The organism is Oricola nitratireducens, assembly GCF_014904745.1.
In the GTDB taxonomy this organism is placed as follows: domain Bacteria; phylum Pseudomonadota; class Alphaproteobacteria; order Rhizobiales; family Rhizobiaceae; genus Oricola; species Oricola nitratireducens.
Genome location: NZ_JACZCS010000008.1, coordinates 225429 through 281781 on the forward strand (window position 1 = coordinate 225429; position 56353 = coordinate 281781).

53 protein-coding genes (2 of these 53 only partly in view) are annotated in these 56353 nt (G+C 63.3%); 30 read left to right on the forward strand and 23 right to left on the reverse strand.

What is annotated here, in order from left to right; all coding sequences use genetic code 11:
- Positions 1 to 896 carry the 5' portion of a phytoene desaturase family protein gene (locus IG169_RS05295; protein ID WP_343225581.1) on the reverse strand. It extends 682 nt beyond the left edge of the window, so 896 of the gene's 1578 nt are visible here — the first part of the coding sequence; its start codon is at positions 894 to 896; its stop codon lies off the left edge, out of view.
- Between the two features lie 115 nt (positions 897 to 1011).
- Between IG169_RS05295 and IG169_RS05300 the strand changes: the two genes are divergently transcribed.
- The 5 genes from IG169_RS05300 to IG169_RS05320 all read left to right on the forward strand — a co-directional run bounded on the left by IG169_RS05300 (position 1012) and on the right by IG169_RS05320 (position 7657).
- Positions 1012 to 1803: a cyclase family protein gene (locus tag IG169_RS05300; protein ID WP_193175122.1), complete on the forward strand. Its 792-nt coding sequence runs from the start codon at positions 1012 to 1014 to the stop codon at positions 1801 to 1803.
- A 3-nt stretch (positions 1804 to 1806) separates the two neighbouring features.
- Entirely contained in the window at positions 1807 to 3375 is a 1569-nt protein-coding gene (locus tag IG169_RS05305) for a phytoene desaturase family protein (protein WP_193175123.1), read from the forward strand.
- Entirely contained in the window at positions 3372 to 3863 is a 492-nt protein-coding gene (locus tag IG169_RS05310) for a MarR family winged helix-turn-helix transcriptional regulator (protein ID WP_193175124.1), read from the forward strand. Before IG169_RS05305 ends, IG169_RS05310 begins: the two co-directional genes overlap by 4 nt.
- A gap of 93 nt (positions 3864 to 3956) precedes the next feature.
- Positions 3957 to 6107, forward strand: a complete 2151-nt coding sequence (locus IG169_RS05315; protein ID WP_193175125.1) for a thiamine pyrophosphate-dependent enzyme — start codon at positions 3957 to 3959, stop codon at positions 6105 to 6107.
- The gene (locus IG169_RS05320; protein ID WP_193175126.1) at positions 6104 to 7657 is read left to right on the forward strand and encodes an indolepyruvate oxidoreductase subunit beta family protein; all 1554 of its coding nucleotides are present in this window, start codon (positions 6104 to 6106) and stop codon (positions 7655 to 7657) included. Before IG169_RS05315 ends, IG169_RS05320 begins: the two co-directional genes overlap by 4 nt.
- A gap of 63 nt (positions 7658 to 7720) precedes the next feature.
- Here the strand turns inward: IG169_RS05320 and IG169_RS05325 are convergent, their stop codons facing one another.
- The gene (locus IG169_RS05325; protein WP_193175127.1) at positions 7721 to 8230 is read right to left on the reverse strand and encodes a flavin reductase family protein; all 510 of its coding nucleotides are present in this window, start codon (positions 8228 to 8230) and stop codon (positions 7721 to 7723) included.
- A 10-nt stretch (positions 8231 to 8240) separates the two neighbouring features.
- The gene (locus IG169_RS05330; protein WP_193175128.1) at positions 8241 to 9332 is read right to left on the reverse strand and encodes an LLM class flavin-dependent oxidoreductase; all 1092 of its coding nucleotides are present in this window, start codon (positions 9330 to 9332) and stop codon (positions 8241 to 8243) included.
- Positions 9333 to 9443: 111 nt separating this feature from the next.
- Between IG169_RS05330 and IG169_RS05335 the strand changes: the two genes are divergently transcribed.
- Positions 9444 to 9998, forward strand: a complete 555-nt coding sequence (locus IG169_RS05335) for a winged helix DNA-binding protein (RefSeq protein ID WP_193175129.1) — start codon at positions 9444 to 9446, stop codon at positions 9996 to 9998.
- A gap of 16 nt (positions 9999 to 10014) precedes the next feature.
- Here the strand turns inward: IG169_RS05335 and IG169_RS05340 are convergent, their stop codons facing one another.
- Genes IG169_RS05340 through IG169_RS05350 form a run of 3 tightly spaced genes read right to left on the reverse strand, consistent with a single transcriptional unit; the run spans position 10015 to position 12555 of the window.
- Positions 10015 to 10509 (reverse strand): flavin reductase family protein, encoded by a 495-nt coding sequence (locus IG169_RS05340; RefSeq protein WP_193175130.1) that lies wholly within the window; start codon positions 10507 to 10509, stop codon positions 10015 to 10017.
- Position 10510: 1 nt separating this feature from the next.
- Positions 10511 to 11743, reverse strand: coding sequence for a styrene monooxygenase/indole monooxygenase family protein (locus IG169_RS05345; protein WP_193175131.1), 1233 nt, complete (start codon positions 11741 to 11743; stop codon positions 10511 to 10513).
- Between the two features lie 35 nt (positions 11744 to 11778).
- Positions 11779 to 12555 (reverse strand): SDR family oxidoreductase, encoded by a 777-nt coding sequence (locus IG169_RS05350; protein WP_193175132.1) that lies wholly within the window; start codon positions 12553 to 12555, stop codon positions 11779 to 11781.
- A gap of 173 nt (positions 12556 to 12728) precedes the next feature.
- Here IG169_RS05350 and IG169_RS05355 point away from each other — a divergent pair, with 173 nt between their 5' ends.
- Positions 12729 to 13721 (forward strand): AraC family transcriptional regulator, encoded by a 993-nt coding sequence (locus tag IG169_RS05355; RefSeq protein ID WP_193175133.1) that lies wholly within the window; start codon positions 12729 to 12731, stop codon positions 13719 to 13721.
- 37 nt (positions 13722 to 13758) lie between these two features.
- On the opposite strand, the gene IG169_RS05360 is transcribed toward IG169_RS05355, so the two are convergent.
- The 4 genes from IG169_RS05360 to IG169_RS05375 form a co-directional block, all read right to left on the reverse strand.
- Entirely contained in the window at positions 13759 to 14964 is a 1206-nt protein-coding gene (locus IG169_RS05360; protein WP_193175134.1) for an acyl-CoA dehydrogenase, read from the reverse strand.
- Positions 14965 to 15169: 205 nt separating this feature from the next.
- A complete protein-coding gene (locus IG169_RS05365; protein ID WP_193175135.1) occupies positions 15170 to 16483 on the reverse strand; it encodes a TRAP transporter large permease in 1314 nt (437 codons plus the stop codon).
- Positions 16476 to 16985, reverse strand: a complete 510-nt coding sequence (locus IG169_RS05370) for a TRAP transporter small permease (RefSeq protein WP_193175136.1) — start codon at positions 16983 to 16985, stop codon at positions 16476 to 16478. Before IG169_RS05370 ends, IG169_RS05365 begins: the two co-directional genes overlap by 8 nt.
- A 65-nt stretch (positions 16986 to 17050) precedes the next feature.
- On the reverse strand, positions 17051 to 18067 hold the full coding sequence (locus IG169_RS05375) for a TRAP transporter substrate-binding protein (protein WP_193175137.1): 1017 nt from the start codon (positions 18065 to 18067) through the stop codon (positions 17051 to 17053).
- Positions 18068 to 18211: 144 nt separating this feature from the next.
- Here IG169_RS05375 and IG169_RS05380 point away from each other — a divergent pair, with 144 nt between their 5' ends.
- The gene (locus IG169_RS05380) at positions 18212 to 19465 is read left to right on the forward strand and encodes a cytochrome P450 (protein WP_193175138.1); all 1254 of its coding nucleotides are present in this window, start codon (positions 18212 to 18214) and stop codon (positions 19463 to 19465) included.
- 9 nt (positions 19466 to 19474) lie between these two features.
- Here the strand turns inward: IG169_RS05380 and IG169_RS05385 are convergent, their stop codons facing one another.
- Positions 19475 to 19954 carry a MarR family winged helix-turn-helix transcriptional regulator gene (locus tag IG169_RS05385; RefSeq protein WP_193175229.1) on the reverse strand — a complete coding sequence of 160 codons (480 nt, stop codon included), beginning with the start codon at positions 19952 to 19954 and terminating at the stop codon, positions 19475 to 19477.
- 163 nt (positions 19955 to 20117) lie between these two features.
- Between IG169_RS05385 and IG169_RS05390 the strand changes: the two genes are divergently transcribed.
- From IG169_RS05390 to IG169_RS05425, 8 genes are read left to right on the forward strand one after another with little or no spacing between them, the layout of a single operon-like run.
- A complete protein-coding gene (locus IG169_RS05390; RefSeq protein ID WP_246717131.1) occupies positions 20118 to 21074 on the forward strand; it encodes a PDR/VanB family oxidoreductase in 957 nt (318 codons plus the stop codon).
- Between the two features lie 11 nt (positions 21075 to 21085).
- Positions 21086 to 22441: an aromatic ring-hydroxylating dioxygenase subunit alpha gene (locus tag IG169_RS05395; protein ID WP_193175140.1), complete on the forward strand. Its 1356-nt coding sequence runs from the start codon at positions 21086 to 21088 to the stop codon at positions 22439 to 22441.
- Positions 22438 to 22917 carry an aromatic-ring-hydroxylating dioxygenase subunit beta gene (locus IG169_RS05400; RefSeq protein WP_193175141.1) on the forward strand — a complete coding sequence of 160 codons (480 nt, stop codon included), beginning with the start codon at positions 22438 to 22440 and terminating at the stop codon, positions 22915 to 22917. The genes IG169_RS05395 and IG169_RS05400 overlap by 4 nt, the downstream gene beginning before the upstream one ends.
- On the forward strand, positions 22914 to 24539 hold the full coding sequence (locus tag IG169_RS05405; protein WP_193175142.1) for an AMP-binding protein: 1626 nt from the start codon (positions 22914 to 22916) through the stop codon (positions 24537 to 24539). Before IG169_RS05400 ends, IG169_RS05405 begins: the two co-directional genes overlap by 4 nt.
- Positions 24536 to 25705, forward strand: a complete 1170-nt coding sequence (locus IG169_RS05410) for a thiolase family protein (RefSeq protein ID WP_193175143.1) — start codon at positions 24536 to 24538, stop codon at positions 25703 to 25705. The genes IG169_RS05405 and IG169_RS05410 overlap by 4 nt, the downstream gene beginning before the upstream one ends.
- The gene (locus tag IG169_RS05415) at positions 25702 to 26949 is read left to right on the forward strand and encodes an SDR family NAD(P)-dependent oxidoreductase (protein ID WP_193175144.1); all 1248 of its coding nucleotides are present in this window, start codon (positions 25702 to 25704) and stop codon (positions 26947 to 26949) included. The genes IG169_RS05410 and IG169_RS05415 overlap by 4 nt, the downstream gene beginning before the upstream one ends.
- A complete protein-coding gene (locus IG169_RS05420) occupies positions 26946 to 27725 on the forward strand; it encodes a cyclase family protein (protein WP_193175145.1) in 780 nt (259 codons plus the stop codon). Before IG169_RS05415 ends, IG169_RS05420 begins: the two co-directional genes overlap by 4 nt.
- Positions 27722 to 28447: an SDR family NAD(P)-dependent oxidoreductase gene (locus IG169_RS05425; RefSeq protein ID WP_193175146.1), complete on the forward strand. Its 726-nt coding sequence runs from the start codon at positions 27722 to 27724 to the stop codon at positions 28445 to 28447. Before IG169_RS05420 ends, IG169_RS05425 begins: the two co-directional genes overlap by 4 nt.
- 42 nt (positions 28448 to 28489) lie before the next feature.
- Here IG169_RS05425 and IG169_RS05430 read toward each other — a convergent pair whose 3' ends face one another.
- Positions 28490 to 29539, reverse strand: coding sequence for a zinc-binding dehydrogenase (locus IG169_RS05430; RefSeq protein WP_193175147.1), 1050 nt, complete (start codon positions 29537 to 29539; stop codon positions 28490 to 28492).
- Positions 29540 to 29669: 130 nt separating this feature from the next.
- Positions 29670 to 30812, reverse strand: coding sequence for an aminotransferase class V-fold PLP-dependent enzyme (locus IG169_RS05435; protein WP_193175148.1), 1143 nt, complete (start codon positions 30810 to 30812; stop codon positions 29670 to 29672).
- Between the two features lie 93 nt (positions 30813 to 30905).
- On the opposite strand from IG169_RS05435, the gene IG169_RS05440 reads away from it, so the two are divergent.
- From IG169_RS05440 to IG169_RS05470, 7 genes are all read left to right on the forward strand, one after another.
- Positions 30906 to 31766, forward strand: coding sequence for a GntR family transcriptional regulator (locus tag IG169_RS05440; protein ID WP_210325861.1), 861 nt, complete (start codon positions 30906 to 30908; stop codon positions 31764 to 31766).
- A gap of 46 nt (positions 31767 to 31812) precedes the next feature.
- The gene (locus IG169_RS05445) at positions 31813 to 32898 is read left to right on the forward strand and encodes a cupin domain-containing protein (RefSeq protein ID WP_193175149.1); all 1086 of its coding nucleotides are present in this window, start codon (positions 31813 to 31815) and stop codon (positions 32896 to 32898) included.
- Positions 32899 to 32975: 77 nt separating this feature from the next.
- A complete protein-coding gene (locus IG169_RS05450) occupies positions 32976 to 34178 on the forward strand; it encodes an ABC transporter substrate-binding protein (protein ID WP_193175150.1) in 1203 nt (400 codons plus the stop codon).
- Positions 34179 to 34198: 20 nt separating this feature from the next.
- A complete protein-coding gene (locus IG169_RS05455; protein ID WP_193175151.1) occupies positions 34199 to 34972 on the forward strand; it encodes an ABC transporter ATP-binding protein in 774 nt (257 codons plus the stop codon).
- A complete protein-coding gene (locus tag IG169_RS05460; RefSeq protein WP_193175152.1) occupies positions 34969 to 35688 on the forward strand; it encodes an ABC transporter ATP-binding protein in 720 nt (239 codons plus the stop codon). The genes IG169_RS05455 and IG169_RS05460 overlap by 4 nt, the downstream gene beginning before the upstream one ends.
- On the forward strand, positions 35685 to 36578 hold the full coding sequence (locus IG169_RS05465; protein WP_193175153.1) for a branched-chain amino acid ABC transporter permease: 894 nt from the start codon (positions 35685 to 35687) through the stop codon (positions 36576 to 36578). The genes IG169_RS05460 and IG169_RS05465 overlap by 4 nt, the downstream gene beginning before the upstream one ends.
- Positions 36578 to 37525, forward strand: a complete 948-nt coding sequence (locus tag IG169_RS05470) for a branched-chain amino acid ABC transporter permease (protein ID WP_193175154.1) — start codon at positions 36578 to 36580, stop codon at positions 37523 to 37525. The genes IG169_RS05465 and IG169_RS05470 overlap by 1 nt, the downstream gene beginning before the upstream one ends.
- 86 nt (positions 37526 to 37611) lie before the next feature.
- On the opposite strand, the gene IG169_RS05475 is transcribed toward IG169_RS05470, so the two are convergent.
- The 5 genes from IG169_RS05475 to IG169_RS05495 are packed head-to-tail and all read right to left on the reverse strand — an operon-like array spanning position 37612 to position 43701.
- Entirely contained in the window at positions 37612 to 39036 is a 1425-nt protein-coding gene (locus IG169_RS05475; protein WP_193175155.1) for a gamma-aminobutyraldehyde dehydrogenase, read from the reverse strand.
- 23 nt (positions 39037 to 39059) lie between these two features.
- Complete coding sequence (locus tag IG169_RS05480) at positions 39060 to 39299, reverse strand: hypothetical protein (protein WP_193175156.1); 240 nt, start codon at positions 39297 to 39299, stop codon at positions 39060 to 39062.
- 2 nt (positions 39300 to 39301) lie between these two features.
- A complete protein-coding gene (locus tag IG169_RS05485) occupies positions 39302 to 40534 on the reverse strand; it encodes an aminomethyl transferase family protein (RefSeq protein WP_193175157.1) in 1233 nt (410 codons plus the stop codon).
- A 1-nt stretch (position 40535) separates the two neighbouring features.
- Complete coding sequence (locus tag IG169_RS05490; protein ID WP_193175158.1) at positions 40536 to 42095, reverse strand: phytoene desaturase family protein; 1560 nt, start codon at positions 42093 to 42095, stop codon at positions 40536 to 40538.
- Positions 42082 to 43701 carry a phytoene desaturase family protein gene (locus IG169_RS05495; RefSeq protein WP_193175159.1) on the reverse strand — a complete coding sequence of 540 codons (1620 nt, stop codon included), beginning with the start codon at positions 43699 to 43701 and terminating at the stop codon, positions 42082 to 42084. Before IG169_RS05495 ends, IG169_RS05490 begins: the two co-directional genes overlap by 14 nt.
- Positions 43702 to 43887: 186 nt before the next feature.
- Between IG169_RS05495 and IG169_RS05500 the strand changes: the two genes are divergently transcribed.
- From IG169_RS05500 to IG169_RS05515, 4 genes are read left to right on the forward strand one after another with little or no spacing between them, the layout of a single operon-like run.
- Positions 43888 to 44697, forward strand: a complete 810-nt coding sequence (locus IG169_RS05500; protein ID WP_193175160.1) for a methyltransferase domain-containing protein — start codon at positions 43888 to 43890, stop codon at positions 44695 to 44697.
- 9 nt (positions 44698 to 44706) lie between these two features.
- A complete protein-coding gene (gene betI, locus IG169_RS05505) occupies positions 44707 to 45396 on the forward strand; it encodes a transcriptional regulator BetI (RefSeq protein WP_193175231.1) in 690 nt (229 codons plus the stop codon).
- A 19-nt stretch (positions 45397 to 45415) separates the two neighbouring features.
- The gene (locus IG169_RS05510; RefSeq protein ID WP_193175161.1) at positions 45416 to 46498 is read left to right on the forward strand and encodes an extracellular solute-binding protein; all 1083 of its coding nucleotides are present in this window, start codon (positions 45416 to 45418) and stop codon (positions 46496 to 46498) included.
- A gap of 48 nt (positions 46499 to 46546) precedes the next feature.
- Positions 46547 to 47839, forward strand: a complete 1293-nt coding sequence (locus tag IG169_RS05515) for a flavin monoamine oxidase family protein (RefSeq protein ID WP_193175162.1) — start codon at positions 46547 to 46549, stop codon at positions 47837 to 47839.
- A gap of 60 nt (positions 47840 to 47899) precedes the next feature.
- Here the strand turns inward: IG169_RS05515 and IG169_RS05520 are convergent, their stop codons facing one another.
- Positions 47900 to 48784 (reverse strand): LysR substrate-binding domain-containing protein, encoded by an 885-nt coding sequence (locus IG169_RS05520; RefSeq protein WP_193175163.1) that lies wholly within the window; start codon positions 48782 to 48784, stop codon positions 47900 to 47902.
- A 171-nt stretch (positions 48785 to 48955) separates the two neighbouring features.
- On the opposite strand from IG169_RS05520, the gene IG169_RS05525 reads away from it, so the two are divergent.
- The gene (locus tag IG169_RS05525; RefSeq protein ID WP_343225584.1) at positions 48956 to 50038 is read left to right on the forward strand and encodes a TauD/TfdA family dioxygenase; all 1083 of its coding nucleotides are present in this window, start codon (positions 48956 to 48958) and stop codon (positions 50036 to 50038) included.
- Entirely contained in the window at positions 50035 to 50799 is a 765-nt protein-coding gene (locus IG169_RS05530) for a class II aldolase/adducin family protein (RefSeq protein WP_193175165.1), read from the forward strand. The genes IG169_RS05525 and IG169_RS05530 overlap by 4 nt, the downstream gene beginning before the upstream one ends.
- 70 nt (positions 50800 to 50869) lie before the next feature.
- Here IG169_RS05530 and IG169_RS05535 read toward each other — a convergent pair whose 3' ends face one another.
- The 3 genes from IG169_RS05535 to IG169_RS05545 are packed head-to-tail and all read right to left on the reverse strand — an operon-like array spanning position 50870 to position 53677.
- Positions 50870 to 51943, reverse strand: a complete 1074-nt coding sequence (locus IG169_RS05535) for an ABC transporter ATP-binding protein (RefSeq protein WP_193175232.1) — start codon at positions 51941 to 51943, stop codon at positions 50870 to 50872.
- Positions 51944 to 51968: 25 nt separating this feature from the next.
- Entirely contained in the window at positions 51969 to 52784 is an 816-nt protein-coding gene (locus IG169_RS05540) for an ABC transporter permease (protein WP_193175233.1), read from the reverse strand.
- A complete protein-coding gene (locus IG169_RS05545) occupies positions 52784 to 53677 on the reverse strand; it encodes an ABC transporter permease (RefSeq protein WP_193175234.1) in 894 nt (297 codons plus the stop codon). Before IG169_RS05545 ends, IG169_RS05540 begins: the two co-directional genes overlap by 1 nt.
- A 264-nt stretch (positions 53678 to 53941) precedes the next feature.
- On the opposite strand from IG169_RS05545, the gene IG169_RS05550 reads away from it, so the two are divergent.
- A complete protein-coding gene (locus IG169_RS05550) occupies positions 53942 to 55366 on the forward strand; it encodes an aminotransferase (protein WP_193175166.1) in 1425 nt (474 codons plus the stop codon).
- A gap of 52 nt (positions 55367 to 55418) precedes the next feature.
- Here IG169_RS05550 and IG169_RS05555 read toward each other — a convergent pair whose 3' ends face one another.
- Positions 55419 to 56353, reverse strand: partial view of an aromatic ring-hydroxylating oxygenase subunit alpha gene (locus IG169_RS05555; protein ID WP_193175167.1) — the 3' portion only. Its footprint extends 271 nt past the window's final position; the window shows 935 of its 1206 coding nt (coding positions 272–1206); its start codon lies off the right edge, out of view; the stop codon is at positions 55419 to 55421.

Genomic DNA, 56353 nt, shown 5'->3' on the forward strand with positions numbered 1-56353 from the left:
TTGTCGACGAGCGCGCCGGGTGCGACATTGGCGATTACAGCGCGGCGGGCAGTAATCTCGCGGCCGTCGGCGAGGACGATGCCCGAGGCCTGGCCGTCACGATGAATCACGCGTTCGACACGGGCGCCGCATTCGATGACGCCGCCCTTTTTCTCGATCATCGCCGTCAGGGCGCGGATCATGGTGTCGGCGCCGCCCTTGCCGAGGACCATGCCGAAGCTCTGGTTGGCCATCGCTTCGAGATAGGGAAACAGCGCGCCGCCGGCGATGTCGGGTGCGAAGTCGAGATGCATGCCCCAGGCAGCGAGCATGGCGCGCACCTGGTTGCTCTCGAAGGTTTCCGTCAGCCATGTGCGCGGTGACGACATCAGGAAACGGCCCAGATCGGCGCTTCCCGAAAAGCCCTTCTTGCGCAGTAGCTTGATGACAAAAGATGCAAATGCATATTTTTTCATCGGCATATTCAAAAGCCCGAACAGGTGCTCGGCCTCTGCGGGGAAATTGCCGACCAGGTCTTTCCATGTCTCGGCGTCGCGGGCCGAGAATGCCTCAATCCGTTTGGCGGTGACCGCCATGTCGGTGCTGACACCTAGCCACGATCCGTCGGGAAACACGCTGGCGAAACAATTTTCCACCGGCGCGAGTTCCAGCCCGTTTTCCTGCAATTCCGGGCCATACTGCCCGAAAAATGGCGATCCGGCGAAGAGAGAGAGATTCATTGCGCCCCAGTCATGACGGAATCCGGGGGCGCTGAATTCACCGGTCTTGACGGCGCCGCCGGGAATGGCGGCCTGTTCGAAAACGGCCACGCTCCAGCCCTTGGCCGCAAGATGCGCGGCGCAGGCGAGGCTGTTGTGTCCCGCCCCGATTATGACTGCATCATAGCTGTTCTGCACAAAATGCTCCATCTCGCCCGGATTGATAATTGCAAATGCATATAAATTTGTCTAGCGTATTCTGGTCACAGGAATGGGGCGGCCATGCGTGCCGCGCAGTACAGGGAGAGCCGACATGACTTCAGCGACTTTATTGGAAGATCTGGGCGCGATGCTGCTATCGGGCGGCGTGGACGTGGTTGACCTGACGGGACCGCTCGGCCCGGACACGCCGCTTCTCAAGTTGCCGCCGGAACTGGCGGTGGATACGCCGAAGATCGAGATCCACCGGATCTCGGAATATGACAAGGACGGGCCGTTTTGGGCCTGGAACTGGCTCAAGATCGGCGAGCATTCGGGCACGCATTTCGACGCGCCGCACCACTGGATCACCGGCAAGGACTATCCCGACGGCTATACCGACACGATCCCGATGCAGCGCCTGATCGCGCCCGTCAACGTGATCGACTGCTCGGCCGAGGTCGCCAAGGACCCGGACTTCCTGCTGACCGCCGACGGCGTCAAGGCATGGGAAGCCGAGCACGGCGAAATCAAGTCGGGCGAATGGGTCGTGATGCGCTCCGACTGGTACAAGCGAAATGACGACGAGGCGAAATTCCTCAATGCCGACGAGAACGGCCCGCATTCGCCGGGACCCGATGTCGACTGCATCGAGTATGTCCTGTCGAAAGGCGCGATCGGCTGGGGCAACGAGTGCATCGGCACCGATGCCGGCAAGGCCGGTGGCATGACCCCGCCGTTCCCGGCGCATAACCTGTTGCACGCAGCCAACCGCTACGGACTGGCGAGTCTCTGCAATCTCGACAAGCTGCCGCCCAAGGGCGCGATCCTGATCGTTGCGCCGTTGAAGATCGTCAACGGAACCGGCAGCCCGATCCGGGCACTGGCGCTGGCGCCGAAGGGCTAAGCGATGGCGCGGTTCGATCATGTCATCGTCGGATCCGGCATCAATGCGCTGGTTGCCGCGGCGATGCTGTCGGGCAAGGGACAAAAGGTGCTGGTGCTGGAACGCGCCGGCACCCTCGGCGGCTGCATGCGCACCGAAGAGATTACCCTGCTCGGTTTCCGGCATGACGTGATGGCCGCGACTTTCGTGCTGTTCCTGACTTCTCCGGCCCATGCCGAGCTCGGCGCCGACCTGGCGCGGCACGGGCTGGAATTCTGCCACACGCCCGATCCGACGGCCGTGCTGCGGCCCGACGGTTCCAGTCTCGTCCTGAAGACCGACCGGGCGGCGAATGTCGCCGCATTCAACGCCCTGGCGGCGGGCGATGGCGACCGGCATGCTAGCGATGTCGGTTCCATCGAGGCCGACGCTCCGTTCCTGTTCGCGCTTCTGGGCGGTTCGCTGTGGAGTTGGTCGACGCTGAAACTGATGGCCGGCCAGGCCTGGAAGCAGGGGCTCAGGGGGCTTGCCGCCTGGATGGGCCGCGCGCTGGTTCCTGCGCGCGGCTGGCTGGAGACGACCTATGCGTCGCCGATGGTGCAGGCGTTGTGGGCCCCCTGGGTGCTGCATACCGGATTGACGCCGGAATCGACCTATTCCGGCCAGATGGGCAAGGTGATCGCTTTCGCGCTCGAAGCCGCCGGCGCGCCGGTGGTCAAGGGCGGCTCGGGACAGGCGACCGGGGCGTTCAAGGCGCTGATCGAGGAACGCGGCGGCGTTGTCCGTACGGGCGTCGACGTCGACCGCATCATTGTCGAGGGCGGCAAAGCCTGCGGCGTGCAAACGTCGGATGGCGAACGCATCGAGGCGTCGCATGTTTCCGCATCGGTCGCGCCGGGACAGCTTTACGAACGGCTGCTGCGCGACGAGGACCTGCCCGCCGAAAAGGCGGCCACGGACAGTTTTCGCCACGGGCGTGGCGATTTCCAGCTACATTACGCGCTGGACCGGGCGCCGGAATGGCTTAGCCCCGGTCTCGACCAGGTGGCGCTGATCCACCTGGCGGACGGGATCGACTCGGTTTCGAAATCGGCGAACGAGGCCGAGCGCGGCATGCTGCCCGAAACGCCGACGATCTGCGTCGGCCAGCCACACCGGCTGGACGCGACGCGCTGCCCGGACGGCAAGGCCATTCTCTGGCTGCAGATCCCCGATGCGCCGCGCGTCATCAAGGGCGATGCCGCCGGCCAGATCGAGACCGGTCCGGAGTGGACGGAAGCGACCCGCGAGGCCTTTGCCGACAGGATCGAGGCGATCCTCGCGCGCCACATCAAGGATTTCGACAAGCTGGTCCTGAAACGCCGCGCCTATTCGCCGGCGGATCTCGCCGCGATGAATATCAATCTCGTCGGCGGCGATCCCTATGGCGGTGCCTGCTCCATCGATCAGTTCTTCATCTGGCGTCCGTTTTCCCATTCGGTCAACGGCGACACCGCGATCCGCAATCTCCACCATATCGGCGCCTCGACCCATCCCGGGCCCGGCCTCGGCGGCGGATCGGGTTATCTGCTTGCGAAGAGGATGGGCGCATGAACGAACAACCGAAAGCCATCGACGAAAATGTCCCCGCGACGCCCCGCTTGGGCGAAATCGGGCTGCAGAATTTCGCGCCGTACCTGATGAACCGCATCATGGGCCGCTACAATGCGAGCCTTCGCGATGAAATGGCGGCGCTCGGACTGACCACGCCGAAAATGCGCGCGCTCGCCGTGCTGTCGGTGATGGACGGCATCCAGATTCGCAAACTGGCGGTCTACGCAGTGGTGGAGCAATCGACCCTGTCGCGCGCGCTCGACTCGCTGGTCGCCGACGGACTTGCGCGGCGGGAAACCGATCCCGGCGACAGCCGGGCGGTGCATGTCTACATAACCGATGCGGGACGAACCGCCTTCGAGACGCTCTGGCCGCATATGGCGCAGAGCTACAGTCAGATGTTTGCCGGGATCAGCGGTGCAGAACGCCAGGCATTTGTCGGCACCCTGCAAAAGATCCTGTCGAATATCCGTAAACACGATTTTTAGGGAAAACCGCCGGGCCGCGCGCAAGCCGTCACATCGCCGCGACGCCGCAGGCGGGCCGACATAAGCATAGATACAGGGACGAGGACACCAGCGATGGCCGAACGGTCTTTCAAAGCGGAAGTCAAGCACCTCAGGCTCGGCGACGGCGCAACCTTTACCGGCGAAGGCATTCTGGCGATTACCAAGGCGCTGCTCGAATGCGGCGTGGGCTATGTCGGCGGCTACCAGGGCGCGCCGATCAGCCATCTGATGGACGTTCTCGCCGACGCGGAGGATCTGCTCTCCGAACTTGGCGTGCGCTTCGAGGCGAACGCTTCGGAAGCCGCCGCGGCGGCGATGCTGGCGGCGTCCGTGCATTATCCGATCCGTGGCGCCGTGACCTTCAAGGGATCCGTCGGCGTCAATGTCGCCTCGGACGCGCTGGCCAATCTCGCCTCCTCGGGCGTGACCGGCGGCGCGCTGATAATCGTCGGCGAGGATTATGGCGAAGGCTCCTCGATCATGCAGGAGCGCAGCCACGCCTTCGCGATGAAATCGCAGTTCTGGCTGCTCGATCCGCGGCCGAACCTGCCGTCGATCGTCAAGGCGGTGGGGCAGGGTTTCGAACTGTCGGAGGCGTCGAACACGCCGGTGATGCTGATGGTGCGCATCCGGTCCTGCCACGTGACCGGCAGTTTCGCGACCCGCGACAACAAGCGTCCGCCGCTGACGGTGCGCGATGCGCTCTCCGAACCGCGGCGCGATTTCTCGCGCGTGGTGCTGCCGCCGATGTCCTATGCGCATGAGCAGGACAAGATCAAGAATCGCTGGCCCGCCGCGGAAAAGTTCATCGTCGAGGAAGAGCTGAACGAACAATTCGGCCCGAAAGACGCGCCCGTCGGGATCGTGCTGCAGGGCGGCATGTACAATTCGGTCATCCGCGCCCTGCAACGGCTTGGTCTCGCCGACATTCACGGCGATACCGAAGTTCCGCTCTATGTCCTCAACGTCACCTACCCGCTGGTGAGGGACGAGTTCCTCGCGTTCTGCGAAGGCAAGGATGCGGTCATGGTGGTGGAGGAAGGCCAGCCCGAGTTCATCGAACAGGGCCTGTCCACGATGCTCTACCGCGCCGGCAGCCCGGTGAAGCTTCACGGTAAGGACATGCTGCCGATGGCCGGCGAATATACCGGCCAGGTGATGCTGGACGGGCTGACCGCGTTCCTGCGCGACGCCGCGCCGGCGCTGCTGCCGGACAAGGTGCGCGCGCCGAATGCCGAGGCGGAGCCGATTCCGGACCTGTCGAAGACCGTGCCGATCCGTCCGCCGAGTTTCTGCACCGGCTGCCCGGAACGGCCGATCTTCGCGGCGATGAAACTGGTCGAGCAGGAGAGCGGCAAGCACCAGATCACCGGCGATATCGGCTGCCACCTGTTCGCGACGCTACCGCCGTTCGAGATCGGCGGATCGACCATGGGCTACGGCCTTGGCCCGGCCTCGAACGCGGCGTTCGACGGCGGCGGCGAAAAGCGGGCGATCTCGTTCATCGGCGACGGCGGTTTCTGGCATAACGGCCTGTCGTCCTCGATCGGCAACATGGTGTTCAACAAGTCCGACAGCGTCGCGGTGATCGTTGACAACTACTACTCCGCGGCGACCGGCGGGCAGGATATTCCGTCGTCGCGGGCGGACAACCAGACCAAATCCACCAAGCATCCGATCACCGAGGCGCTGAAGGGTGTCGGTGTCGACTGGGTGCGTCAGGTCGACCGGACCTATGATGTCAAGAAAATGCGCGCGGTGCTGCAGGAGGCGCTGACGACCGATCACAAGGGACCGAAGGTGATCGTTGCGTCGTCGGAGTGCATGCTGAACCGGCAGCGCCGGGAGAAGCCGCTGCGTGCCAAGGCGATCAAGGAGAAGCGCCGTGTCGAGGTGCCGCGCTTCGGCGTCGACGAGGATATCTGCACCGGCGATCACGCCTGCATCCGCCTGTCGGGGTGTCCGTCGCTGTCGCTGAAGCGGCTCGACGATCCGCTACGCGACGATCCGGTGGCTAGCATCGACCAGAGCTGCGTCGGTTGCGGAAACTGCGGCGAGGTGGCGGACGCCGCCGTGCTGTGCCCATCCTTCTACCAGGCGGATGTGGTGCATAATCCCGGGCCATGGGAGCGCTGGCGGTCCAACCTGTCGGCTACCGTGATCGGCTGGCTGCAGGGCCGCCGCGCGCGTGGGCGAATCGAATTTGCGGAGATGGCCGAATGACCGTTCAGGAACCGATACTCGAAGGCCGCACGCCCGATCCGAAGGTCGATCAGATCATCAAGCTGGCCGTCATGGCGGTTGGCGGTCAGGGCGGCGGCGTGCTGACGAACTGGATCGAGGCGGTGGGGCGCGCGGGCGGCTATGCGGTGCAGGCGACATCGGTCGCCGGCGTGGCACAGCGCACGGGCGCGACGATCTATTATATCGAGATGGCGCCGAGCGGGGATCGTCCGCCGGTGTTCTCGCTGGCGCCCGCAGCCGGTGACGTCGACATTATCGTCGCCGCCGAGATGATGGAGGCGGGCCGCGCCATCCTTCGCGGCTTTGTCACGCCAGACCGCACGACGCTGATCGCATCGACCCATCGCGCGCTTGCGGTGTCTGAGAAAACCGTGCCTGGCGACGGGATAGCGAGTTCCGAGGAAGTGCGGGCGGCGGCCGAGATCGCGGCACAGCGCATGATCATGTTCGACATGGAAAAGGCGGCGATCGAGGCGGGATCGGTCATCTCGGCGAGCCTGTTCGGCGCCCTTGCCGGGTCCGGCGCGTTGCCTTTCGCGCGCGAGGATTTCGAAGCGGCGATCCGTGTGTCGGGCCGGGGCGTCGAACCGTCTCTGCGCGCCTTCGCTTCCGGTTACGAGACGGCGCGCAAGAGTGTTTCCGGCGAGGCGGAAAGCGCCGAAACCGCCACGACGAAGGGCCCGGCGGTTCGCGGCCCGAGCCGGTTGATGGCGGAGTGGAACGCTTTGGCGGCCGAGGTCGGGGCGCTGCCGGAAGCGGTGCGCGAACTGGCCCTGCCGGGCCTGCGCAAGGTGGTCGATTTTCAGGACATGGCCTATGGACGCGATTATCTCGGCCGGGTGAAGGCGGTGCTGGCGCGCGACGATGCGGCGCGTGACTACCTTTTGACCCGCGAGGCTGCAAAATACATCGCCAATGCCATGGCCTATGACGACGTCATCCGCGTCGCCGATATCAAGACGCGCGGCAGCCGCTTTGCGCGGGTAAAGGCGGAGGTGCGGGTGAAGGACGACACGCTCCTGCATCTAACCGAATACATGCATCCGCGTGCCGAGGAGATTGCCGGCATGCTGCCGGCCGGCCTCGGCAAGCGCATCGAAGCCGATCCGAAATGGATGGCGCGGCTCGACCGCTGGTTCAACAAGGGTCGGCGGCTGCGCACCGACAGCCTGCCGTCCTTCGCCATGCTCTACATGCTTGGAGGCATGCGCGGCTGGCGCCGGCGTACGCTGCGGCACGCGATCGAGATGGAACACCTCGAGAATTGGCTGGCGTCGGCGCTGGCGCATCTGCCGGACAATTACGATCTGGCCGTCGAGGTGCTGCGGTGCCGCCGGCTGGTCAAGGGTTATTCGGATACGCATGCGCGCGGATTGTCGAAATTCGACCGGGTGATGGAGGGCGTTACCCTTGTCGCCGGACGTGACGACGCTGCCGACTGGACACGGCGGCTGCGCGAGGCGGCGCTGCGCGACGAAAAGGGCGAGGGGCTGGATGGAGCCCTGCAGACCGTCCGGTCTTTCGTCTGAATAGAAAACGGGGCCTGTCGGCCCCGCCTTCGTTTCCAGTCGTCCAAGTCCAGTTCTGTATGTCTAGTCCTGCATGGCGCGATAGGCGCCCTTCCAGTAGACAAGTCCGCCTTGGCCGGGGTGGGTGCGGATCGCTTGAACACGGCCGATCAGGATCGAGTGCGTGGCGCGGTCGATCATCTCCTCGACCGTGCAATCCATGCCGATGACAGCATCTTCCAGCAGCATGGCGCCGGTTTGCGCCGTCACCCAGGATGCACCGGCATAGCGGTCGGGGCCCTTGATGCCGCCGAAGCCCGTGAAGCGCTCGGCCACAGCCTGGTGGCCCGCGCCGAGAACCGACCAGCCGAAACAGCCATATCGCTGCAGAAGCGGCCAGCTCGACGACGAACGGTTGACGCAGGCAAGGAGTTGCGGCGGTTCCGCCGACAGCGAGATCGCCGAAGTCACCACCAGCCCGGACCGCTCGTCGCCCTTGCCGACGGTCAGCACGCTGACATTGCCGACGAAATTTCGCATCGCATCGCGGAACTCGCGGGCGGGCGGCAGGTCCGTTCCCACGGGGCCGGTCATGCGCAGCGCCTCAGCGGATACCGGCGGCATCGAGCTTCGGCAGAACGGTGTCGCGGAAATAGGGGAACTCCTTGACGTAGTCGATGAAGGACAGCGTCGTGCCGGCAAATCCAGCGCGGTGCAGCGACAGGATGCCGTCGGCGACCTGGTCGGGCGTGCCGACCAGCGGGAAGCCGCCGTGGCCCATGGCGAAACGGTCCCGGATCAGCGCCAGCAGGTCATGCGGGAAGCTTTGGGCGTGAGCGAATTGCAGCCGCACGAGATTGTCGACGGCCTCCCAGTCGGCGTTGGTCTTGGCGGTGTGCTCCAGATAGGCAAGCGCCTCCTCCTCGGTCGGACGGCAGATGACATGGGAGAATGTCAGCACGTCGACCTTGCGGCCCTTGTTGCTCGCCTGCTGCTTCAGTTCCTTGATCTCCTCGGTGGAACGGTCGAGGTCGATCGCCGGGGTGAACAGGAAATTGGCGTTGTCGGTAGCGAATACGCGGCCCTGCGGAGAGCCGGCGGCATTAATGATGGGCACGTCGCCGCGCATCGGACGCGGATCGCCGTGCACGCCCTTGAGCTTGAAATAGGTGCCATCCCAGTCGAAGTAATCGGTCGAGGCCCAGAGCTTGCGCACGACGTCGAACCATTCCTGGGCATAGGCGTAGCGGGTTTCGTGATCGTCGGGCAGGGTCAGGCCGAGGGCTTCGTATTCCGGCTTGTTCCAGCCGGCGACGATGTTCAGTCCGGCGCGTCCGTTGCCGATATGGTCGATCGTCGCGATCTGCTTGGCGACGACGACCGGGTGGTTTGCGGTGGTATGGATCGTGGCGAAGACGGAAATGTTCTTCGTCGAGGCCAGAAGACCGGCTGCCCAGGTCATTGTCTCGAGTACGCCGCCATGGAAATCGGTTTCTCCGCCATAACCGATCCAGCGCGCGATCGGCAGTATGAAGTCGATACCGGCGTCGTCGAGCAGGTGCCCAAGCGCGAGATTGTTCTCCCACGAGTTGACCCAGCGTTCCTCGACCTTTGTCACGCTCATTCCCGATGAGCAGTTGGATGAAAACGTTCCCAGAAGAAAGCGGTTGTCCGCCAGCATCATATTCCCGGTCATTGCAGTGATCTCCCGATTAAATAAAGTTTACGATAGAAAGTCTATCGTAAATTCACATTGCGTCAACGGGGGCGAGCGGCGACACTCGGGCAAGGCGGAAAGGAGCGATTCATGGCGCATAATCCCGACGAAAACCCGGATCCGAAGGCGCGCGGGGCGCTGGACTACCGCTGGCACCTGGCGCAAAGCGACGTCGAGGTCAGCACGACGGAACTGGAATTCGCGCTCATGCGGACCTATGAGGGGTTCGGGCGCTGGCAGTCGGAATGCCTCGCCGGCGTGGTCGATGTCGCCGCGTCCGGGCCGGAAAACGCGTTGCTGCACATCATCCGGATGAATGAGCGTCCGAAGACGATCAAGGATCTGGCGCGGCTGACCAATCGCGACGACGTGCCCAACATTCAGTACAGCCTGCGCAAGCTGATCGGCGCCGGCCTCGTGCATCGCGAGGGATCGGGCCGTTCGGGCGTAACTTACGAGGTAACGGAAAAGGGACGTCAGGTGACCGAGGATTACGGCGATTTGCGCCGTCGACTGCTGATCGCGGCGGCGGCCAATGTGCCTGGTTTGCCCGAGCGTCTGCGCGACGCCACGCAGACGCTCAATCTGTTATCGGGAATCTACGAAGAGGTTTCGCGGGTGGCGGCGACGCACCGGCGCCGCTGAGCCGTCAGGTTCCGCATCAGAGCGGTTCGAGCCTGTGGAACCGCGATTGTTCGTAGACCAGCGGCGCGCCTTCGCCGAGACGGACGTCCATGATCTCGCCGATGAAGACCGTGTGGCTTCCGGCTTCCATCGTCTCGGTGACGTCGCAGGAAAAGCCGATCAGCGCTTCCGCCAGAAGCGGCAGGCCGCGCGCATCCTCGATCCAATCGCCTTCGGCGAACTTGTCCTCGCCGGTGACACCGTCGGCGCCGGCAAAGCGCAGTGCGAGGGGACTCGCCGGGTCAGTCAGCAAACTGACATTGAAAGCGCGGTGTTCGCGAATCGCCGCGCAGGTGCCCGTCTTCCGGTTGACGCAAACCAGAAGGCTCGGCGGCTCGGCCGAAACCGAGCAGACCGCCGTTGCGGTAATTCCGCGCCGTTCGGCCCCGTGGCGGGCGGTGATGATCGTCACCGCCCCGGGAAAGCGGGCCATCGCCGCGCGGAAGGTTGCGTGATCGATGCCCATACCCATCTTACGCCGCCTTGAGTTCCGACAGATAGGCAGACGCTGCATCGGGATCGGCGAACCACGGGAAGAAGTCGCGCGGATCGTCGAAGCCGTTGGCCATGCGGTGTGCCAGACGCGGTTCGACGCAGGCAGTGCCCATGATTTCGAGGACGAAGGGCGGCGGCGGCATCAGCATCATGTTGGTCCAGTTGACCACCCACTGCGCGTAGTCCCAGTAGGCGTCAAATGTGCCCTGCATCCACACCTCGTCGAACGCCCGGTCGCCATGGGCGAGAATGCGCTTGAGGTAGACGGCGGCGGCCTTCGAAGCGTTGTTCGATCCCTGGCCGGTGATCGGATCGTTCAGGCAGACTGCGTCGCCGAGACCCAGAACCTTGCGCCCGGACGGCAGCGTGGCGACAGGATGGCGCACCGTCGGCGGGAAGCGGCCGGCGAGAATGCCGTTGTCGTCGGTGAGTTCTATGTTGCGGCAGCGCTCGGCCTCCCAGGGCAGGAAGGTGTCGAGAATCTTCTTCGAGGTCTCCAGGTGCTGTTCGGGCGACTTCACGTCGCCCCAGCAATCCATCGGGCCTCCGGGCACGCCCTCGAACACCATGATCTCGCAGGGACCCGAAACGGTCAGCGCCGGGAAGACGAAATATTCGCCGACACCGGGGATCAGGTTGAAACAGACCGCGGAATGTTCCGGGCGCGGCGTCATTCCGGTGACATAGGTGAGGGCCAGCGCGCGCATCGGTTTCTCGTAAGGCGATTTCTCGGCATCGCGCTGAAACAATTGCCCGATTTCACCCTTGCCGGAGGCGACGATCACAAGGTCGTCCTCACGCGAATAAAGCTCAAGATCGCTGATGCTTGCGTCCTTGATCACCATCGTTCCGCCGAGCCGCTCGAACTCGGCCATCCAGGCCGGGATCTTGACGCGCTGGTCGACGGAGTAGGCATTGTCTTCAAGCCGCCCGGCCCAGTCGATCGCCTTGTTGCCCGATCCGTCCGGAGCCGGGACCATGAAGTTGATGCCCTCGACTGGCGGGCAGGTATCCGACCAGAAGTCGATGCCGAGGTCGCGTTCGTTCTGCACGGCGGTGTGGAACATGCACTGGCTGGACATCACCTTGCCGGCGGCGATGTCCTCGGCGGTACGGTTCTGCACGATGCGGACCTGGTGGCCGTTCTTGAGCAGGCCGAGGCCCAGTTGCAGGCCGGACTGGCCGCCGCCGATAATCGTTATCTTTCGCATTTCTCTCTCCCTTTCGAATGTGTGCCGGCCGGCGGCTATTCCATCAGCAGCGGAATGGCGGGCTCGGCCCGTTCCGGCCCCATGGCGGTATAGCCGCCGTCGACGCGGATGTCGGTGCCGGTGATGAAGGATGCCTCGTCGGAGCAGAGGAACATCACGGCGGATGCAACCTCCTCCGGATTTGCGGTGCGGCCCATCAGGTGGAACGGCGCGGCGACGCTGTCCGTCTTGGCCCGGTCGCCACCGGTCAGTTCGTCCATGATGTTCGACCAGGTCCAGCCGGGCGATACCGCGTTGACGCGAATGCCCTCCGGCGCGAGGTCCATCGCCTGGTTGCGGGTCAATTGCAGGATGGCGGCCTTTGCGACCGGGTAGAGCCACCGCCCCGTCTGCGCCACGCGCGCGGAGATCGATCCGAAATTGACGATGGCGCCGCGATTCTTCGCCAGTTCCGCCCGCGCTGCCTGCATCAGCATGACCGAGCCGACGAGGCTGACATCGAGGCTCTCATGCCATTCGGCGCGGGTGGAGTCGGCACCGTTGTCGAGATAGGAACAGGCGACATTGACCAGGAAATCCACCCGGCCGAACCGTTTTACGGTTGCGGCGATCAACGCCTCGATCTGGGCGTCATCGCGCAGGTCGGTCGGCTCGAAGGCGACGCCTTTACCCTCCAGCGCGCGGCCCGCCTCCTCGTTGATATCGGCGACCATCACCTGCGCACCGTGCTCGCGGAAAGCCGCGACAATCGCCGCACCGATCTTGGTGGCTCCTCCCGGCACGATGGCCACTTTCCCGCTCAATCCGCGCATTGCGTTCCTCCGTTTCGCGTTTCGTGCGGTCGAGTTTCCGGGAAGGAGGCCGTAGCGCTATCCGTTGACGGCGCGAACTATCCAAAAAACGAAAAAATCGGACGGAGGACGTCTGTTTGCCTTTGTGGAGCCCGAAACCGTGCTACTCTTCGGGATCGAACCAGAGGAAGGTAATGCGCACACCGCTTGCCGGATATTCGCTGTTTCGCAGCCAGGATCTCGACGAGGCCCGCGAGCGGGTCGCGGCTGTGTTTTGCCCGCACCGGCTCGACACGATCGGGAAGGGACTTTTTTCCGCCTGCCAGCACCATCTTCCCGGCGAACGACTGTCACTGAACTATATCGAATATGGCGCCAAGACGCTTATCGCGCCCGGCGAACTGGACAAATTCTACCTGATGCAGATTCCGCTGGAAGGCGGCGCGGCCATCGTCAACGGAGGCGACCGTTATTTCTCGCATCCGGGCGCGGCGGCGGTGCTGAACCCGCATCTGCCGACGACGATGATCTGGGAAGAAGGCTGCCGCCAGGTTCTGGTGCGGATCGACCGGCGGGCGATGCAGGATCATCTGGCGACCCATATCGGCGCGTCCGGGGACCGTCCGCTGACCTTTTCCGGCCCGCTCGATTTGACGCAGGGGGCCGGGGCAAGTCTGCGGCGGCTGGTGCTGCATCTCGTCGCCGAGGCGGACGAGGGCACGCCCTCCATCGGCCGGGGCGGGCTGCTGGGCCGGCAGATCGAGGGAGCGATCCTGACGGGGCTGCTCGAGGCGCACCGGCACAATTATTCCGGCCTTATCGGCTTCGCGCGATCCGGCCCCGCGCCGCGCCACGTGCGCCAGGCCGAGGATTACATGCTCGCCCATCTCGACCGCTCGCTAACGATCGAGGAAATCGCATCGGCTGTAGGCATCAGTCCGCGCGCGCTGCAACTGGGCTTTCGCAGTTTCCGCAATGCCACGCCGATGGGCTTCCTGCGCGATGCGCGGCTGCGGCGGGCGCATCAGGATTTGATCGCCGCAAGGCCCGACACCACGGTGACGGATGTGGCGATACGCTGGGGTTTCACCCATTTCGGGCGGTTCGCGGAAATCTACCGCAACCGTTTCGGCTGCACCCCGCGCGAGGCGCTGAAGGCGGCGCGGGGCAGCGATTTCGGGGATTGATCCCGCCGGCTGCGTATCCGCAACCGGGCGGAAGCCTCTACTGGAACGCCTGAATGCCGGTCTGCGCCCGGCCGAGGATCAGCGCATGGACGTCATGCGTTCCCTCATAGGTGTTCACCGCCTCGAGGTTCATGACATGGCGGATAACGCCGTATTCGTCGGAGACGCCGTTACCGCCATGCATGTCGCGCGCGACCCGTGCAATATCGAGCGCCTTGCCGCAATTGTTGCGCTTCATCAGGCTGATCAGTTCCGCCGGAGCGCGCTGCTCGTCCATCAACCGGCCGAGCCGGAGGCTGCCCTGCAGGCCGAGGCTGATCTCGGTCTGCATGTCGGCGAGCTTCTTCTGGATCAGCTGGGTCGCGGCGAGCGGCTTGCCGAACTGCTTGCGGTCCATGGTGTAGCTGCGGGCCTGGTGCCAGCAGGCTTCGGCGGCGCCCATCGCGCCCCATGAAATGCCGAAGCGGGCGCGGTTGAGGCAACCGAAGGGGCCGGCGAGACCGGAGACGTTGGGGAGCAACTGATCCTCGGTGACCAAGACCTCGTCCATCTGGATCATTCCGGTGACCGAGGCGCGAAGCGAGAACTTGCCTTCGATCTTCGGCGCGTTCAGGCCCTTCATGCCCTTTTCGAGGATGAAGCCGCGGATCTTGCCGTCATGGGCGTCGGACTTGGCCCAGACCACGAAGACATCGGCGATTGGCGAATTGGTGATCCAGTTCTTGGCGCCGGAGATCGAGTAGCGGCCGTCGACCTTCTTCGCCCTGGTGATCATGCTGCCCGGATCGGACCCGTGATCGGGTTCGGTCAGGCCGAAGCAGCCGACCCATTCGCCCGATGCCAGCTTCGGCAAGTATTTGAGGCGCTGCTCCTCGGAACCGTAGGCGAAGATCGGATGCATCACCAGGCTCGACTGGACCGACATGGCCGAGCGGTAGCCCGAATCCACGCGCTCCACCTCGCGGGCGACCAGTCCGTAGCTGACGTAGTTGGCGCCGACGCCGCCATATTTGTCTGGAATGGTGCTGCCAAGCAGGCCCAGTTCGCCCATCTCGGACATGATCTCCCGGTGGAAAATTTCCTTGCGGTTGGCTTCGATCACGCGGGACAGAAGGCGGTCCTGGCAATAGGCGCGGGCGGTGTCGCGGATCATGCGTTCTTCGTCCGACAGCTGGTCCTCCAGCAGGAAGGGGTCCTCCCAGACTATCGCGGGCGGCTTGGCGCGGGCTTCCTCGGGTGTCATCGGTTCTCTCCTGCTGCATCGGCGGCGGCCGTTCGCGACAGCGCGGACGGACTGGCCTGTTTTTGGCGCATAATGCGGTTCCGCGAAACAATTTCAAGCTTAAAGTTTTAAGTTCGAAACAAAATTACCGAAACGAAGCGCCGCGCTCGCTACGGGCCGGGTGCGTGAAAGGTTTTCGAGACCGGGTGAGTCCGGCGCGAACGGCCTACATCAGGGAGGGCAGGAAGAGCGCAAATCCCGGGATGGTCAGCAGCAGGATCAGCCGCACAATGTCCATCATCCAAAACGGCGTCACGCCGTGGAAGATCGTCCTGGTGGAAACATCGCCTACCACGCCCTTGAGGATGAAGACGTTCAGTCCCACTGGCGGGGTGATCAGGCTGATCTCGGTGACCACGACGACCACGATGCCGAACCAGACCGGATTGAACCCGAGGCTGACGACCAGCGGAAAGAAGATCGGGACCGTCAGAAGGAGCATCGACAGGCTCTCGAAGACGCAGCCGAGCGCCAGATAGATCAGGATGATCAGCCCCATCACCATCCACGGCGCCAGCCCAAGGGAATCGACGCCGTTGCGCAGCGCTTCGGGCAGGCCGGCGACATTGACGAAGTTGGAGAAGATCCAGGCTCCGATCAGCACCGAGAACAGCGAGGCGGTGGTCATCGCGGTTTCCTTGAGGACCTCGCGGGTGTCGGCGAAGCTCAGATTGCCGCGGAAAAGGGCGATCAGAAATGCGCCCATGGCGCCCATTCCGGCCGCTTCCGTGGGCGAAAAGGTCAGGTGGATCGGCCAGAAATCCAGCGCGCCGTAAAGCCCGCCGATCACCAGCCCGAACAGCAACAGCACGGACCAGACGTCACGCAATGCGGACAGCCGGTCAGCCCAGTTCGTGCGCGGGCCGGCAGGGCCGGACTCCGGATTGCGCGCGACGGATATGCGCACGGCGATCATGTAGAAGAGGATGCCCATTACGCCCGGCACGATACCGGCGATGAAAAGCTGGCCGATCGAGGTTTCGGTCAGCAAACCGTAGATCACGAGAATGACGGAGGGCGGAATGAGGATGCCCAGCGTGCCGCCGGCGGCGATCGACGCGGTGGACAGGCTGTCGGCATAACCGAACTTGCGCATTTCCGGCATCGCGACCTTCGACATGGTTGCCGCGGTCGCCAGCGACGACCCGCATATGGCGGCAAATCCGCCGCAGGCCACGATCGTCGCCATGGCAAGGCCACCGCGCAAATGGCCAAGGAACGCGTTCGAGACCTGATAAAGCTCCCGGCTGATGCCGCCCTTGTTGACGAACAGACCCATCAGGATGAACAGCGGCACGACCGACAGGCCGTAGTCCTGGCTGGTGTCGATGATCAGCCGTGCGACGATCGAAATCGCGCCGCGATAGGATGTCTCGTAGGAATAGCCGATCATGCCCACAAGGCCCATGGAAAAGGCAATGGGCATGCGCAGCAGCACAAGAACCAGCACGGCCGCGAAGCCGATGAGCGATTCAGTCATGTCGGAAAAATCCAAGGCTTTTCGGCGCCAGCAGCACGAGCACGCCGCGGACGACGAGAACGATGGCGGTCACGAAGGTCATCAGCGCGACGAACCACGCGATGTAGAAGGTCGGAATGTTCAGATATTCGGTCCGGTCGCCATAGCTGCGGGCGCGTTCCGCGAGATCGACGACGCGTTCGGCGGGAAGCCACAGCATCACGCCGCAGGCGAGCGTCACCAGTCCGTCGCGCAGCCGCGACAGGCCGAGCCGGTCGATTATCGGATCGGCGAGGTCGACCACGATATGCTGATCGCTCCCCGAGAGGACCGGCAGGGAGGAGAAGACGATGATCGCGATGGATATCCGGATCAGTTCGGTCGCGGCCTCGATCGGCATGTTGAACGCGGACCGCATGACGACATCGGAAAACGTCAGGACCATCAGCGCAAAGAGCGCGACGGAAGCCGTCATCATCGGGATGGCCGCGACGAGATGGATGAGTTTTCGCAGAAAATTCATGGGGGTCCGACAGTTATGGGCAATTCCGGGCGCGGCGAGCGCGCCCGGAACCTTATAGCATCATTTTACTTCGAGGCTGCAGCCATCTCCGAGGCGACCATGTCGTAGGCCGCCTGGGCGTCGATGCCTGCATCGTCCAGTTCGCCGAGGATCTTGGCGCGCACCCGCTCCGCCATGACGGCGAAGGCGGCCTGGTCTTCTTCCGAAGCTGTGACGATCTTGTTGTCAGGCGCCGCTTCCGTTTCGGCGCGTGCACGTGCATCGCTTTCGTCCCAGACCTTGCCCATCATCTGGCTTGCCGGCAGGCCGAATACCTTCTCGTCGAGCGCCTTCTGCACGTCGGCGGGCAGGCTGTCGAACTTTTCCTGGCTCATCAGGACGGCAAACGAACCACGATAGAAACCGCCGGGCATTTCATAGACGTTCTTGGCGACCTCGTTCAGCTTGAAGCTGATGCGTTCGCCCATGTTCATGGCCACCGCATCGGCCGCGCCGGAAGCGAGCGTCTCGTAGACCTTGGGTGCCGGAACCTGAATGCCGATCAGTCCGAGTTCGGCGCCGACATCGGCCGACACGCCGCCGCCGAGACGGGTTTTCAGGCCCTTCAGGTCGGACAGCTTGTTGATCGCCTTGTTGGAATGGATCTGGCCCGGGCCGTGGGTGGTCAGCGCGACCAGCTTGACGCCGCGGTGCTCGTCCAACTGGTTGAGATATTTCTCTTGCACATGCCAGTAAGCGACCGAAGCGGCCTCGGCATTGCCCTTGTAGCCCGGCAGCTCGATCAGCTTGGTGCCGACGAAGCGTCCCGGCTGGTAGCCGTGGAAGATGATGGTCATGTCGGCCGCGCCGTCCATGACGAGGTCCATCTGGGCCGGCGGCGGTGCGAGGCCCATCTTGATCTCGCCGGTCACCTGGCCGTCCGTCGCCTCTTCCATCATCTTCACGAGGCCTTCCAGCATCCCGGTGTTGATGGGGTGCGTCGGCGGCAGCCAGCTGGAAATCGTCAGTGTCTCGGCGGCAAAAGCCATCGTTCCCGAACAGATCGCCAACGCTACGCCGGCCAACAATGTCTTGAATTTCATCCCTTGGTCCTCCCTGAACCCGGTGGTGGAGTGCACGCATTTTGCTTGCGCCACACAATCATATGCATTTTCATGTATTCACATAACCGGTGGTTTGTGAACATATTTTTTTCAACAGGTGCAGAGTGACGCAGGGAGTGGCAAATGAGTGATCGCGCCGAGACTGGCTTGATATCATCGGACGAAGCGCGCGCGTTCGACCTCGAAAACCCACCTGCCGGGTTCGTCGACGATCCGTTCCCCTTCTATGCCGCGTTGCTGGCGCATGCGCCGGTTCTGCGGCAGCCTGACGGCTCTGTGCTGCTTAGCCGACATGCCGATCTGGACCGGATCTATCGCGACACGACGCTCTATTCCTCGGACAAGAAGGCGGCCTTCGCGCCGAAGTTCGGCGCGGGATCGCCGCTGTTCGAACACCACACGACCTCGCTGGTTTTCAACGATCCGCCGCTGCACACGCGAGTCCGCAAGATCATGACCTCGGCACTGACACCACGCGCGATCGCGAAGATGGAACCGGGGCTGACCGACACGGTGGACCATCTTCTCGACGCGATGCAGAGGCGGGCCGGAGAGGGCGAAACCGTGGACCTGATCGAGGATTTCGCCTCGTCCATCCCGATCCAGGTCATCGGCAACCTGCTCGACGTGCCGATGAATGAGCGCGGGCCGCTGCGCGACTGGTCGCTGGTGATCCTCGGGGCGCTCGAGCCGACGCTCACTCCAGAACAGCTCGAACGCGGTCAGCAGGCGGTGACCGAGTTCAAGACCTATCTCGAAGACCTCGTCGCACGGCGGCGCGCCAAACCCGGCAATCCGGAAACCGACGTCCTGACCCGGCTGATCAACGGTGACGGGGCGGACGAAAAACTGTCCGAGATCGAATTGCTGCAGAACTGCATCTTCATCCTGAATGCCGGGCACGAGACGACGACAAACCTGATCGGAAACGGTCTGGCCGCGCTGAACGACCACCCCGACCAGAAGGCGCGGCTGCTCGCGGACCCGGGCCTGATCAATTCCGCGGTCGAGGAATTCCTCCGCTTCTCGTCGCCCAATCAGCTGGGGAACAGGGAAACGACGGCGGCAATCGAAATCGACGGACTGTCCATTCCGGCCGGAACGAACCTGCATCTGTGCATCGGCGCGGCCAATCGCGATCCGGCGCAGTTCGACGATCCGGACAGGCTGGACATCACGCGCAAACCAAACCGGCACCTGGCTTTTGCCGGCGGTCCGCATGTCTGTGTCGGGCTGACGCTGGCGCGCATGGAAGGGCGGATCGCGATCGGCCGGTTCCTCGATCGGTTCCCGGATTTCCGCATCGCGGACGGGCGCGTTGCGGGCGGGCGGATGCGGTTTCGCGGTTACGCCAGGCTGCCGGCGAAGCTTTCCTGAGGTGAGCCGCTATTTCTCGTTTTCGCTCGGCGGCGCCAGTCGCTCGATCAGCGAGCTCAGCGCCAGCTTGATCCGGGCGCCGTCGCCGCCCTCGAGCATCTGCAGGAGCTTCTGCTCATGAGTGCGGGCGTCGGCGACGAGCCTCTGGGCAAGTGCGCGGCCCTCGTCGGTCAGGTAGACGCGGACGCGGCGGCGGTCTTCGGGATCACCCTGTCTGCGGATCAGGCCGCGTTCTCCCATCTGGATGATGATCTTGGTCAGGCGCGACTGTTCGATCAGGGCGAATCGGGCCAGCCGCGTGATCATCGCGCCGTCGCGGTCGTTCAGGCAGGCAAGCACGCGCCATTCCGGCACGCGGAGTCCTTCGGTGCGGACATGGGCGTGGAACTGGGCGCTGGCGGCGTCGCTGGCGGCGGCCAGAAGATAAAGAAGATAACCGGGGACGAACTCGCCGGTATCCGCCTCAAGTCCTTGCCGTTCCATCGTCATTTCGCTCACGTCATGCCCTCTTTGTCGTCCGGTCGGCTTCTTCTAGACCCCGCGTTCGAGGCGGTTGTCAATGCGAAGGCGGCGCATGGCCGATGGCGGACAGAAAAAACCACTTGACCATATTTATATGAAAATTCATATTTCCTGTCGAGGAGAGAATGAATTGAGCACACTGACGATGCAAGTCGCGGCGATCCGCAAGCTGACCGACAGGATCGCCGAAATCGAGCTGGTCGCGTCCGGCGGCGGCGCCTTGCCCGGCTGGCAGCCGGGCGCGCATATCCGTGTCTCGCTCCCCGAAGGGGGCGATCGCGCCTATTCGCTGATCGCATTCGACGGTACCAGAGACGGCGGCGACATTTTCCGCATCGCGGTTCAATTGGAACCCGAGGGGCAGGGCGGATCGCGCTTCATGCATTCGCTGACGGCCGGCGACACGCTTACCGTGACAGAGCCGAAATGCGATTTTCCGCTGGTCGCGGATGCGCCGGTGCTGTTGCTGGCAGGTGGAATCGGGATCACGCCGATGATCTCCATGGCCGCGGAGCTGGCCGCAAGGGGGACACCGTTCGAATTTCATTATGCCGGGCGGGCGCGCAATGCGATCGCCTATTCCGGCGAGTTGGCCGATACTTTCGGACCGGCGCTGCATCTGCATTTCGACGACGAGCCGGATAACGCGCTCGATCTCAAGGCACTGATCGACGGACTTGCCCCGGATGCACACCTCTATGTCTGCGGTCCGCGCGGCATGATCGAGGCGGTGCGCAAGCTGGCGGAGAGTGCCGGCGTTGCGTCCGACAGGATACATTTCGAACTGTTCGACAATGCCGCGGCAAAGCTGGAAGGCGATACGCCGTTCGAGGTTGAACTCGCCTCGACCGGCCAGGTGTTCACGATCCTGCCCGGGCGCAGCATCATCGAGGTGCTCGAGGAAGGTGGCGTCGACCTGATTTACGATTGCCAGCGCGGCGATTGCGGCATCTGCCAGACCGAGATCGTCAGCGGGACGCCCGATCACCGCGACGTCGTGCTGTCGGACGCGGAGCGCGAAGCGGGCAAGGTCATGCAAATCTGTGTCAGCCGTGCGAAGTCGCAACGGCTTGTTCTGGATCTTTGAGGGAGGGAAACATGGGATGTTACACCGATAATCCCGATGCGATCGCCGCCTTGGTGCGCGGCCGGGAAGTGCATCGCGACGTCTATATCGACCCGGAAATCTACCGGCTGGAGATGAAGCATCTCTTCGCCAATTCCTGGGTCTTCGTCGGCCATGACAGCCAGACCCCGAACAAGGGCGACTACTTCACCACCCAGATCGGCGACCAGCCGGTGATTCAGGTGCGTCACAGCGATGGCGAGATCCACGTGCTTTACAATCGCTGTCCGCACAAGGGAACCAAGATCGCCATCGACCGCACCGGCAACACGGGCAAGTTCTTCCGCTGCCCCTATCATGCGTGGTCGTTCAAGACGGACGGATGCCTTTTGGCGATCCCGCTGAAGAAGGGTTACGAGAATACCGGCTTCGAACAGGCGGAAGGTTCGAAGGGCATGCGCGCCGTCGGCGCGGTGAAGAACTATCGCGGCTTCATCTTCGCCCGCCTTGCCGAGGAAGGGATCAGTTTCGAGGACTATTTCGGCGGCTCGCTGTCCTCGCTCGACAACATGGTCGACCGCTCGCCCGCCGGACGGCTCGAGGTTGCCGGTCCGCCGCTGCGCTACATGCACAAGTGCAACTGGAAGATGCTGGTCGAAAACCAGACCGACACCTGCCATCCGATGGTGGCGCATGAAAGCAGCGCCGGGACGGCGGTGAAGCTGTGGGAAGAGCTGGATATGCCGGAAGGCACGCCGCTGCCGCCGGCAATGGAAATCATCGCGCCCTTCATGTCGGCCTATGAATTCTTCGAGAAGATGGGCATCCGCACATGGCCGAACGGCCATGGCCATACCGGCGTGCATCATTCGATCCATTCCAACTACTCTGCCATCCCGGGTTATTTCGAGGCGATGTCAGAGGCCTATGGCGAGGAGAGGGCCAAGGCGATCCTCGGCGAAAACCGGCACAACACCGTCTATTTCCCGAACATCATGATCAAGGGTCCGATCCAGCAGCTGCGGGTATTCATCCCGCTGGCCGCCGACAAGACTCTGGTCGAAAGCTACATATACCGCCTTGTCGACGCGCCTGACGAACTGACCGCGCGCACCGCCATGTACAACCGCATGATCAACGCGCCGACCTCGATCGTCGGGCACGACGATCTGGAAATGTATGAGCGGGCGCAGGAAGGGCTCGCCTGTGACGGGCTCGAATGGGTCAATGTGCAGCGCCTCTACGAAGAGGACGAGGACTTCGATACAGAGACCGTCGAGAACGGCACCACCGAACGGCAGATGCGCAATCAGTTCCATGCCTGGGTCAAGTTCATGACCGCCGACATGGGGCCGAAGGAGACGAGATCGAAGGAGGCCGCAGAATGAGCCTGACCCGCGACGACCTGATCGATTTCATCTACGATGAAGCGCGCATGCTGGACGAAGGCCGCTATGACGAATGGCTGGCGCTGTGGCAGAAGGATGGCCACTACTGGATGCCGCTCGACTACAAGCAGACCGATCCGATCCAAGTGACCTCGCTGATGTATGAGGATATCTTCATGCTGAAGCTGAGGGTGGAGCGCCTGAACGGCGCGCGCACCTTCAGCCAGAAACCGAAAAGCCGCTGCCACCACGTCCTGTCGCGCCCCTATGTCGACGAGATGGACAATGAGGCGGGCCGTTACGTCACGACCACCTTCATGCATTATGTTGAAACGAGGCTGGACGATCAGTTCCTGCTGGCGCTGACCGCGCGCCACGAACTGGCTCTGGTGGACGGAAAGATCATGATCGCCAACAAGCGGGTGGACATCCTCAACTGCGACGCCGCCTTCGGCAATATCCAGCTGCTGCCATGATCGTTTCCGACGTCGAGACCGTGCATGCGGCGTTCGCCGCTGCGGCGGCACGCTGGCCGGGCCGCGAGATGCTTAATATCCTGCCGGAAACCGCCGCGATCTATGACATCGAGGCGGGTGCGTTGACCTATAAGGCTGCGGAGCGGGAAGTCGATGCGCTGGCCGATTCGCTCGCCGCCGCCGGGTACGGAACCGGACACCGGGTGATGTTGCTGCTCGAAAACCGGCCGTCGTTCTTCCTGTGGTGGCTCGCGCTCAACCGGCTCGGCGCCTCGGCAGTGCCCGTCAACCCGGATTTGCGGGAAGCAGAACTGACTTACATGATCGGCCATGCCGAGCCGGTGCTGGCCGTTGTCTTGCCGGGGCGGGTCGAGAGCCTGACTGACGCGGCGAAAATTGCGGGCATCGACATGCCGGCGATCGCTCCCGGCGAAGAACTTCCGCGTCCGCGCGCGGACGCAAGGATCGCGCTGCGCGACGGGCCGGCCCGCGATGCGGAGGCAGCGCTTCTCTACACGTCGGGCACGACCGGGCAGCCGAAGGGCTGCATCCTGACCAACACCTATTTTCTGATGGCTGGGCGCTGGTACGCCGGGGCCGGCGGCCTCTGCGCCTTGAATGACGACGGCGAGCGGATGATCACGCCGCTGCCGATCTTTCACATGAACGCGATGGCCTATTCCTTCATGGCGATGATCGCCGTCGGAGGATGCCTGACAGTGCTCGACCGGTTCCATCCGCGCAGCTGGTGGAGAAACGTGCGCGACAGCGGCGCGACCTGCCTGCACTATCTCGGCGTCATGCCGTCGATGCTGATGGGCGCAGAACCATCTGAGGCCGATCGCGACCACAAAGCGTGTTTCGGTTTCGGCGCGGGCGTCGATCCGAAACTGCACGCGGCGTTCGAGGAGCGTTTCGGCTTCCCGCTGGTCGAGGCCTGGGCGATGACCGAGACCGGTGCGGGTGCGGTGATCTGCGCCAACCGGCTGCCACGGCGTGTCGGCGAAAGTTGTCTCGGTCGTCCCGGCCCAGACCTGGAAATCCGCATCGTCGACGAGGCCGGAAACGACACTAACGGCGCGCCTGGAGAACTACTTGTGCGCCATACCGGCGACGATCCGCGGTTGGGTTTCTTCGCGGGTTATTTCAAGAATGCCGAGGCGACAGACGAGGCGTGGGCAGGTGGCTGGTTCCATACCGGCGACGTCGTGCGCCAGGAGGCGGACGGTTCTATGTTTTTCGTCGACCGCAAAAAGAACGTCATCCGCCGTTCGGGCGAGAATATCGCCGCCGTCGAGGTGGAGAGCGCGCTGATGCGCCATCCCGCCGTTACCGCCGCTGCCGTGGCGGCTGTGCCGGACGCGGTGCGCGGCGACGAGGTTTTTGCCTGTCTTGTCGTGGATCGCGACGCGACGCCGGAACTGGCGCAGGAGATTGCCAACTGGTGTCTGACCCAATTGGCCTACTACAAGGCGCCGGGCTTTATCGCCTTCGTTGACGAACTGCCGCTAACCGCGACACAGAAGATCCAGCGCGGTGTGTTGAAGACGCTGGCGGCCGAACTCGTCGACGGTCCGGCCACCGTCGATCTGCGGCACATGAAGAAGCGGAGCGCCGCATGAAGCGTCAGTCCTATGATGGCGTGGTGCTGACGGCGCCGGTGACGGTGCCCTATGTGCGCTACAGCCAGGAGACGGCGCATTGGTGGATCGCCCGGGCGCTGCGCGGCGCGCTCGACAAGGCGGGTATGAGCCCGCGCGAACTGGACGGTTTCTCGGTCTCCTCCTTCACGCTGTTTCCCGACACGCCGGTGGGGCTGACGCAGCATCTCGGGCTGACGCTCCGATATCTGGACACGATCCCGATGGGCGGGGCGAGTAGCGTGGTCGCGGCGCGGCGCGCGGCGCGCGCGGTGCAGGCGGGCGATGTGGACGTGGTCGCCTGCGTGGCCGGCGACGCCAACCGTATCGACAGCTTCCGCCGGTTGCTGTCGTCGTTCTCGCGTTTTTCGATGGATGCCGCCTATCCCTATGGTTATGGCGGGCCTAACGCCAATTTCGCGCTCCTGACCGACGCCTACATGGCCGAATATGGCGCGACGCGCGAGGATTTCGGCCGCATCGCCGTGGCGCAACGCGACAACGCGCTACGCAACCCTGATGCCCTGATGAAAAAGCCGCTGACGATGGAGCAGTATCTTTCGGCGCGCCCGGTCTCCGATCCGATCGCGCTGTTCGACTGCGTCATGCCCTGCGCTGGAGCCGAGGCGTTTCTGGTGATGCGCGAGAACGAGGCCGAGCGCCGAGGACTGCCCTTCGCGCGGCTGGACGGCACAATCGAGCGCCACAACGCGTTTCCCGACGATCCCATCCAGCTGCGCGGCGGCTGGGCGATGGACGCCGACGAACTCTACGAGATGTCCGGCTGCGCGCCTGGCGACATCGACCTGATGCAGACCTATGACGACTATCCTGTCATCTCGATGATGCAATTCGAGGATCTGGGCTTCTGTGCCAAGGGCGAGGGGCCGGCTTTCGTGCGCGGTCACGACCTGACGATCGAGGGCGACTTCCCGCACAACACCTCCGGCGGGCAATTGTCTGTCGGACAGGCGGGCGCGGCGGGCGGTTATCTCGGCATGGTCGAGGCGATCCGCCAGGTGACCGACGAGGCGGGACCGACCCAAGTCAAGGATGCCGCGCGGGCACTGGTGTCCGGTTTCGGGATGATCAACTACGACCGGGGTGTCTGCTCGGCGGCGGCGATCATCAGCGGGGGCAACGCATGACCAGCCCGCTGAAACCGCCGAAAAAGAAAGACCCGCAAAAGCGCAGCATCGTGCCGACATTACCGCCGCTCGGCCGGTCGCGCGCCGCGCTCGGCCTGACGGTGGCGGCAGCCGAAGGGCGGTTCGCCCTGCAACACTGCGCCGAATGCGGCACGGTGCAATATCCGCCGCGCGACGCCTGCACGCATTGCCTGTCGGTGGAGCTCGACTGGCGCGACACGCCGACCGGCGGCACGGTGATTGCCGAAACGCGCATCCATGCTTCTCCCGACCCGTATTTTCGCGAGCGCCTGCCGTGGCGGATGGGAACCGTCAAGCTGGATGCCGGCCCGGTGGCATTGGCGCATCTGCATGGCGACGTCGGGCGCGGCGACCGCGTACGGCTTTCGCTTCATCTCGATAAGGCCGCGCAAGGGGTGATCGTGGCGCTGCCGACCGAAAGGACCGACGTAATGGAAGACGACCCGTTGATGCGCAGCCTGACCGCGCATCCGCGCCACCGGCGCATCCTGATCACCGATGCCCGCGCGCCGGTGACGCTGCCGCTGATCCATGCCCTGCAGAAGGCCGGTGCGTCGCACGTCTTTGTCGGCGAGGCCGAGGCGTGGCGGCGCTGGCCCGGCCGCGCCGCGATCGCCGCGCTGGAGAACGTCTCGATCATGCCGCTGGACGTAACCGACGCCGACAGCCTGCAAAGTCTGGCTGGCGAGATCGGTGGCAAGACCGATATCCTGATCAACACCGCCCGGTTCATTCGCCCCGGCGGCGTGCTCGGCGGCGACACGGTCTTCGCCCGCGACGAGATGGACGTGAACGTGCTCGGCCTGATGCGGTTGGCGCAAAGCTTTGGCCCCGGCATGGCCGCGCGGACGGCGGACGGCACGAACAGTGCGGCGGCATTCGTCAACATCCTGTCGGCGCATGCGCTGTCGCCTGATCCCGGCTACGGCGTGTTCGCCGCGTCGCAGGCAGCGGCGCGCTCGCTGTCGCAGACGCTGCGGGCGGAGTTTTCCCATTCGGGCCTGAGGATGATGAATGTCTATGTCGGCCCGACCGACGACGAGTGGCACCAGCCGCTGCCGCCGCCCAAGGTGACGCCCGCCGCGCTGGCGCGGTCGATCGTCGACGGGCTGATCGAAGGTCTCGAAGAGGTCTATTGCGGGGACGTCGCGCGCGATCTCGCCGAGCGCTGGCGGCGCGATCCGGGCGTCCTGGAACGCGAACTGACGGGAGGCGGCGCATGAGCGTTTTGTCCGACATGGCGCTGGCGCTGGCCAGCGGTTCGGTGCGGGTCGTCGATCTAACCCACCGGCTCGATCCGGACTTTCCCGTCATCATCCTGCCGCCGGAATTCGGCCAATGCGCGCGGTTCCGCATGGAGGAGGTCTCGGCCTACGACCATCGCGGACCAGCGTGGAAGTGGCACAATCTCACGCTGAACGAACACACCGGCACGCATTTCGACGCGCCGGTACACTGGATCTCGGGGCGTGACGTGCCGAACGGCGCGGTCGACGAGATCGCGCCGGAGAATTTCGTCGGCCCGGTGGTGGTGATCGATTGTTCCGAAGGCGCGGCGAAAAACGACGATTTCGAGCTGACGCCGGAGGTCATCGAGGCCTGGGAAGCCGAGCACGGGCCGATCCCGGAAGGCGCGTGGGTTCTGATGCGCACCGACTGGTCGAAGCGTGAGCCAATCGACTATCTGAACATGCAAGAGGACGGCCCGCATTCGCCGGGTCCGACGCCGGAGGCGGTCAAGGCGCTGCTGGAGCGCGGCATAAGGGGCTTCGGCGCCGAGACGGTCGGCACGGATGCGGGGCAGGGGTCGCACTATACGCCGCCCTATCCGGCGCATTATTTCCTGCACGGGGCCGGGAAATTCGGGCTGCAATGCCTCACCAATCTCGACCAACTGCCGCCGACCGGCGCGATCCTCATCGCCGCGCCGCTGAAGATCAGGGGCGGCACCGGCAGCCCGTTGCGCGTGCTGGCGCTCGTTCCCGGAAAAGCCTCATGACCGAATACACAGCTCTCATCACCGGGGGCAGCAAGGGCATCGGCGCCGATCTCGGACAGCGCCTGCTGGAGCGCGGCTACCGGGTGATCTCGCTGGCGCGCCACGTTCCCGACTGGTCGCATGACAATCTGGAACATGTCGCCGTCGACCTGCTCGACGCAGCGGCCGTCGCCGAGGTCGCCGCCGACATCGCCTCTCGTCACGAGGTCACGCATCTGGTCCACAATGCCGGGCTGATCTGGCCGAACCTGATCGAGGACGCCAAGCCAGAGGACATCGCGGGCCTGGCGCAACTGCATCTGGGCTCGGCGTTGACGCTGGTGCAGGCCTGCCTGCCGGCGATGAAGGCGCGGAATTTCGGACGGGTGATGTTCAACGGCTCGCGGGCGGCGCTCGGCGTTCCGACTCGTACCGCCTATTCGGCGACTAAGGCCGGGATGGTCGGCATGGCGCGGACATGGGCGCTGGAACTTGCGCCGCACGGCATCACCGTCAATGTCGTCGCTCCGGGGCCGATCCTGACCGACAATTTCTGGGGCATAATCCCGAAGGGAAGCGAGCGCGAGACGGAGCTCGCAAAGCGCATCCCGGTCGGCCGGCTCGGCACGGTCGAGGACGTGACCAATGCGTTTCTGTTCTTCTGCGATCCGGCCAACAGCTTCGTCACAGGCCAGACGCTCTATGTCTGCGGCGGCGCCAGTATCGGCAGCGTCACGCTCTGACCAGGCGAGCGCCGCCAACGCCGCAGGGCTTCTGATTTTAGATTACTGTTCTTGAAAACCAGCGGGCGCAGATATGTCGATGACGACTTTTCCGACGCGTCCGGGATGTTCCAGCCGCGCAAATGCATCGTTCACGCGATCCAGCGGGTAGACGCTATCGATATGCGGGGCAAACCGGCCGGCCTCGAATGCCCGCACGAGGCGGCGAAACTCTTCCAGGTTGCCCATGGTCGAACCGTGCACCGACAACTGGCGGATGAAAAGCCGCTGCAATTCGGCGGAAGGATTTCCGCCGGTCGTGGCGCCGCAGGTCACGATATGGCCGCCGCGCGCCGTGCAGCGCAAGGACTGCCCCCAAGTCGCCTCTCCGACATTGTCGATGACGATGTCCGCGCCTTCACCGCCGGTGTGTTGCATGACGGTATCGACGACTTTTTCGGTCTTGTAGTCGATCACGTGATCGACGCCCGTGGCTCGGAAATGCGCCGTCTTTTCAGCGCCGGAAGTCGTGACGATGACACGGGCGCCAGCGACGAGAGCCAGCTGCGCGGCGGCGTGTGAGACGCCGCCCCCCGCTCCGACGATCAGGACGACGCTGCCCGGGTCAATGGTCGCCTTGCCGAAGATCATGCGCCAGGCGGTCAGATAAGCGACGCCCAGAGCCGCGGCCTGGTGAACATCCGTCTCCGGCGGCACTTTTCTCAGCGACGCTTCGGGCAGGGTGACGAATTCGGCGAAGGTCCCGTCCCGATGTTCGCCGAGGACACGTGCCGAGGTGCAAAGCGGCTGGTTTCCGGCCAGACAATGGCGGCAGGTCCCGCAAAATTCGTAGGGATACAGGATCACGCGCTCGCCCTTCCGGAACGTCGACCTGGCATCGGTCTCCTCGATCTCGCCGATGCCATCGACTCCCATGATTTGCGGCAGGGCGTGGGTGATGCCCGCGCCATTGTCGCGCATGTAGAGATCCACACGGTTGACGGATGCGGCCAGCATGCGCACCAGCGCCCAACCCTGCGGCCGGTGCGGCCGGTCCACGTCCGTTACCGCGACGCCGTCAGCGCCGCGTCTATGCAATATCGCCGCTTTCATACGTCTCTCCCGGACAATCGAATTGTCAGCCCGATGGCTTCGCCGATGATTTCGCTTCTTCGCACAATGGTGCTCATTTTTCACGATTTTCAGCGCTTGCTCGGGATTCGGGGGATCGTTGCCGATCCCGTTACGGGAGGCGTTTTACCGGTCTGCCCCCCAGCACATCGATGAGCGCATCGGTTGCGTCGGAGCTGGTCATCACGCCGGGGGAAAGACGCAGGATCGGTCCGCGGCTGTCGGCGTAAAGGTCTTCGCGCCGGAGCGCTTCGAGAGTTTGTTCCGCAGACCCGGCGGAGGCTAGTTTCAGCATGACGCTACCGCCGCGCTCGGCTTCGGCGCGCGGGGTGATGAGGTGGAAGCCAAGATCGTCTGCCGCGGCGATCAGGCGGTGCGTGAGTTCGCGATTATGCGTGAGGATCTCGGTCTTGTCGGCCTGTGCGTGCCACCGAAGCGCGGGCACCGTTGCGGCAGCGGAGACAATGCCCGGCGTACCATTGTCGAAGCGCCGGATATCGGGCGCGAAATCGAAGCGGTCCAGGTCCCAGTTGAAGGGATCGTCCTGGCTGAACCAGCCGCGCAGTTCCGGCCTGCATTCGCCAATCAGGTCCGGACGTAGATAAAGCATGCCGGCGCCGGGCGTCCCGCACATCCATTTGAGGCTGGTCGAAACCGCGAAGTCGACCACCGGCTTTTGGACCGAAAACGGCAGCAGGCCCGCCGCCTGCGTGATATCGACACCGACGAGGCTCCCCATGGCGCGGGCGTGATCCGCCAACGCCTCGACATCCACTTTGTGCGACGAGGTGGAACTGACCCATGTCACCAGGGCGAGCGCGACGTCGCGATCCCACTGGGCAATCATGTCTTCGTCCGCGACCCATGATGCGCCCTGCCGCATCGCCACGGTGTCGAGGGTGAATCCCAGCCGCTCCTGAAGGCCGGTGAGCAGGAAATGGTTCGACGGGAAGCAGTCGGCGGCGACGAGCACGCGCCGGCCGCGCAGATAGTTTTCCGGCAACGCCGTCATCAGCATATGCAGGCCCTGCGTGACGTTTTCGCAGGTCGTCGTCGTGCCCTCGGCGGCGCCGATCAAGTCGCGCCAGAGGTCGATAAACTCCGTGCGCTGACCGAGCAGGTAGCCCCATTGATCGTCGTTTGCTGTCCCCCAGACCGCAGCGAACTCGGCCATTGCCGCCGCCAGGTCCGCCGCCTTGTCGGGATACTGGCCGATCGAATGGTAGAGGAAATATCCGTTGTTCTGGTCGGGCATATGCAATCCTGCGGACGTTTGAGCCGGACCCAGCGCTAGCCGTGATCCTTGTATTTCGTGTTGCGGACTCAGGTTGTGAGTTGACGCATTCACATGCGTATCGTATACGGAATTCAAGGTACTTCAAGCTTAAAGGAAACCTTGAGTGCGAAAAAGAAGCGCTTCCGTCTGCATGGCAGCCGTGACACGATCAATTTTCGTATACGATTCCCCTTGCGCTATTGTCGCACTTCTCCTTCAGGTCCGGTCATGACCGTCATGCTTGCTCCCGATCAGGCCAACGGTTCGCAAAGTCAGGGGCAGATCATCCACGATGTCCTGATGGGACGCCTGCAGCGTGGTGAGATCGGTCCGGATGACCGGCTGGTCGACACCGCCATCGCGACCGAATTCGGCGTATCGCGCATGCCGGCACGCGATGCCCTGATGCGGTTGGCGCATGAAGGTTATCTCGAAGCGACCACCCGCGGTTTCGTGCTGCCGCGCGTCACCCACCAGGAAATTCTGGAGATTTTCGATCTTCGGCGGATGCTCGAGCCTCGCGCCATTGCGTTGGCAACGCTTGCACTCGACAAGGCTCAGTTGGCGGAACTCGAAAAAACGCTCGCGGACGCGCGCCGGGCAATGCAATCCGGCAATACCGAATTGATGTTCAAGGCGAGCGAACAATTTCGCAATGGCTGGATATCGGCGATCCCGAACGCTTCGTTGAAACAGGTTATCCAGCGCTACATGACCCAGGTCCAGGCGGTGCGGATGATGACCTTCGACGACCGGGCCAACCACCCTCTGATCGTGAACGGCAATACCGACATCTTCGACGCCTTTATGCGGCGCGACTCCGTCGCCGCGGCGGACAGACTCATGCGGTTCATCTACGAGGGCGAGACCGCGTATCTGACCGCGGCCAGTTCCGAACAGCCGCAATCGAAGCATTCGGCGAAAACCGCATGAAGAAGCGGGGCCGAGAAAACATGTCAGGCGGGGAGCGGAAGTGACGATGAGCGAGACACGCGCCGAGATTCGGTTGCCGACCGAGAATTTGAGCGAAGACCTGCCGTTCTTCACCAAGACACTGGGGATGCGGCTGGATATGATCTATCCCGCCGACAATCCCGAGGTGGCGGTGCTCTCCGGTCACGGATTGCGTGTTCGAATCCAGAAGGGCGCCGACGAAGCGCCGGGAACTCTGCGCATTCTTACCGACGATCCCGACGAGTTCGCGGCCGGAAAGCGCGAACTGACCGCGCCGAACGGCACGCGCATCGAAATCGACGAGCTGAACCCGCCGCTTGTCTTGCCGCCGACCGAGCATGCATTCGTGGTCCGGCGGCTCGCCGACCAGGCGCCGTGGATTATCGGACGCGCGGGCATGGCCTATCGCGACCTCGTGCCCTCGCGGCTCGGCGGCGCGATGATCGCATCGCATATCCGCGTTCCGGACGGGCCGGTGCCCGACATGGTGCACTTCCACAAGGTCGGTTTTCAGCTGATCTTCTGCATCAGGGGCTGGGTCGATGTTCTGTATGAAGACCAGGGCGCCGTGCGCCGTCTGCATGCCGGCGACTGTTTTATCCAACCGCCGACCATACGGCACCGGGTCATGCATGCCGCCGATGGCATCGAGGTGATCGAAATCGGCGTGCCGGCCGAACACATCACCGAGGTCGACCACGAGATGACACTACCCACCGCGGTCGAGCGGCCGGACCGTGAATGGGACGGACAACGTTTCGTGCACAGCCTGGCCAAGGACGGCGTGTTCGAGCCGTTCCGTATTCCGGGATTCGAGGCGCGCGACACGACGATCAATGAAAACACCAAGGGCGTTGCCTCGGTCATGGTCGCGAAGCCCGTTGCCGGGCAGACGTCTCCGTGGACGAGACACAGTTGCGATATTCTGTTTAACTTCGTGATGTCGGGGGAAATGACCCTGGAGGGCGAGGGAAAGGATCCCTATCGCCTGACTGCTGGTGACGCGTTCGTAATTCCGCCGGACATGGCAACGCGCTACGCCGATACAACGGAGGATCTGCAATTGCTCGAGGTCAGTCTGCCGGGCACGTTCGACACGACGATCCTGTAACCGGAACCGGGCTTCGACGGAAAGTCCGGCGGGGCCCAAGCCACACGACAATGGAATTCAAACAGGGAGAGCATTCCATGAAAAAGTGTATCACTCTCGTCGCCGCGGCGGCGTTTCTGGGCACCAGTGCCCTTGCCCATGCGGCCGATACCAAGATCGGGGTTCTGATGGATATCACGGGACCGATTGCCAACTTCATCCCGCCGCTTCAGAACGCCGCCAATCTGGCGGTGAAGCAGGTCAACGAACAGGGTGGCCTGCTCGACGGCAATGCCGTGGCCGTTTACGGCGATACGACGGGCTCGTCGCAGGGCGCCGTCGACGCCGCGCAGAAATTGGCCAATGTCGAGAACGTGCCTATCATCATGGGCGCCCTGATGTCTGGCACGACGATCGCGGCGGCTGAGGCCGTGTCCATTCCGACGGGAATCGTCCAGATATCGCCGACCGCGACGTCTCCGGCGATGACCGACCTGAAGGACAACGATCTCGTCTACCGCATCGTTCCCTCCGACAACTTCCAGGGCGAAGTCCTCGCCAAGATGGTTCTCGACGAAGGCATCAAGAAAGTCGCCGTCACCTATGTGAACAACGACTACGGCGTCGGAATCGGCCAGACCTTCATGGACGCCTACAAGAAGGCCGGCGGCGAGATTGTCGCGGCGGTGAAGCATGAAGAAAAGAAGGACTCCTACCGGTCCGAACTGGCGAGCCTGACCAAGGGCGGCGCGGAAGCGCTGGTCGTTATCGCCTATGCGGGCGACTCGGGCGGCAAGATCGTCAAGCAGTCGATTGAAGGCGGATTGTTCACGCGCTTCATCGGCACCGACGGCCTGCGCGACGACCTCCTGATCAAGGACGTCGGCGCCGACGCGCTGAAGACCTCGTTCTTCTCGTCGCCGACATCGCCGGCCGACAATCCTGCCCAGAAGACCCTGCATGACGAGTTCAACGCGGAGTTCGGCGAGGGCGCCGACAAGGCGTTTGTCGACCAGACCTATGACGCGACGTTCCTCGCCATGCTGGCCGTCGAAAAGGCCGGTTCTACGGACCGCGCCAAGATCGCGGCGGCGCTGCGCGATGTCGCCTCCGCGCCGGGCGAGAAAGTGGGCCCGGGCGAATGGGCCAAGGCCAAGGAACTGATCAAGGAAGGCAAGGACATCGATTATGACGGCGCCGGCGGCACCTATGACTTCGATGCCCATGGCGATGTGCGTGGTTATGTCGGCAAATTCGTTGTCGACGGAGACTCGTACAAGCAAATCGAAGTGATGCAGTAAGCGATCGTGAAGCCAGCTTCATGATCCGGCTTGAGGGAATCCGCGTCGATTTTGGCGGCCTGCGTGCGATCGATCACGCCAGCTTCAATGTCGACGCGGGCAGCGTCACCGGGCTTATCGGCCCGAATGGCGCGGGCAAGACCACGGCCTTCAACGTCATCGCAGGCGCGATCCGGCCAAACGCCGGGCGCGTCCTGTTTGACGGGGAGGACATCACGGGCCTGAAGCCGTATCAGCGCGCGCAACGCGGGCTAGCGCGGACGTTTCAAATCCCGCATGAATTCTCCCACCTCACCGTGCTTGAAAACCTGATGGCCGCGGCGTCCGCCCCGGAAGGTGAGAATGTCTTCAACGTGATCTTCCGGCGCGGCAGATTCGGCGCCGAGGAGCGCGCCATCTACGATCATGCGCGCGAAACGATCCGTTTTCTCGAACTCGACCATGTGCTGGACGAAAAGGCGGGCAATTTGTCCGGCGGTCAGAAAAAGCTGGTGGAACTGGGCCGCGCCCTGATGCGCAATCCGAAAATCATTCTGCTCGACGAGATCGGCGCGGGGATCAACCGGACCTTGCTGTCGAAGCTCGCCGACAAGATCAAGCTGCTCAACCAGGAGCATGGATTGACCTTCTGCCTGATCGAGCACGATCTCGACTACGTCTCGAAGCTTTGCGACCACGTTTTGGTGATGGCGCAGGGCAAATTGCTCACCGAGGGAACGGTGGACGAAGTGCGCAGCGATGAACGGGTGATCGAAGCCTATTTCGGCGGCGGGAAATACGAGGCGCACGCATGAGCGCATTGCTCTCCGTCCGCGGCCTGACCGCGGGTTATGGCGGCCCACCCATCATCGAGGATATCGCGTTCGATGTGCAGCCGCACGAGATTGCCGTCATTCTCGGCCCCAATGGCGCGGGAAAGTCGACGGTTCTGAAAACCATATTCGCGCTGACGAGCATCGCTTCCGGCACGATCGATTTCGACGGGACGGATCTCGCCAGGTGCAAGACGTCCGCCCTGGTGACGCTCGGCGTCTCGGCGGTTCCGCAGAGCAGCAACGTGTTCCCCAATCTGACGGTGGACGAGAACCTCGATATTGGCACCTATGCCGCACCGCCCGCCGACAAGGTCGCCACGCACGAAAAGGTTCTGCACCTGTTTCCCGATCTGCGCGCCAAGCTGAAACAACCAGCAGGCGAATTGTCGGGCGGGCAGCGGCAGATGGTGGCGATCGGCCGCGCCCTGATGTGCGAACCGAAACTGATGCTGCTCGACGAGCCGACCGCCGGTCTTTCGCCGGCCTATCTGGAACGGATTTTCGATCTGCTGCTCGATATTCGTAAGACGGGTGTGACTATTCTGATGGTTGAGCAAAACGCGCGGCAGGCGCTTCAAATCGCCGATCAGGGACATGTCCTGGTGAACGGGCGCAACTTCGCCTCGGGAACGGGAAAAGAGCTCCTGGCCGACGAAAACGTGCGCCGATCGTTCCTCGGAGGCGCGGCGACATGATCGATTTCATCAACTTCTATCTGGTCCCGGCGCTGGCGATCGGCTCCGTCTACGCACTGGGCGCCGTCGGCATTTCGATGATCTTCGGCATTTTGCGGTTTGCCCATTTCGCCCATGGCGACCTGATGACCCTCGGCACCTATGGCGTGCTCGCGGCGGCGGCGATCTTTCCCGTCAATCCGTTGCTGCTGGTGCCGTTCGGCATGGTGCTGGCGATCGTGTCGGCGCTTTTAGTCGACAAGGTGTTCTACCGGCCGCTGCGCAAGCTTCCGACGATCTACACCGTGATTTCGTCGTTCGGCGTCGCGCTGATCTTCCGGTCGCTGGTCCAGTTGCTCTGGGGATCGCAGAACCAGGTCTTCGGCTCCGGCGGTGTCCGCCCGCCACTGGTCCTGTTCGACACGTTTCGCGTTTCGGTGCTGCATGTGCAGGCCGTCGTCGCGACATCGGTCATTGCTCTGTTTTTGCACTTCTTCCTTTCCAGAACGAAGACCGGTCGCTCGATGCGTGCGGTGTCCGACGATCCCGAACTGGCGCAGGTCGCCGGCCTCGATACCGAAAAGGTCGTACGCTGGACCTGGATCATCGGCGCCGCCCTCGCGGCTGTCGCCGGGTCGTTCGCCGCCATGGATACGAGCGCGCATCCGAATCTCGGCTGGAACCTGCTGATGCCGATGTTCGCGGCCGCCATTCTCGGTGGCATCGGCAAACCGATGGGCGCGATGGCCGGAGGCTACATCATCGGCCTGGCCGAGGAGCTCTCGTCCTATCACTGGATCGGGGATCATGCGCTCATCTCGCCGTCCTACAAGACCGCGGTGGCGTTCGTCATCATGATCGTTCTGCTGATTGTGAAGCCGCAAGGGCTCTTCAAGGGGAGACTGCTCTGATGGAATGGACCGGCCTGTTTTTCTACCTGGTCAGCATCCTGATCGCCGGCGGTATCTATGCGCTGCTCTGCCTGGCACTCAACATCCAGTGGGGCATGGGCGGTCTGTTCAATGCCGGCATTGCCGGTTTCTTCGCGATCGGCGCCTACACATCCGCGATCCTGACGACGGGAGAGTCGTCCAAGCATCTGGGCGGTTTCGGCCTTCCGGTCTTCGCCGGACTTCTGGGCGCCGCGCTTTTGGCCGGGCTAATGGGCTGGGCTGTCGCCAAGATCTGCGTGCGCCTGAAAAGCGACTATCTCGCCATGGCCTCCATCGGCATTGCCGAGATACTGCGCCTTGTCATCGTCAACGAAAGCTGGGTGACCAATGGCAGCCTCGGCCTTGCGGGCATTCCACGCCCGTTCGGTGAATATCTTGCTGGTCGCTCCGCCGACCTCGTTTTCCTGGCCTATGTCTGGACGATCGTCCTGATCGTCTATTTCGTCGCCATGCGGCTCTACGACAGCCCATGGGGGCGCAGCCTGCGCGCCATTCGAGACAACGAGGCTTCTGCCGCTGCGGCGGGCAAGAATATCGAGAAATTCCGGGTGCAGACCTTCGTGATCGGCTGCGCGGTCATGGGGGTCGCCGGGGGGCTCTCGGCGCACTATTTCCGGTTCCTCTCGCCCTCCGCCACGGATCCGCTACTCGTCACCTTCCTTGTCTGGGTGATGCTGATGGCCGGCGGCTCGGGCAACAACAGGGGCGCGATCGTTGGAGCGCTCGGCATCTGGTCGCTGTGGTCGATGACGGAAATCTTCACCAATCGGCTGCCGCTGGAATGGATCACCCGCAGTTCGTATATCCGCATGCTGCTGGTCGGCCTGCTGCTTCAAGTCGTGCTGCAGAAATTCCGCTCCGGCGTCCTGCCGGAGAAATCGCCGCCGTTGCGGTTCCGAAAATGAGCCGGGTCACCACGGCCAAGGCGGCGGCTACCGAAGCCGACACCTGCGGATCAAACTGACCTACCGCGTTGTTGCCGCCGCTTTTCTCAGTGCGCGATCATGACATGGCGTATCGCGGTGTAGTCCTCGAGTGCGTAATGCGACATGTCCTTGCCGTAGCCGGACTGCTTCATGCCGCCATGCGGCATTTCGTTGACAGTCAGGAAATGCGTGTTCACCCAGGTCGCTCCGTATTGCAGCCGGGCGGCGGTCTCCATGGCGCGGCCGACATCCTTCGTCCAGACGGATGAGGCAAGGCCGTAGTCGGAGTCGTTTGCCCATGCGACCGCCTCGTCGACATCGGAAAACCGCGTGACGGACACCACCGGGCCGAACACCTCCTTGCGGACGATCTCGTCGTCCTGCAATGCGCCTGCGACGATTGTTGGCTCGAAATAGAAGCCATTGCCGCCGACCGTATTGCCGCCGGTCGTCACCTCGATGTGGGACAGCGCCTTCGCGCGTTCCACGAATTCCGAGACACGGTCGCGCTGGCGCTGCGAGATCAGGGGCCCGATCTCGTTTTCAGTGTCGTCCGCCTTGTTGTAGCTGATCTGCGAGACCTGCGAGGTGAGGTCGGCGACAAGGCGCTCATAGACCTTGTCGTCGGCGTAGACGCGGCAAGCAGCGGTGCAGTCCTGACCGGCATTGTAATAGCCGAAGGAGCGAAGTCCCTCGACAACGGCGCCGATGTCGGCGTCATCGAAAACGATGACTGGCGCCTTGCCGCCGAGTTCCAGATGGGTGCGCTTCAGGGTCGGCGCAGCGGCCTGCAACACCTTGGTGCCGGTCGCGACATTGCCGGTGAGCGAGACCATGCGCACGGCCGGGTGGCTGATCATCGTATTGCCCACAGTCGCGCCGCGGCCGAGAAGGATGTTGACGACGCCCTCGGGCAGCACCTCGGCGAGGATTCTCGCCAGCTTCAGCGCCGTCAGTGGTGTCTGCTCGGATGGCTTGAAAACGATGGTATTGCCGCCGGCGATGGCGGGCGCGAGTTTCCACGCCATCATCATCAGCGGATAGTTCCAGGGCGCAATGGAGGCGACGACGCCGATCGGGTCGCGGCGGATCATCGAGGTATAGCCTGGCGTGTACTCTCCGGCGATCGATCCCTGCATGGTGCGGATCGCGGCGGCGAAGAAGCGGAAGCAGTCGGCGATGGCCGGCAATTCATCCTCGCTGACCGCATTGATCGGCTTGCCGCAATTGAGCGCCTCGAGCGCGGCGAAGCCGGCCGCCTCGGCGTCGATGCGGTCGGCGATTTCGAGAAGAAATGTCGAGCGTTCGGCCGGGGTGGTGCGCGCCCAGGTCACGAACGCCTTTTCGGCAGCCGTGACCGCTTTCTGCACCTGGTCTGGCGAGGCTTCGGGAAGGGTGAGGATCGTTTCGCCGGTGCGCGGGTTGAGGATGGCCTCGCCGTCGCCGGTCCCCGTCTCGAACTGCGAGCCGATCAGCATCTCGGTATTCATCTGTGTTACTCCGTGCCGGATTGTCAGTGTTCTTCGATCTTTTTCAGCCACTGCTTGCCGATGCCGCGGTCGCGGATGATCGCCAGCGGGTCCTCGGAATCCAGCCGCGAACAGGTCCGGTAGACTTCGAGCACCTCCGCGCTCATCTCGCCCTTGCGGTAGAGATACATGGCGGCGGCGTAACGGGTGCGCCCCGACCACTCCTCGCCGAGCGGCGTCCTGACCAGTTGCCAGTTGCGGGCGTCTTCGTCGCTTTGCGCCATAATCAGCAATCGGCGGGCGGCGTCGCCGTTCGCCGCGGCAGTTTCACAAAGGGGCGGGGCACGATCGTCGCGCGCTTCATCAGCTTGGTGTAGCGCAGTTCGTGCAGAGCGTAGATTTCCACCCAGAGGTCTTCGGTGATGGTATCTCCATAGGGCCGTTCGAGGCTGGCGATGGCGAGGTTGCGCTTCGCCGTCGGCGACCAGGCGGCCGAGGTGATGACGCCGGCTTCGCGCTTCTTGCGATGATAGACGATGGCGTGATCGGCGGGAACGTTACCCTCGATTTCGAGGCCGACAAGAACATGACGGATGGAGTTGTTTCTCCGTGCGTCCTCGATGGCGCGGCGCCCGTTGAAATGGCCCTTTTTCAAGTCGACCATCCAGCCGAGACCCGTTTCGTCCGGCATGCGCACACGATCGGCGCGAAGCGCATGGTCGGTGGTTATGAAGTCGATGTTGGCGACGATCAGACCGGCTTCGATGCGTGCCTGGTTCAGGGCGGCATTGCCTATGGCCCGTATGCCGTAAAGCTCGCCGGCGGTCCAAAGACGATCCCAGAGGGACAAGGCTAGCGGCGTATCAATGAAAAGCTCGTAGCCGAGGTCCCCTGTAAAGCCGGTGCGCGAAACGGTGACGCTGCCGCTCTCGTGGCCGAAATCCCGGATATCGAAGGGTTTCATCGTTTCGATGCCGTCGAAGCCGGCCGCTTTCAGCAATGCGCAGCTTGTCGGTCCCTGCAGGGCAAGGCCGGCAATCTCTTCCGTCTCCTCGGTGACGGCGACGTCGAATCCGAGCGCGCCGTCGAGCAGCCAGGGCAGGTGACGCTCCTGGCAGCACAGGCGAAAGCGGGTATCGGCAAGGCGGAAGAGGGTGCCGTCGTCGAGCACATGGCCGGAATCGTCGCACCATGCGGTGTAGTGCACGCGGCCGGGCCGCAGCTTCGACACGTCGCGCAGCGTCAGCCGGTTGCAGAAGGCTTCGGCGTCCGGGCCCTCAATGCGGTATTTGACCATAGGCGAGATGTCGAACAGCGCCGACTGGGCGCGGATGGCAAAATATTCCAGTTCCTCCGCCCACAGGGTATTCGCCGATTTATAGCCCGCCCAGTCGTACCAGTCGTTCGTCTGCATGAGCGCCGCGATACGCGGGTGGAACGGCGTCTCGAAGCGGATCGTCTCGATGTGTTTCTGCGCGGCGCGGCGTTTCTCGTCGGTGAGCGGGGGAACGACGGTCATATCATCTCTCCGATGCGAGGATGTTGCGGGCCGCGTTCAGCCCGGGGACGCCGGATATGCCGCCGCCCGGGTGTGAGCCCGCGCCGCACAGATAGAGCCCGCCGACCGGCGTGTCGTAGCCGGAATGGCCGGCGACCGGGCGCGAGAACAGCATCTGGTCGGCCTGGAGTTCACCATGGTGCCAGTGGCCGCCCGGCATGCGGTAACGGCTTTCGATATCGGCAGGCGTCAGCAGTTCCGAATGCCGAATGGTATTGCGGATACCTGGCGCGTTCGCTTCCAGTGTCGCGAGGATCGCTTCCAGGAATTTCGGTTTTCCGGTCTCCCATCCCTCGCGGAGGTCGTAGGGAGCGTATTGGACGACCGCCGAAAGGACGCAGGCGCCGTCGGGCGCCAAGGTCGGATCGGACAGGCTCGGCAAGGTGATCTCCATCACCGGTTCGGGCGAGAACTCGCCGTATTTCGCCGGGTTGAAAGCGTTTTCGACGTGGTCGGTCGACGTCGCGATCACCAGCCGGCCCTTGCGGTCTGCGTCGCTGATGCCGGGGAAGTCCGGGACAGTGTCGAGGGCGAGATGCAGCTTGGCGGCGTCCCCCTTCATGCGGATGTTGCCGATCTTGCGGACGAAAGCGATGTCGAGTTCGCGCGGTCCGACGAGATCAAGGAAAGTCGTTGCGGGATTGATCGCCGAAACCACCGTTCCGGCACGAAGCTCCTCGCCGGTCCCGAGCGTGACGCCCGCGGCCTTTCCGCCTTCGAGCGCGATGCGGGTGACATTCGCGCCTGTGCTGATCTCGACCCCGGCCGCGGCCGCCGCGCGTGCCAGGGCGTTGATGACCGCGCCCATGCCGCCGGCGGGAATGGTCTGTCCGCCGACCGATCCTCCCGCTTCACCGGCAAGGCGGTAGTAAAGGCCGAGCAGCGACGTCGGCGAGCGCGGTCCGAGATGGCTGCCGAGCGTCGCGTCGAAGGCGAGCAGGCCCTTGAGACGATCATCGGTCAGGTGCTCGTCGGCGACGTCCGCGACATTCATCAGCACCATGCGGAGGAACTCGCGCATGTCTTCCTTGCCGAGGCGGCGCAAGGCCAGCGCCGAGCCGCCGAGCAGGCTCATGTCGGCGCGCGACAGTTTGCCGAGCCGGGGAGGGCGCCTGGTCAGGAACGGCTTCAGGATGCCTGCCTGGCGCAATAGCAGCGCGCGCAGTTCCGACCATGCCTTCGCTTCGTCGGGCGAGATGCCATCGACATGGTCGCCATAACCGCTACGCAGGGTGACCGGGCCCTCCCGGTCGCCGAGAACGGTGGTCGGGGCAGGCGCGGCGCTCGTATCAAGGCCGTGTGCGGCGAGATCAAGTTGCCGGATCACGTCGGGATGCAGCCGGTTCAGGATGTGCGCCGTCGAAACGCGAAAACCGGGCGCGAACTCGTCGGTGCGCGCCGCACCGCCCAGCGTGTCCGCGGTTTCAACAAGGCGCACCTTGCGGCCGCTCCTGGCGAGAAGCGTCGCAGCGACGAGGCCGTTGTGGCCGCCGCCGATCACGATGGCATCATATGACGTCATAGGCGGGGCTCACATGTCTGGTCGATTTCGATGCGTCGCGCAGGATCTCGGCTGCCGCGTTGCGGCCCGGCGCCCCCATGACGCCGCCGCCCGGATGGGTGGACGAGCCGCAGATATAGAGGCCGTCGACGGGCGAGCGATACTGCGCGTAGCCCGGTACGGGCCGGTTAAAGAGCAACTGGTCGAAGGTCAGTTCGCCCTGGAAGATATTGCCTTCGGTCAGGCCGACTTCGGCTTCGATTTCGCGCGGTGTGCGCACTTCCATGTGGACGATCCGGTCGCGGAAGCCCGGCGAATAGTCCGCGATCTGGGAAATGACGGTTTCCGCGAAGGCGTCTCGATCCGCATCCGTCCAGTCCCTGCCTTCGACCTGCGGCGGGCAATATTGCGAGAAGCAGCTCATGAAGTGCTTGCCGGGCGCCGCCATGGTGGGGTCGAGCGTCGTCGGGATCACCATGTCGATCATCGGGTCGGCGGACCAGCGGCCGGCCTTCCAGTCGTCATAGGCGCGTTCCATACGTTCGATCGAATCCGTGAAGTGCATATCGCCCTGCAGGCATGGCGAGTCTTCTGGCAAGGCAGGGAATTGGGGCATCGAGTCGAGGGCGATGTTGACCTTGCCCGACGAGCCGCGGATCTTGAAGTTCCTGACGCTTTTCACGAAGGGCTCGGGAAGCTCCTTCTCGTCGACGAACTTCAGGAAGGTGCGCTTGACGTCGGCGTTGGAGATGACGCGGGCGGCGCGGATTTCCTCGCCGCCGGCCAGCACGACTCCCTCCGCCTTGCCGTTCCTGATGAGGACGTGATCGACCTCCGCTTCGGTGCGAATAGTGCCGCCCGACGCGCGAAGGGAATCCGCGAGCGCCCTGGTGATCGACCCCATGCCGCCGCGCGCAAATCCCCAAGCGCCGACGGCGCCGTCGACCTCGCCCATATAGTGATGCAGCAGGACATAGGCTGTTCCGGGCGACATCGGCCCGAGCGCCGTTCCGATGATCCCTGAGACCGCCAGATAGGCTTTCAGCACGTCGGTCTCGAAATATTCGTCAAGGAAATCGGAGATCGACATCGTCCAGAAGCGGACGGTGAGTTGCAGTTCCTCGGCGCTCATGCCGGCGAACTTCCGCCCGAGATAGACGAGTTCGGACAGGTCGCGCGGGCGAAAGCTGGCCGGGTCGGGTGCGGTGCGCATCAGGAGCGGCTGAATGAAACGGCACTGCCGGGTGACATCGCGCGCATAGCGCTCGTAGGCTTCCGCGTCGCGGGCCGAGAAGCGCGCGATCTCGCGGCGATGGGCATGAGGATCGTGATAGGCGGCGAGATAGTCGCCATCCTGCGTGAAGACAGCACCGCCCTCATAGGGGATGACCTGCAGTCCATAGCGCGGCAGTTCCAGGTCCCGCATGATCTCCGGACGGAACAGGCTGCAGACATAGGAGCAGTTGGAATAAGTGAAGCCCGGCGTCAGTTCCCGGCTCACCGCCGCGCCGCCGATCCAGTCGTTCTTCTCGACAACGAGGACATCGAGACCTGCGCGCTGCAGGTAGCAGGCATTGACGAGGCCATTGTGACCCGCGCCGATGACCACGGCATCCCATCTCTTCATTCGGCTTCTTCCCGCTTGCGCTGTTCTTCGTCCGGCCGCCGAGGCACGGCCGGACCAGCGAAATCTGGCACGGTTATGGGCGGGATGTCCATACATTCTGAATGAATGTTCAACAAGCAAACTTGTGTTTTCGTGTTTGCATGCTAGGCTTTGGCTGTAAATTGCCATTGCCGGAGAACCTGTTACGTGCATTCGGAAGCCCCGGAATATGATGCCGCTGCCATTCTTTTCCTGGAGGAGCTTTGGGGCGAGGGCTATCTGTCCCCCGGCGGGCCGGAGGAGGTCGACCGGGTGCTCGGCGACCGGTCACCGAAGGGGTTGCACATTCTCGACGTGGGTTGCGGCGCGGGCGGTATCGCCTTGCACCTGATCGAGCGTCACGGGGCCGCAAAGGTAACCGGATTCGATATCGAGAAGCCGGTGATCGAGACGGCGCGCCGGCATGCGGCCGAGAAAGGCTTGTCGGATCGGACCGAGTTCGTTCAGGCGCCGCCGGGACGGCTGCCATTCGACGATAACAGCTTCGACGCTGTCTTCTCGAAGGACGCGCTCGTCCATGTCTCCGACAAGGAGGCGATATTTTCCGAGATATTCCGGGTGCTGAAACCGGGCGGTTTCGTCGCCGTGAGCGACTGGTTGACCTCGCATGACGGAGAACCGTCAGCGGACATGCGAACCTATCTCGACGCGGAGGGACTGAGCTTCGGCATGGCGTCTCCTGTGCGTTATCAACGGGCGCTGGAAAATGCCGGTTTCGCCGACATCGACATCATCGATCGCAATCCCTGGTACCGGGAAAAGGCGAGAGCGGAATTGGACTACATAAAGGGTCCGATGCTGAAGAACGCGTCCGATCCCGACTACGCCGCCTATGTCGAGAAGAACATCGATACATGGGTGGCGATGCTCAAGGTGCTTGACAGCGGCGAACACAGGCCCACCCATCTTCGTGCAGTGAAGCCTGCCCTGGCCGAGGGCAGGCGCGAGGATACGTAGATGTCGGGGATGTTCGCCATCATGACCAACGAAACGACGGGCGCCGTCGAGCCACAAGTCGAAAAGAAGGTCCGCAAGGCTTCCAAGGAAACCCGCCGCATGCAGCTTATCGAGGCGACGATCGATTCGCTTGCCAAGCGCGGCTATTCGGAAACGACAATGGCGGATGTTGCCGACGGGGCGGGATTGTCGCGCGGAATCGTCAATTTCCATTTCGAGAGCAAGGACAAGCTCCTCGTTGCGACGCTGCAGCATATGGCGGAGGAATATGCCGCCCACTGGCGCGGCGCGGTCGCCAAGGCAGGAACCGACCCGGCCAGCCGTTTGAAGGCTCTCGTTTCCGCCGATTTTGACCGGGGGATCTGCAGCCGGCGCAAACTCGCGGCGTGGTGCGCCTTCTGGGGCGAAGCCAAGTCGCGGCCGACCTACCAGGCGTTGTGCGGCGCGCGGGATGAACATTATCAGGATCTTCTCGCCGAATTGTGCGGGGCGCTGATCGCCGAGGGTAACTACAACCTCGATGCGCGCCAGACGGCACTGGGCCTCGATGCGCTGCTGGAGGGACTGTGGCTGCGCCTCATGCTCTCCAACGGAAAGATGAAACGGGAGGTCGCCCTAGAGGCCGCGCTGTCGTTCCTTTCAGCGATTTTCCCGAAACATTTCGCCTCTGAAGGGGCGAACCAGGAAGTTATGAAGTAGAAACAGGGAGAATTCGAAAATGACCATTGCAGGCAAACGACGCATCACTCCACTCTTGCTGGGGGCCATGCTGGCGGCCTCGACCTCCACACTGGCTCACGCGGCGGATGGCGATCTGACCGTCTTTGACTGGTCGGGATATGAGGATCCGGAGTTTCATCCGGCCTATGTGGAAAAATACGGGGATTCCCCGACCTTTGCCTTCTTCGCGGACGAGGACGAGGCTTTCGCGAAACTCATGGCCGGGTTCAAGACCGACCTAGCCCATCCGTGCTCGCAGAGCGTCGCGAAGTGGCGCGACGCGGGCCTGTTGCAGCCGCTCGACACGTCACGCATCAAGGGCTGGGACGATGTCATGCCGGCCTTCAAGAGCATGAAGGGTTTGGTGACGACAGAGGATGGAAAAGCCTGGCTGCTACCCTTCGACTGGGGCAACACGGCGCTGACATACAACACCGAAAAGGTGAAAGAGGCGGACGTCCAGTCACTGCAGGCATTCGCCGACCCGAAATTCGAAGGCCGCGTCTCGCTTCCGGACAATGTCGACGACGCCTATGCGCTTGCGGTGCTTGCCATCGGTAAGAAAGACTGGAGCAACATGTCGGACGAGGAGTTCAAGCAGGCATCCGATTTTCTGCGCAAGGTTCACAAGAATGTCCGGCTCTACTGGACCGACGGGACCGAGCTTGCCCAGGCAATGGGTGGCGGAGAGGTCGACATCGCATGGGCCTGGAACGAGACCGCCACGACGCTTTCGGCGGATGGCCAGCCGGTCGTGATGAAGAAGGATACCGACGAGGGCCTGTCGACCTGGGTGTGCGGCTACACCCTGATGAAGGACGCGCCGGGTAATATCGACAAGGCCTATGATTTCCTGAGCGCGGTCAACGCGCCGGAGGTTTCGAACTACATCGTCACGGCATGGGGCTATGGACATGGCAACGGCGCCGGCATGAAGGCGATCCCCAAAGAGGATCTGGACGCCGCGGGTTATGGCGATGTCGACAAATTCGTCGGCAACACGCTGTTCCAGTCGCCGGTCTCACCGGAGATGAAGCAGAGAATGATCGCCGAGTTCGAGAAGATCAAGGCGGGCTACTAAGCACAGTCGAAGCGGTTCGGGGCAGCCGTTTCCAACGAGAAGAAGCGCATGAGCGACAGATATGATGTTATCGTCGCGGGCGCCGGTTTTACCGGTCTGTCCGCGGCTTCGGCCCTGCGTGATGCAGGGCTTTCTTTTTGCCTTCTGGAGGCGCGCAATCGCGTCGGCGGGCGGGTCGAAGCGGAGCGCAACGCGCTGGGCGAACTGATCGACACCGGCGGCCAGTTCTTCTGCGAGGACATGCCGGTGGTGAGCGAACTTGCGCATCGCTACCGCAAGTCGGTCGTCGAGGCGCCTGTCGCCGGACGATCGCTTGTGCGGCCTCCGCTGGGGACAGAGGACGCTGCGGGTGATGAATATTGGCGGGCCGTCGCGGCGATCCGCGAAAGGCTGCGCTCGACTGATCCCGACGATTCGTCGGTTCGCGACCGGACCGTCGCCGAATGGTCTGCCGATCTGCCGGACCCGGAATATGCCAGGGAGGGTTTTCGCGGCCTCGTGCAGGGCCTGTGGTGCCGTTCGGCCGACGAGATTCCGGCTTGGCACCTGATCGAATGCGAGCGCCGGATCACAAACGAGGAGCAGGAGCTTCAGTTCTTCCTGCGCGAAACCATGCATTCACTGGCTGACGATATCGGTAGGGATCTCGGCGACCGGTTGCGGCTCTCGATGCCGGTCTCGATGGTGCGCCACAGCGATGACGGCGTCGAAATCGAGGCCGGTACGGCAACGTTACGCGCGCGCCGCCTCATCCTCGCACTGCCGCCGTCGCGGGCGGCGAAACTGGATTTCAGTCCGGCGCTGCCGGCTCGGCTGCGTAGTGCGCTCGGCGGCTGGCGCCCGGGAAACGTGATCAAGATTTTCCTTCGTTTCGAGACCGCCTTCTGGCGCGATCGCGGGCTCAACGGCACCGTTAGCTGGCGCCATCCAGCCGGTCTTTATGTCTGCGACGCAAGTCATGACGACCGGCATCCCGGGATGGTGATGTTCGCGGGCGGGCCGCTTTCAGAGGAATGGGCGCAGGGTGCGGAAGACGCGATCAGGCAGCGCGCGATTTCCGCCCTGGTGGACGTATTCGGCGAGGAAGCCGCAAGCCCGCTCGACGTCACGGTGCGCAACTGGGTTGGCGACCGGTGGAGTGGCGGGGCTTACAACGACGTGCTGCTCGACATGGAGGCGCATGACGCGGAGTCGGTGCTTCTGGACGGTCATGGCGCAGTGATCTTTGCCAGTTCCGAACTGTCGCCGTCCTTCCCCGGTTACATCGAAGGGGCGATCGTGGCCGGGCGCAATGCCGCCCGGGAGGTTGTCGGATCGCTTGCCCGGGCCCCGGGCATCTGAGTAGGGAGCGGCCAGTCTTGTCGTGTCGTGTTGACCGATGCCGTTTCGCCCCGACAGGATTTACTGCGAATGTTGCTCGAGCCAGGTCAGGAAAAGTTGCGTGGCGGATTTTCGCGCGCCGGCCGGCGACAGGGTCGCATGGTAGCCCGTACCGAGATCGACCGCACCGTCCGGCCATGAAACCAGCGCGCCCTCGGCCACGAATGCCTCGGTAATCGATCGCCATCCCAGGACCAGCCCGCGCCCGTTGAGCGCAGCCTGTACCGCCTGTACGTAGTTGTCGAAAAATTGGCCGGACCCCGAATGCCGGCCCAGTCCGCGATGTTTGAAATAGTCCGGCCAGCCTGCCCAGTGATGTGTTTTCGGACTTCGGACATGGATGAGCGGCGCGTTATTCAGCCCGATGCTTTCGGCCAGGAGCCGCTCGACCAGGGCCGGCTGCCCGACGGGGCAGACGATCTCGTCGAAGAGTTTGGTTGTTTCGCCATCGGTCCACGCTCCGGTGCCGTACCGCAATGCGAGATCGATCCCCGCCGAGATCGCCGGAAGGTCGGTCGGAGGAGCCTGAACGTTGACGAGAATTTCGGGGTGGCGGGCATAGAAGTCGGACAGCCGCGGCATCAGCCAGTAGGTCGCCATACCCAGCGTACAGGAGACGGTAAGGCTCTGCTCCCCGGCGCCGGCGCGGATCTCCTCGATGGTGCGGGCGATCATGTCCAGTCCGTCACGCGTGGCGCGGGCAAGCTGCTGGCCGGATTCCGTCAGGCGCGCCGGGCGGGTGCTGCGGTCGAGAAGCGTCGTCCCGACATGGTCCTCCAGCGCCTTCAGCGCCTGCGTGACGGCCGGTCCTGTGACATTGAGTTCGGCGGCCGCGTCGCGCATTGCTCCGAGCCGGGCAACAGCCTCGAAAGTGGTGAGCAGGCGCAACGGCGGCAGATGGTCCACTACTTAACATCCAGCTTAATTTGAGATTAGATTAATCCGCCTATTTTCGCGAGAAAACAATGGCCATTCTGTTGGTGTTCCCGTTCTTCCGTGGAATCAAGTTAAGGGCACGCCATGGACATAATGCCATCCGCCGCAGACACCGTAAGCCTGTCCGAAAAGGGTCTTCACGTGACCCTGCCAGACGGGCGTCGCTGCTATTTCAACCACTACTGGCTTCGCGACAACTGCCCGTCCTCCTTCGACAGAACGACGCGCGAGCGGGTTTTCGACATCTTCCATCTGGAACAGCCGCCGTACCCTGAAAGTGCAGTTCTGGAGGATGACGCGCTGTTGATCCGTTGGAGCGGAGAGGATCATGTCTCGCGACTTCCCGTGGACATGCTGGCAGCCTATGCCGACGGTACGCCGCGGTTCGATCCGTCCGACCTGCCACGCAAGCCGTGGTACGGCGATCATTACCCGGATGTTGCCCGGTTCTCGCAGCCCGAACTGATGGCCGACCGTCGTCTTGTTGCCCGATGGATCGAGGCGCTACTGGTGGAAGGCGTGGCGATCATAACTGACATGCCCGACAGCGACGCGGGCCTCACCGAGACCGCCAATCTGATCGGTCAGGTGCGACCGACCTTCTTCGGCGATTATTTCGACGTCCGCACGCATATCAAACCGACGAATCTCGCCTATACCGCCAAAGCACTGGAGCTGCACACGGATACCCCGGCCGAAGATGTGGCGCCGGGCGTGCAATTCCTGCATTGCCGCGCGAATTCGGTCGAAGGTGGCGGCAGCCTTTTTGCGGACGGCATGGCCGTGGCGAACGATTTCCGCGAGGTCGACCCCGAAGGCTTCCGCCTGTTGTCGGAAACCGAGATTCCATTCTATTGCGAGCACGATATCTATGACATGCGCTCCCGCCAGCGGGTGATCGAGCTGGATAAAAAAGGGGACGTGTCCGGTCTGACGATCAGTCAGCACATGGCCGATATCTTCGATCTGCCGCAGTACCTCCTCGACGACTATTATCCGGCCTTTTGCCGCTTCGGGAAAATGCTGCAGGACGAGCGCTATGTGATGAGGTTCCTGCTGAAGGCCGGTGAGTGCATCACCTTCGACAACCACCGCATCGTGCATGGACGCGCCGCCTATTCGGCGACCAGCGGCGACCGCTACCTGCGCGGCACCTACACCGACCGGGCCGAGATGCGCTCGACCTATCGCGCAATCGTCAGTGAAGGGAGGTTCAGGGAATGAACATGGCCAAGCCGGAGATCCTCTCGGGCGAGTCGCCGAATTTGATCGCTCTTCGCCAGGATCTCGCAGCCGCCTTTCGGCTCTGCCACCGGTTCGGCTGGAGCGAGTCGGTCGGCAACCATTTCAGCGCGGCGGTCTCGGCTTGCGGACGCAAGTTTCTTTTGAATCCGCGCTGGCAGCATTTCGCGACGATGCGCGCATGCGATCTACTTCTGCTCGACGTGGACGACACCGCGGTCATGTCCCGTGCTGACGCGCCCGATCCTTCCGCCTGGACGATTCACGGCACGATGCACCGCATGCTGCCCGAGGCGCGCGTGATCCTGCATTGCCATTCGCCTTATGCGGTGGCGCTGTCCTGCCTGAAGGACCCGACGCTCCTGCCGCTCGACAACAATACCGCGCGGTTTTTCGGGCGCACGGGTTACGACCTGCATTTCGGCGGGATCGCCGATGCCGAGGAAGAAGGCTTGCGGCTCGCCGATTCGATGAAGAGCAATTCGGTGTTGATCATGGGCAATCATGGCGTCTCGGTCGCAGGCGAGACGGTGGCCGATGCCTTCGAAGACCTCTATTTCTTCGAAAAGGCCGCCCAGACCATGGTGCTTGCGTTGTCTACCGGAAAGGCGTTGGCTGTCCTGCCGGACGAGGTCGCCCGCGCGACAGCCGAGGGTTGGGACGCGTATCGCGGCATGGCCGCACGGCATTTCGATTATTTGAAGTCATGCCTTGATGCCGAGGATGCCTCCTGGCGCGACTGAGGCGCGGCCTGAACGGGATCCACGCCTGACGGGAATCCCCGTAGCCTTTGCTTGTGCCGATGGCTCCGGCCTAGTCGCGGAGGGCGACAAGGGCGTCGGGATCGAAGGCGAGCCTTATCTGAGAGCCGACAGGGATGTCGTCCGCTCCGAAATCGTTGGTCTCGATAACGGAAAGCGGTGTCTCGAGATCCGGAATCTCGACGATCAGATGCGTGATCTCACCGAAATAGTGCCGGTCGACGACGCGGCCCGCGATTTCGTTCTCGCTGCGGTCATCGTCCCACAAGACGCGCAGCCGCTCCGGCCGGATGCCAAGCGTGGCCGTGCCGCCATTGACGACGAACCCTTCGGGGCGCTCGGTCTTTACCTGCCCAAAGCCGCGCGTCTTCAAGGTCAGCGACGTTCCGTTTTCGGCCGCGACCTCGGCGGAGACGAAATTCATCCCGCCGAGGAAATCGGCGACCTGGCGTGTCACCGGCCGCTGGTAGATATCCTTAGGGGTCGCGACCTGGGCGATCTGGCCGTCGAACATGACCGCGATGCGGTCGGACATTGCCAGTGCCTCGTACTGGTCGTGGGTCACCAGGATGAAGGTGATGCCGACCTGTTTCTGGAGGTGACGCAGTTCCACCTGCATCTGCTCGCGCAGCTTCTTGTCGAGCGCAGAGAGGGGCTCGTCGAGCAGCAGCACCTTCGGCCGCATGACAAGGGCGCGAGCGAGCGCCACACGCTGACGCTGACCGCCGGAGAGCTCGTTGGCGCGCCTTTTTCCGAGATGGCCCAATTCCACCTGTGTCAGAGCTTCCTCGACGCGGCGTTTCTCCTCTGCCTTGTCGAGGCGCATCCGTTTCAGGCCGTAGGCGACGTTTTCCTGCACGTTCATGTGCGGGAAGATCGCGTAGCTCTGGAACACCATGTTGGTCGGCCGCCGGTTGGCGGGCATGCCTTCCATCGGCTGGCCGTCGATGGTGATCCCGCCTTCGGTCGGCTGGTCGAAACCGGCGATGAGTCTGAGAAGCGTGGTCTTGCCGCAACCGGATGGTCCGAGGAGCGAGAAGAACTCTCCCTCGTTGATCGTCGCGGAAACACGGTCGAGCGCAGTAAAGGCACCAAATTTCCTCGTCACGCCCGAAATCTCGATCATGGCCTTGCCCGTTTGGGCGTTTGGATCAGGCAAATAGACCTCCTGCCTCGGTTAGGGTCTTGCGCGCCGCGCGACGCCTGTACATCTCGGCCACGGTCAGAAGAACGAGCGAGCCGACCAGCATGATGGTGCCGAGCGCGAGCACGGCAGGCAGCTTCGCGGCGAAACGCAACTGCCCCCAGATATAGATCGGCAGGGTCGGCTCTCGTCCGCTCAGGAAGAAGGCGACCATGAACTCGTCGAGCGATATGGTGAAGGAGACGAGCAGGCTGGAGACGATCGCCGGCATCATCATCGGAAGGGTGACGCGGCGAATCGTGCCGAAAGTCGTTTCGCCGAGGTCGGCGGATGCTTCCTCGAAGGACGGATCGAACCCCTCGAAGCCGGAAACAAGCACGGTGATCGAGTAGGGCAGGCAGATCAGCACGTGGCCGACAATCACGGTCATGAGCGACAGGCCGAGGCCGAACTGCAGCAGGACCAGCAGGAGCGAGATCGCAATGATGATCTCGGGCAGCACCAGCGGTGCCATGATGACGCCGCTCATCGGGCGCTTGCCGGTAAAGCGGTAGCGGGTAATGGCGCGTGCCGCACAGATGCCCAGAATGGTGGCGACCAACGCCGAAGCGGTGCCGACGACGAGCGTGTTGCGTGCGGCATTCAGCATGATGTCGTTGCCCCACAGGCTCTCATACCACTTCATGGAGAAGCCCTTGAGGGGGAAGACGGGAATCGGAGAGGAGTTGACCGAAAAGATCGGCAGCAGCATCACCGGCAGGTAGAGGAAGGCGATGTAAAGAATGGCATAGCCCGGCAGCCAGCCGCGGGTGAGTGCTTTCATCATCTGAGCGCCCTCACGAAACCGCGCATGACGACGACTGCCGCGCCTGCCATCGCGGTGACGATCACCATGGTCGAGACCGTTAGCGCCGCTCCGAGCGGCCAGTTGGAGGCGCGCCCGAACTGGGCCTGGATCGCGTTGGCGATCATCACGCCCTCGGTGCCGCCGACCAGTTTCGGCGTCACATAGTCGCCGACTGTGGGGATCATCACGATCAGAAGCGCGCCTGTCACTCCGGGCAGGGAGAGTGGCAGCGTGACGCGCATAAAGCGCCGCAATGGCCCGTCGCCGAGATCGGTCGCGGCTTCGATCAGGGACCGGTCGATCTTTTCCAGCGACACGAAGACAGGCAGCACGGCGAAGACGGCCCAGGCATGGATCAGTGTCAGGATGACGGCATTGGTCGAATAGAGCAGGGATTCTACCGGCTTGTCGGTCAGGCCGAGCCCCATGAGGGTTGTGTTGAGGACCCCGTTGTACCCGAGGATGACTTTCCAGGCCATCACGCGCAACAGGTAGCCGGTCCAGAACGGAACGGTGATCAGGAAGAGCCAGAGGCCTTTGCGCCGGCCGCCGTAAAACGAGATGTAGTAGGCGATGGGATAGGCAAACAGCACCGTCGCTACGCTGACGGTCAGCGAGATGAAGAGCGAGCGGAGCAGCAGGTCGCGGTAGATCGGCTCGGTCAGCGCGATGCGGTAGTTCTCGAGCGTGAAGCTGCGGTCGATCGTCAGGTAGGTCTGGGTCCAGAAGCTGTGCGCGAAGACAACCAGCATGGGCAGGACGAGAAAGGTGAGGGCATACAGGAAGGGAAGGCTGAGGAGCGTGAAGCCGCGGCCCTGCTCGGACCTGAGCCAGTTGCGCCGGACCGTGCGCTGCCGAGGAGCGGGCATCACGTGGTCGACCGCTGCCGTCAAGGTCGAAACTCCGGCGTGGGCGTGACCGGTTTCGCGTCTGTTATCGTCATCGGCCTCTCTCGGATGTATGAAGCTTCGCTGCGAGACAATGTCATTATAGCGTTAAAAGGCGCATTGAAATCAAGAGAAATCTCTGCGATATTGATTGAACGGACATTCAAAAAGATAAAGAGAACGCACTGATTCCCGATAGTTGTCCAAAAATGTTGGTCATCGGAGAAGTGTTCGGGCGGGACTGTAATGGCAGCTATCAAGGACTACAGGAAAGCCGGCGACGCAATCGATGCGCGGCAGGCGGCGGAGCTTACCAAATCGGCCGAGCGCCACCTCGTGCAACCCTGGCCGACGGCGGGCGCTATCGGCAATGAAGCGCGCGGCCTGATTGCCAGCGGCGAGGGCGTGTATGTGACGGACGAGACCGGCGCGAAGCTGATCGACGGGCCGGCCGGCATGTGGTGCGTCAATGTCGGCCATCGTCGCGAGGAGCTTGCCAGCGTCATGTACGACCAGGCGATGGCCCTGTCCTACAATTCGCCATGGTACACGATGAGCGAGCCCTCGGCGCTGCTCGCCGAACGCATTGCCGGCCACGCGCCGGGTGATCTCGACCATGTCTTCTTCACGACCGGCGGATCGTCGGCGGTCGAAAGCGCGTTGCGTTTCATGCAGTTCTACAACAACGTGCGCGGCCGGCCGGATAAGAAGAAGATCGTCAGCCGAGAGGGTGCCTATCACGGCTCGACCTATCTTTCGGCCTCGCTCAACGGGCGTCCGCGCGATCGCGACTGGATGGATGGCGCGGACGAACTCGTCATCAAGCTGAGTTGCCCCGATCCCTTCCGCCGGCCACAGGGCATGAGCGTGAAGGAGTTCACGGATTCCCTCGTCGCGGAATTCCGCGAAACGGTGGAACGCGTCGGCGCCGACAAGATCGGCGCCTTTGTCGGCGAGCCGGTCATGGCATCCGGCGGTGTGATCGTGCCGCCCGACGGCTATCTGCAACGCATGGCGGAGATCTGCCGCGAAAACGACATCCTCTATATTTCCGACGAGGTGGTCACGGCATTCGGCCGCATGGGGCACGTCTTTGCCTCGGAGAAGGTATTCGGCATCCAGCCGGACATCATCACCTTCGCCAAGGGCGTGACGTCGGGCTATTTCCCGCTGGGCGGGATGGTGGTTTCCGCGCGCCTGTTCGATGAATTGCGCAGGTCCAATCATCCCGACGCGATGTATGCGCACGGGCTGACCTATTCGAGCCACCCGGTCGGATGTGCCGTCGCCCTGAGGAATCTCGACATTCTCGAGGGCGGATTGCTGGCGCAGGCGCGCGAAATCGCGCCCTATTTCATGGATCGCCTCAAGACGCTGGAAGACCTGCCGCTGGTGGGCGAGGTGCGGGGCAAGGGGCTGATGGCCTGCGTGGACTGCGTCGCCGACCGCGAAAGCCGCAATCCGCTGCGGCTCGATACCGAAGTCGGCCAGCGCATCGATCGCCACTGCCATGAGCTCGGATTGCTTGTGCGGCCGCTGATCAACATGTGCGTGATGTCGCCGCCGCTGGTGATCACGCGCGAACAGATCGACCGGATGGCGGCGATCCTGCGCGAAGGTATTTCCCGCACGATGGACGATTTGCGCCGCGAAGGGCTGTGGGAAGGCTGAGCCCGGCCTCGCTGTGCAGGCCAGGCGATCCGTCCGGCCGGTTCGGCTTTTCTTAGCAGGAGCTGCTGTCCGCCATCCGTCGATTGATCCCGGCCATCTCGCGCTCGTCCGGTGCTTCTTCCAGATTGAGGACGGGCAGGACCTCGCGCAGATGGTCGTGATGTGTACGCACGCCGTATTCGAGGTCCGACAGGTAGAATCCGGCGAAGGCCTCCGACAGCATGGACTCGTTTGACCAGACCGTCAGTTGGACATCTTCTTCCATTGTCTCGCGATCGATGCGCTGGGCGAGGTAGCGTGCCGCCGCCGTCTCTCGGCTTTCGTCGGCGTAGCGGTAGACTGCGCCCCGCAACAGCGATTCCCCCGTCGACAGCGGGAACTCCTGATAGAACTGGACCAGTTCCGGAGTCACCGCGATGACCGCGTTCGGAAACAGGCCGTAATAAACCCAGGCGCAACGCAGACCTTCGGGAAGGTGATCCGGTTTTGGCGCGATATTGAGATAGTTGCGAACGCTCCAGCGGCGGCCGGAATGGTCATCATAGGATCCGAAAGCCCGGCACACGCCGTTGATGAAGGGCTCGTCGTAATAGGTCGAGCCGTAGAGGTCCTGCAGGGCAGGGTGCGCCATGGCGACGTGATAGCCCTCGTTGTCGACATCGCGGACCGACTTCCAGTTTACCGGCGAGGTCTGGGTCCAGATGCCGTCAGCCGGAACCATCTCCGCCGTCCGGTAGGGCGTGATCTCTTCCTCGAACGGCTGCATCAGCGTGGCGACGGAAGGCTGCGGTCCTTTGCGGAACCGCACGAAGATGAACCCCATCCAGATCTCGGCCTCGATCTCGATTAGGCCGAATTCGTTCTTATCGAGATCGGGGAAGCTGCGCGGGCGGGCGGCGCCGCGGAGCGTGCCGTCGAGGTTGTAGACCCAGCCGTGGAACGGGCAGATCAGCGCGTTGCGGCAGGTGCCATGGTCATCGGCGACGA

What these genes read in the sequence shown, in the direction of transcription:
- IG169_RS05300 (WP_193175122.1), top strand. Translation starts at nt 1,012, where the DNA reads ATGACTTCAGCGACTTTATTGGAAGATCTGGGCGCGATGCTGCTATCG.
- IG169_RS05305 (WP_193175123.1), top strand. Translation starts at nt 1,807, where the DNA reads ATGGCGCGGTTCGATCATGTCATCGTCGGATCCGGCATCAATGCGCTG.
- IG169_RS05310 (WP_193175124.1), top strand. Translation starts at nt 3,372, where the DNA reads ATGAACGAACAACCGAAAGCCATCGACGAAAATGTCCCCGCGACGCCC.
- IG169_RS05315 (WP_193175125.1), top strand. Translation starts at nt 3,957, where the DNA reads ATGGCCGAACGGTCTTTCAAAGCGGAAGTCAAGCACCTCAGGCTCGGC.
- IG169_RS05320 (WP_193175126.1), top strand. Translation starts at nt 6,104, where the DNA reads ATGACCGTTCAGGAACCGATACTCGAAGGCCGCACGCCCGATCCGAAG.
- IG169_RS05325 (WP_193175127.1), bottom strand. Translation starts at nt 8,230, where the DNA reads ATGACCGGCCCCGTGGGAACGGACCTGCCGCCCGCCCGCGAGTTCCGC.
- IG169_RS05330 (WP_193175128.1), bottom strand. Translation starts at nt 9,332, where the DNA reads ATGACCGGGAATATGATGCTGGCGGACAACCGCTTTCTTCTGGGAACG.
- IG169_RS05335 (WP_193175129.1), top strand. Translation starts at nt 9,444, where the DNA reads ATGGCGCATAATCCCGACGAAAACCCGGATCCGAAGGCGCGCGGGGCG.
- IG169_RS05340 (WP_193175130.1), bottom strand. Translation starts at nt 10,509, where the DNA reads ATGGGTATGGGCATCGATCACGCAACCTTCCGCGCGGCGATGGCCCGC.
- IG169_RS05345 (WP_193175131.1), bottom strand. Translation starts at nt 11,743, where the DNA reads ATGCGAAAGATAACGATTATCGGCGGCGGCCAGTCCGGCCTGCAACTG.
- IG169_RS05350 (WP_193175132.1), bottom strand. Translation starts at nt 12,555, where the DNA reads ATGCGCGGATTGAGCGGGAAAGTGGCCATCGTGCCGGGAGGAGCCACC.
- IG169_RS05355 (WP_193175133.1), top strand. Translation starts at nt 12,729, where the DNA reads ATGCGCACACCGCTTGCCGGATATTCGCTGTTTCGCAGCCAGGATCTC.
- IG169_RS05360 (WP_193175134.1), bottom strand. Translation starts at nt 14,964, where the DNA reads ATGACACCCGAGGAAGCCCGCGCCAAGCCGCCCGCGATAGTCTGGGAG.
- IG169_RS05365 (WP_193175135.1), bottom strand. Translation starts at nt 16,483, where the DNA reads ATGACTGAATCGCTCATCGGCTTCGCGGCCGTGCTGGTTCTTGTGCTG.
- IG169_RS05370 (WP_193175136.1), bottom strand. Translation starts at nt 16,985, where the DNA reads ATGAATTTTCTGCGAAAACTCATCCATCTCGTCGCGGCCATCCCGATG.
- IG169_RS05375 (WP_193175137.1), bottom strand. Translation starts at nt 18,067, where the DNA reads ATGAAATTCAAGACATTGTTGGCCGGCGTAGCGTTGGCGATCTGTTCG.
- IG169_RS05380 (WP_193175138.1), top strand. Translation starts at nt 18,212, where the DNA reads ATGAGTGATCGCGCCGAGACTGGCTTGATATCATCGGACGAAGCGCGC.
- IG169_RS05385 (WP_193175229.1), bottom strand. Translation starts at nt 19,954, where the DNA reads ATGACGATGGAACGGCAAGGACTTGAGGCGGATACCGGCGAGTTCGTC.
- IG169_RS05395 (WP_193175140.1), top strand. Translation starts at nt 21,086, where the DNA reads ATGGGATGTTACACCGATAATCCCGATGCGATCGCCGCCTTGGTGCGC.
- IG169_RS05400 (WP_193175141.1), top strand. Translation starts at nt 22,438, where the DNA reads ATGAGCCTGACCCGCGACGACCTGATCGATTTCATCTACGATGAAGCG.
- IG169_RS05405 (WP_193175142.1), top strand. Translation starts at nt 22,914, where the DNA reads ATGATCGTTTCCGACGTCGAGACCGTGCATGCGGCGTTCGCCGCTGCG.
- IG169_RS05410 (WP_193175143.1), top strand. Translation starts at nt 24,536, where the DNA reads ATGAAGCGTCAGTCCTATGATGGCGTGGTGCTGACGGCGCCGGTGACG.
- IG169_RS05415 (WP_193175144.1), top strand. Translation starts at nt 25,702, where the DNA reads ATGACCAGCCCGCTGAAACCGCCGAAAAAGAAAGACCCGCAAAAGCGC.
- IG169_RS05420 (WP_193175145.1), top strand. Translation starts at nt 26,946, where the DNA reads ATGAGCGTTTTGTCCGACATGGCGCTGGCGCTGGCCAGCGGTTCGGTG.
- IG169_RS05425 (WP_193175146.1), top strand. Translation starts at nt 27,722, where the DNA reads ATGACCGAATACACAGCTCTCATCACCGGGGGCAGCAAGGGCATCGGC.
- IG169_RS05430 (WP_193175147.1), bottom strand. Translation starts at nt 29,539, where the DNA reads ATGAAAGCGGCGATATTGCATAGACGCGGCGCTGACGGCGTCGCGGTA.
- IG169_RS05435 (WP_193175148.1), bottom strand. Translation starts at nt 30,812, where the DNA reads ATGCCCGACCAGAACAACGGATATTTCCTCTACCATTCGATCGGCCAG.
- IG169_RS05440 (WP_210325861.1), top strand. Translation starts at nt 30,906, where the DNA reads ATGCGTATCGTATACGGAATTCAAGGTACTTCAAGCTTAAAGGAAACC.
- IG169_RS05445 (WP_193175149.1), top strand. Translation starts at nt 31,813, where the DNA reads ATGAGCGAGACACGCGCCGAGATTCGGTTGCCGACCGAGAATTTGAGC.
- IG169_RS05450 (WP_193175150.1), top strand. Translation starts at nt 32,976, where the DNA reads ATGAAAAAGTGTATCACTCTCGTCGCCGCGGCGGCGTTTCTGGGCACC.
- IG169_RS05455 (WP_193175151.1), top strand. Translation starts at nt 34,199, where the DNA reads ATGATCCGGCTTGAGGGAATCCGCGTCGATTTTGGCGGCCTGCGTGCG.
- IG169_RS05460 (WP_193175152.1), top strand. Translation starts at nt 34,969, where the DNA reads ATGAGCGCATTGCTCTCCGTCCGCGGCCTGACCGCGGGTTATGGCGGC.
- IG169_RS05465 (WP_193175153.1), top strand. Translation starts at nt 35,685, where the DNA reads ATGATCGATTTCATCAACTTCTATCTGGTCCCGGCGCTGGCGATCGGC.
- IG169_RS05470 (WP_193175154.1), top strand. Translation starts at nt 36,578, where the DNA reads ATGGAATGGACCGGCCTGTTTTTCTACCTGGTCAGCATCCTGATCGCC.
- IG169_RS05475 (WP_193175155.1), bottom strand. Translation starts at nt 39,036, where the DNA reads ATGAATACCGAGATGCTGATCGGCTCGCAGTTCGAGACGGGGACCGGC.
- IG169_RS05480 (WP_193175156.1), bottom strand. Translation starts at nt 39,299, where the DNA reads ATGGCGCAAAGCGACGAAGACGCCCGCAACTGGCAACTGGTCAGGACG.
- IG169_RS05485 (WP_193175157.1), bottom strand. Translation starts at nt 40,534, where the DNA reads ATGACCGTCGTTCCCCCGCTCACCGACGAGAAACGCCGCGCCGCGCAG.
- IG169_RS05490 (WP_193175158.1), bottom strand. Translation starts at nt 42,095, where the DNA reads ATGACGTCATATGATGCCATCGTGATCGGCGGCGGCCACAACGGCCTC.
- IG169_RS05495 (WP_193175159.1), bottom strand. Translation starts at nt 43,701, where the DNA reads ATGAAGAGATGGGATGCCGTGGTCATCGGCGCGGGTCACAATGGCCTC.
- betI (WP_193175231.1), top strand. Translation starts at nt 44,707, where the DNA reads ATGTTCGCCATCATGACCAACGAAACGACGGGCGCCGTCGAGCCACAA.
- IG169_RS05510 (WP_193175161.1), top strand. Translation starts at nt 45,416, where the DNA reads ATGACCATTGCAGGCAAACGACGCATCACTCCACTCTTGCTGGGGGCC.
- IG169_RS05515 (WP_193175162.1), top strand. Translation starts at nt 46,547, where the DNA reads ATGAGCGACAGATATGATGTTATCGTCGCGGGCGCCGGTTTTACCGGT.
- IG169_RS05530 (WP_193175165.1), top strand. Translation starts at nt 50,035, where the DNA reads ATGAACATGGCCAAGCCGGAGATCCTCTCGGGCGAGTCGCCGAATTTG.
- IG169_RS05535 (WP_193175232.1), bottom strand. Translation starts at nt 51,943, where the DNA reads ATGATCGAGATTTCGGGCGTGACGAGGAAATTTGGTGCCTTTACTGCG.
- IG169_RS05540 (WP_193175233.1), bottom strand. Translation starts at nt 52,784, where the DNA reads ATGAAAGCACTCACCCGCGGCTGGCTGCCGGGCTATGCCATTCTTTAC.
- IG169_RS05545 (WP_193175234.1), bottom strand. Translation starts at nt 53,677, where the DNA reads ATGCCCGCTCCTCGGCAGCGCACGGTCCGGCGCAACTGGCTCAGGTCC.
- IG169_RS05550 (WP_193175166.1), top strand. Translation starts at nt 53,942, where the DNA reads ATGGCAGCTATCAAGGACTACAGGAAAGCCGGCGACGCAATCGATGCG.